Below are 57,671 nucleotides of genomic sequence, written 5' to 3' on the forward strand. Positions count from 1 at the left end.
CCTACTGCATGACCATGTCGGACATCGAGTAGAGACCGGGCTTCTGCGAGACGAGCCACCTGGCGGCCTTGACGGCGCCCGACGCGAACGCGCTCCGGGAGTGGGCCTGGTGCTTTATCTCAATGCGCTCGCCCTCACAGGCGAAAAGCACGGTGTGGTCGCCCACGATGTCCCCGCCCCTGACGGCGTGGACGCCTATTTCCTTGCCCCTGAGGGCGACGCCCTCACGACCATATACCAGCGGGGGCTTCTCCTTCAGGGCGCCGGAAATGACCTCGGCGGCCTTTAAGGCCGTGCCGCTGGGGGCGTCCTTCTTCTTGTTGTGGTGCGCCTCGATGATCTCGATATCGCAGCCCTCGAGGTCTCTCGCCGCCTCGGCCAGCAATTTTAAGAACACCTGTACGCCGACAGAAAAGTTGGGGGAGATGATGGCGGCGACGTTCCCTTTAGCAATGGCGTCGGCCATCTCCTTCTTCTGGGCCTCGTCGAAGCCAGTGGTGCCGACGACCATGCGGACGCCATTCGCGGCCGCGGCCTTCACGTTGCCGACAGCTGCCGAGGGCGCCGTAAAATCGATGAGAACGTCGGGCTTTACGGCCTTTAAGACGCTATCGATGTCTTTGGCGCTGGAGACCTTGACGGGGCCGACCTGCTTTCCTGCCGAGAGGTCGAACCCTGCCACAAGCTCCATGTCGGGCTGGGCGAGGACGATGTCAGAGACCATCGTCCCCATCCTGCCGTTTATGCCCGCTATTGCTACCCTCACCATTCGCTCACCCTTGATCGTTATTTCTTCGCCCGGGCCTTCACGGCCACCTTCTTCTTCACGGCGCCCAGCGCCTCCAGCATTGCCTGGAGCTTCTTCTGGTTCTCTGGCGCCATGGTGGTCAGGGGAGCCCTGAGCGGCCCCGCGGCCAGGCCCATCATGTTCGCAGCGGCCTTGACGGGTATAGGGTTGGTCTCGATGAACAGGCCCCGCATGATCGGCGCAAGCTTATAGTAGACGTCCAGCGCCTTCTTCTGATCGCCCTTCAGGTAGTAGGCGACCATCTGGCTGACCTCCTTAGGGAGCACGTTCGCCGCCACGGAGACGACGCCCTTGCCTCCGTAGGACATGATCGGTATGGTCAGGTTGTCGTCGCCCGAGAGCACGGTGAAGCCCTTTTTGTAGCCCCTCGTGAGCTCGATGATCTCGGCGGTCTGCGCCGGGCTGCCGCTGGCCTCTTTTATCCCGACGATGTTGTCGATCTTCGCCAGCTCGGCCACGATGGACGGCTTCATGTTGATGCCCGTCCTGGACGGCACGTTGTAGAGAATGATAGGGATATCGACATTTTCGGCGACGGTGCGGTAATGAAGTAGCTGACCGGCGTCGCCGGGCTTGTTGTAGTAGGGGGTGATGAGCATAGCGGCGGTGGCGCCCGAGTCCATCGCGTACCGGGTGAGCTCGACCGCTTCCCGGGTGTTATTAGAACCAGAACCGCCGATGACCGGCACACGGCCATTGGCTTGATCCACAGCCGTTTCTAAAAGCCGCTTTTGCTCGTCGAAGCTGAGGGTGGCCGCCTCGCCCGTGCAGCCGCACGGCACGATGCCCGAAACGCCGCCCTCGATGACGTAGTCAATGTTATTCCTGAAGCCCGCGATGTCTATCTCGCCATTTTTCTTGAAAGGAGTGATCAGGGCAGGGTAAACGCCCTTTAACTCACCCTTGAGCTTCATTATTTCCTCCTGCCCTTGGAGCTGACTTTCCTCGTAACGTAGCCGGCTACTCGGTTCCGGAGCGTTTTGCTGTCGACGCCCGTGAGCTTCTCGACCTGGGCCTTGTTCGCGTTAAAGTCCGTGGTGAACTCGTCCGGGTGCTGCCTTAGCAGCGCGTGGCCGGTGCTCTTGATATTAGTCTGCTTTATACTTCCCAACGTTCAACCTCCTTTATGGTTTATGCCCTGCATTCCATGATGAGAGCATACGTGAGTGTCAATATTGAAGTCAAATATGCGCTCATGGTATTTAACTATGTTTTTTTTGCCTGGAGTGCTCGGGCGTCGTGATTTAGCGTCTTGCCTGCATTTATAGCTTTGCACGCGTGTATGGCCACACCCGGCATCCCGATATTACACTTTTGTTTGGCATATTACGCCCTGCTATACAACTAATGAGCAGATAAATACTTTAATATAAAACCCTGAAAAGGAATAGTTATATATGGGATACGGTTCATCGAGTAGCACGGGTGCTATCACGAGCTTGCTGAGCCTTGAAAAGCCGGAGATGAGGGATAAGCCCTTGAAAGTGGCGGTCATCATACCCACGATGAACGAGCCCGCCATCAGCAAAGTGGTAGACGATGCCAGGCAGGCGCTCAGGCACTTCGACACGGAGGTCATCGTCGTGGATAAGTCCCTGGACGATACCCCGAGGAAGGCAAAAAAGGCCGGCGCAATCGTCGTCACCCAGAAGGAATCGGGCTACGGTAACGCCTACATGGTAGGCTTCAGCTCCGTGGGGCCCGATGTCGACGTCGTCGTCATGATGGACGGCGACAACACGTACGACGCGTACGAGATACCCATGCTCATCGACCCCATCGTGAACGGCCCCACGGACGTGTGCCTGGGCAACCGGTTCGCCCGGATGGAGCCGGGCGCCATGAACGCCCGCAACCGCTTCGGCAACCGGATGATCACCGGGGTCATCAACGGCCTTTATGGCCTAAAGCTGAAGGACTCCCAGACCGGGTTCCGGGCTCTACGGAAGAGCGCGCTCGACACCCTGGACCTGGACGAGGACGGCATGCCCTTCGCCAGCGAGATGATCATCGACGCCCGCAAGAAGTCCATGCGCATCGCTGAGGTGCCCATATCGTACCGCCAGCGCATCGGCGAGGCGAAGCTCAAGGCCTACAAGGACGGCTCGCTCATTTTAAGCCTCATCATCCGCATGGTGAGGGACTATAACCCGTTCGCCATTTTTCTCACCATCGGCTCGCTATTCATACTCGGGTCCCTGCTGTCGGGCGGCTACGTCGTATACGAGTGGCTCATGAACGGGGTCATTACCCACCTCGCGCTCACGATCCTGTCCGCCATGCTGTTCATGGGCGGCATCCAGGTGATATCCTTCGGGCTGCTGGCAGACATCATAACCAGCGCGCTTCGTGCGGCGAAGCGCTAGATACGCATGAAGATCGCTTTTGTCTCCGACGTGATCTATCCCTATATCAAGGGCGGTGCCGAGAAGCGCTTTTACGAGTTCGCCCTCCGCCTCTCGAAGGCGCATGAGGTGCACATCTACGGCATTAAATGGTGGGACGGCCCCCCGGTGCTCGTCAAGGACGGCATCACATACCACGGGGTCTGCAGGCCCAGGACGCTTTACTCTGCAGAGGGCCGCCGTTCCATCGTGGAGGCGCTGGCGTTCGGGCTGGCCCTCATGTGGCCCCTCCTGAAAGAAAAATTCGACATCATCGACTGCAACCAGCACCCCTACTTCTCCATCTTTACCTGTAAGCTGGCCACAATGCTCAGGGGAGGCAGATTTTACGTCACCTGGCACGAGGCCTGGGGCGACTACTGGTACGAGTACATGGGCTGGATCGGGTTTTTCGGGAAGCTCATCGAGAAGGTCACGGCGCGGCTTGCGGGGCGCATCATCGCCGTCTCCGAAGGCACGGCCGCAGGCTTAGAGCGCCTGGGCGTTAAAAAGGAGCGCATCATCATCCTGCCTAACGGCATTTCCACCGCCGCCATCGGGGGCGCCCCTACGGGAGGCGAGGGGGCCGACGTCATGTTCGCGGGGAGGCTCATCCGGGACAAGCACGTGGACGTCCTGCTCAGGGCGTGTGCCGAAGCGTCCCGAAAAATGCCGCTAAGCGTGCTCATCATCGGCGACGGGCCGGAGAAGGGGTCGCTGGAGGCGCTGGCGGCCGGGCTGCCGCTGAAAGTGAAGTTCGCGGGCGCAGTGGACGAAATGGCCCTGTACTCTTCCCTCAAGTCGTCCCGCGTGTTCGTCCTCCCCTCCACCCGGGAGGGGTTCAGCATCACCACGCTGGAGGCGCTGGCCTGCGGCGTGCCCGTAATAACCGTATCCGGCGAAAAAAACTCTGCCAGGGAGCTCGTCGTGGACGGCGTTACCGGGCGAGTGGTGGGCCTGGGGGAAAAGGAGCTGAGCGATGCAGTCCTTGACGTCCTCGGGGACGAGGCCCGGCGAAAGCGGATGGCCGCCGAGTGCGCCCCTGCAGCTCGCAAATACGACTGGGACGGGCTTAGCGAGCTGCTGCTCGAGTGCTACGCAAAACAGACAAATTAATATACTTCTTTTTGGAATTGTAGTTGCCAGAGGTGCCCAGTTGATCAGCGTCATCGTCCCCGCCTACAACGAGGAAAAGCGCATAGAGCAGACCCTCCGGGACTATAGCGAGGGCCTGAAGGCCTCGGGCAGGGACTTCGAGCTGCTCATCGTCTGCGACGGGAACGACCGGACCGCAGAGCTGGCGAAGCCCTACGGGAAGGTGCTCGAGTTCGGCCACCGCCTGGGAAAGGGCGGCGGCGTGCTGGAGGGCTTCAAGGCCGCCCGCGGCGAGGTCGTGGGCTTCACCGACGCCGATAACTCGCTCAAGGTCGACCAGTTCTTGCGCCTGCTTGATGAAATGGACCGCACCGGCGCGGGATGCGTAATCGCAGACCGCAAGTCCAAAGAGTCCATGATCATGGAGAGCCAGTATCTTTTCCGCAGGTTCGCCAGCGAGGTCTTTAACTTCATGCTGTCCCGGGCCATTTTCGGGCTTCGCATCCGCGACTCGCAGTGCGGCGGCAAGGTCTTTAAAAGGGAGTACATCGACCGGGTGGCGCCCTCCATGGCCTGCAAGGGCTTCGAGTTCGACGTGGAGCTTCTGTGGAGGCTGAAGAACGCCGGATGCGACATCAAAGAGGTCCCCGTGGTCTGGAAGGACGACAAGGCGAGCACTTTTAGCTTCAAGTACGTGCCCTCGATGTTCTTTAATTTGATGAAGGTAAGGCTCGGGCTTTATAAAAAGGCTTGAACAGGCTACAATAAGTTTAATTACGATGTAAGTCCACCGTCATACGGTTGAGGTTGAGCGGTGGGAAATTTTTGAACATTTCGTGCATAGCGAAATTGTAAAAGGCTACATGGGGAGGTATCGTTATAGTATTCGTAAATGGTGAAAAGGCCTCGAAGCTGATCGTCCAGCTAGCTCCGACGGGAATGGTTCCGACGCGCAAGGACTCACCCTATGTTCCCCTCACCCCTGAAGAGATCGCCGAAGATACTTACAGGGCCTATAAGCTGGGCGTTTCTTCGGTCCACGTCCACGCCAGGGACGAGGCCGGTAACCCGACCTATAAGAAAGAGGTTTACGGCGAGATATTCTCGGCAATACGGAGGAAGTGCCCGGATATCATCATCTGCGCGTCCACCAGCGGGAGGTCAGACCGTAGCCTGGAGCACAGGGCCGAAGTCCTGGAGCTGAGGCCGGATATGGCGTCCCTGATGATGGGCACGGTGAACTTCATAAAGAACCCAAGCCCGAACTCCCAGGAGGACATCGTCGCCCTGGCGAAGAGGATGGAAGAGCATGGCGTGAAGCCGGAGCTGGAGGCTTTTGAACCGGGTTTCGTTAACGTGGCGAAGTACCTGGCATCAAAGGGCCACCTGCGCCCGCCATTACACTTTAACCTTTTACTGGGCTCGCTGGGCAGCATGCCCGCTGAGGCCCGGGACCTCGTCTTTCTCGCCGGGTCGGTGCCGCCGGGCAGCACCTGGGCGGCTACTGGCATAGGCAGGTTCCAGCTCCAGGTGAACGTGGCGTCGATGCTCATGGGAGGCCACGTCAGGGTAGGCCTGGAGGACTCGCTTTATTATTCTTATCCTGAAAAGTCGCTGGCCACGAACGAGCAGCTCGTGGAGCGGGTAGCCCGCATCGCCCGTGAGCTGGGCAGGGAGATCGCCACTCCGGCGGAGGCCAGGGCGATCCTGGGCCTTGATCATTGATACTGGGGTGAAAACGATGGCAGAGCTAACGTGTATCCATGAACTTCTCCATGGCGGTCAGGATGGGAGGTCACACGCAATCGAGGCCCCCGGCAGGGCTCCTATTACTTACGATCAGCTGCGCATGCACATCTCCGGCATCGCCGGGGCGCTGTACGGCATGGGATACCGCCGGAACGACCGTATCGCCGTCGTGCTCCCTAACGGCCCCGACATGGCCATCGCCTTTCTCTCCGTGGCCTCGGGGTTCACCTGCGCTCCGCTCAACCCTCTCTATAGCCGGCCCGAGCTCGAGTTTTATCTTTCTAGCCTGGGGGCTAAGGCGCTAATAACGAATGGGGAGCCGTCGCCAGCCGAGGAGGCAGCCCGCGGCATGAACATACCCGTCATAAGCCTGAAGTCGCTGTACGAGGCGAAGCCCTTGGGCGCCTCTCAGGAATTTTCAGAGCCCGAAGATACCGCGCTGGTCCTGCACACGTCAGGCACGACGTCGAAGCCCAAGCGAGTGCCGCTCACGCAGGCCAACATATGCGCCTCCGCCTGTAACATCGCCGACTCGCTTCGCCTGGGCCCGGGAGACCGGTGCCTGAACGTAATGCCGCTCTTCCACATCCATGGCCTCATAGGGGCGCTCCTTTCCTCGGTCGCCGCCGGGGCTACGACAGTATGCGCGCAGGGATTCGTCGCCCCGGAGTTCATGGGGTGGCTGCGCGACCTCAAGCCCACCTGGTATACGGCCGTGCCGACCATCCACCAGAAGGTGCTGGAAATGGCAAAGAGCGACCCGGGCAAATATGACAGTTTACGATTCATACGTTCCGCGTCATCGGCGCTGCCCGTCCCCATCATGCGTAGCCTGGAGGAGCGCTTCGGCGTCCCCGTGATAGAGGCGTACGGCATGACCGAGGCGTCCCACCAGATCGCAGTCAATCCGCTGCCACCGCTCTCACGTAAGCCCGGGAGCGTGGGGCTGCCGTGGGGCACGGAGGCGGCGATACTAGACGGGGCCGGTAACATGCTTACCGCCGGCGAGGCCGGAGAAGTCGCAATTCGCGGCCCGGGCGTGACCGCCGGGTACGAGAACAACCCTGATGCTAACGCCGCAGCGTTCCACGACGGATGGCTCAGGACCGGCGATAATGGTTATATTGATGCGAACGGCTACTTGCATCTCCTGGGGCGCCTGAAGGAGATCATCAACCGCGGGGGCGAGAAGGTCTCGCCTTTCGAGGTCGAGGAAGCCCTGCTTGCTCATCCCGCCGTAAAAGAGGCGGCCGTGTTCCCCGTCCCCGGCGGCCCCCTAGGCGAAGAGGTCGGTGCAGCGGTCGTTTCTAGCGATGGCGTCACCGCCGAAGCGCTCAAGGAATTCCTGATCCCCCGCATGGCATACTTCAAGGTGCCCTCCCGCATTGTCATCGTCGAGTCCCTACCGAAAGGCCCTACGGGCAAGGTCCAGAGGATCGGCATGGCCAGAAGGCTCGGGGTGTCGGTAGAGCGCGTGGCGGATCAGGCGCCGGTGAAGACCGCCCCGATGACCCGGACCGAGGCCGAGCTGGCAAGGATATGGTCCGAAGTGCTTCGCCGGGGAGACATCGGGGCGCTCGACAACTTCCTGGAGCTTGGCGGGGACTCGCTGCTCGCGACCCAGGTAATGTCCCGCATACGCAGGTCATTCGACGTCGACGTTCCCATCGTGCGCATCATCGAGTCCGAGAACCTGTCCGGGCTGGGCCGTACGATCGACAGGCTAAAAGGTGAGCGTCCCAATGGATGAGCGCCAGCGCATCAAGCCCCGGGTAAAAGACGGGCCCATACTGGCATCGTTCGCCCAGCAGAGGATGTGGTTCCTCGAGCAGATGGACCCGGACAACGCCATTTATAATCAGCTTAACGCCCTGCTTATCCGTGGCCAGCCAGACATCGGGGTCCTGGGACGGTGCCTCGACGAGGTGATGCGCAGGCATGAGGCATTGCGGACCAACCTTATTATCGAAAATGGCCAGGTATTACAGCATATTTCCCCGCCAAAGGCTCTGGACCTGCATATAGTCGACCTTTCGGGATTATCACCTGTAGAGGCGATGGCGGAGGCGGAGCGCCTGGCGGTCGTCGAGGCGAAGAGGCCGTTTGACCTGGGTAATGAGCCGCTGATCCGGGCGCGGCTGTTTAAGCTATCCGATGGGGAACACTTACTTACGTTCGTCACCCACCACGCAATCTTCGACGGCTGGTCGGTCAATATCTTCATGAGCGAGCTCGCGGTCCTGTACGGGGCCGTCAGGGAGAGCCGCCCGCTCCCGCCGGAGCCCGCGCTCCAGTACGCCGACTATGCGGTTTGGCAGCGGGAGAGGTATGACCGCGGGGACTTTGATGAGCAGCTTCGATACTGGCAGGATAAGCTCGGCGGAGACCTGCCATTCCTTGAGCTGCCTGCCGACCGTCCTTGCCCCCCGGCGCAGAGCTTCGACGGGGCGGTCTATACATGCGATATCCCGGGTGACGTCGCCGACGCCCTAAAGGCGCTCGCGAGGAGCGAGAGGGCGACCCTGTTCATGGTGCTGCTCGCGGCCTATAACGTCCTACTTTACAGGCACACCGGCCAGAATGACATCGTCGTCGGATGCCCCATCGCTGGCCGCCACTACCTGGAAATAGAGGATAACATCGGGCTTTTTGTCAATACCCTGCCCATGCGTAACCGGCTTTCCGGGGACATGCCGTTCATCGAGCTTGCCAGGAGCGTACGCAAGACGGCATTAGAGGCTTATAGCAATCAGGACATTCCTTTCGATAAGCTGGTGGAAACGCTGCCCCTGGACAGGCAGCCTTCGCGCCCGCCCGTGTTCCAGACGCTCTTCCAGATGAGGAACTTTCCGGGCAGGGATATCATGGTCTCGGATATTTTCTTCGAGCGCCACTTCTTCAATTACTCGACGGCAAAAGTCGATCTCACCTTCGAGGTCACCGAGACGAAGGCCGGGCTGTCCTGCCGGTTAGTATATCCTGTCGCCATCTTCGATGAGCGGACCATCGCCCTGCTGGCGGACCACTGGCTGGTGCTGCTACGGAGCATCGTACAAGACCCCGGCCAGCCCATCGGCAGGCTAGCCATGCTGACCCCCGGGGAAAGGCGCTTGATCGTTCATGAATGGAACGATACAAAGGCCGATTATCCCGTGAAGGCCGTAAGCCGCATCTTCGAGGAACGTGCGAGGGCTTCCCCGGATACTGTGGCGGTCGCACACGATAATGAGCGCTTAACGTATGAGGAGCTCAACGCCCGCGCCAACAGGCTGGCCCGGCACATGGACATTAGCCCGGGGGCAACCGTAGTCATATACATGGAACGCTCGATCGAGATGGTCATCTGCGAGCTGGCCGTGCTCAAGGCGGGCGGCGTCTATGTGCCCGTGGACCCGTCAGACCCCCGGCCCAGGACGGAGCTCATGCTCAAGGACAGCCATGCCGGCCTCATACTGGTAAAAACGCCGCCCTCCGGGCTTCAATTGCCGGACGAATGCAGGATGATATGCCTTGAGGCGGAGCGCGAGGCCATCGGACTCCTTCAAGATGGGAACCTGGCGGTAAGCCCGTCCGTAAAAAGCACAGCATACATCATGTACACATCGGGCTCTACCGGGCAGCCCAAAGGCGTTCGGGTGCCCCACCGGGGCATCTGCAGGCTGGTCATCAATACGAACTACGTACATATGAGCCCCGGCGACACCGTGGCTCATATTTCGAACCCCGCATTCGACGCGTCGACGTTTGAGGTGTGGGGCGCATTATTGAACGGGGCCCGGCTGGCGATCTTCGACAGGGATACGGTGCTGACGCCGGACATGTTTGCCGCCCACATCGCTGAAGAGCACGTCGATACGCTCTTCGTGACCGCGCAGCTCTTTAACCTTTACTCCCGGGAGGCGCCGGGAGCCTTCAAGAGCGTCAGGGACCTCCTCGTAGGCGGCGATGTCGTCGAGCCCACTCCCGTGAAACGAGTCCTGGAACATGGCCGGCCCCGGCGGCTGCTCAACGCCTACGGCCCCACCGAGAACACGACCTTCAGCACCTGGTACCTTATCCGCGAGCCGGTCGAGAACAGCATACCCATCGGAAGGCCGATATCCAATACCACTGCATACGTGCTGGACGAGTATCTTGAGCCCGTGCCCGTCGGCGTGACCGGGGAAATATACCTGGGCGGCGATGGCGTATCCCAAGGCTACCACGGGCGGCCGGACCTGAACGCGTCGGCTTTTGTGCCCGACCCGTTCTGCAGCGGCTCAATGCTGTACAGGACCGGGGACCTGGGGCGTTACCTCCCCGATGGCAACATCCGATTCCTCGGGAGGCGCGACAGCCAGGTAAAGATACGCGGGTTCAGGGTAGAGGCGGGGGAGGTAAATGCCCTTCTAGGGGCACACCCTTCAGTGAAGGCCTCACTGATCGCTGTTAATGAGGTAAGGGGCGAGAGGCAGCTCGTTGCATATGTTGTGCCCTTGGATGGCCGGGGCATCGAAGAGGGCGATCTAAGGGAACACATGCGGGCGAAGCTCCCGGAATATATGATACCTGTGGCGTTCATTCCTATCGAAACAATTCCCCTTACCCCTACGGGTAAGGTGGACTACCTGGCGCTGCCAGTGCCTGGCGACCTGTCTCATGGCAATGGCGGGGAGCTGAGGGACGAGCTCGAATACGAGCTGGCGGAGATATGGGAAGATGTGCTGGGCATCGATAATGCAGGCACGGACGACAATTTCTTTGGCCTTGGCGGTCATTCACTTAAAGCCATAACCCTTTGTGCGAGGATCGGCGAGAAGCTTCACGTAAAGCTCCCTGTAAACACCATATTCCTGGCCCCGACCATCGGCCGTATGGCCCGGGCTATACGGGAATTAAAGACCTTCAACCCCCCTTTATTGATCAAGAATGGTCCCGTAAGGCCGCCGCTGTTCTGTATTATCGCCATCGGGGGCACGCTCGCCGAGTACGCGCCCATGGCAGCAGAATTTGAGAAAGGCCGGCAGGTATATGCGCTTCAGATGCCCTGGCATGACGAGGGGCTGGTCCCGGGGAGCATCGAGGAGCTTGCGAGGAGGCTGATCGAGGATGTGAAGGCCGTCCAGCCTCATGGGCCCTATAACCTTCTGGGATATTGCGCCGGAGGCGCCGTCGCCTACGAGATGGCCGCCAGGCTCAGGTCCGCCGGTGAGGAGATAGGCTTCCTGGGGCTCATCGACCTGGTACCGCCGGGTTACCACTACCGTCTCGATAGCCGGTCACTGAAAATTCTGGCCGGCAGATTCCCTATCGTCCTCTCTAATATCGCCCTCGCTCCCCCCGGCCAGCGGCTGGCCAGAATATGGGGCATACCGGCCATGGCAGGGCAATTCCTTAGTAACCTGGCGCACCGGGAGCCGGGCGACGGCTCCAGGGCTGCTCGCTCATATCCGGAGTGGCTCATGGCCATGCCAGGGCCATATCATGAAACTACGCTGGCCGCATTTGAGATATATAAAAAATATGTCTTCAGGCCATACGCGGGGGACGTCGTGTTATTTTTCTCCCGTAAAACGGCGGACAATTTTAAAGACGCCCTCTATGCTGGCCCGGCATTGGGATGGGAAAAATACGTGGACGGCGCGTTAAAGGTCCACGTAGTACCGGGCGACCACGAGACGATGACCCGGCCGCCATCGGCTAAGGAGCTGGCCCGTGCGGTCGAAGAATACCTGGCCACAGACAAAAGTCCCGGAGGAGGCGCGACTTGACGCTGGAAATGCCCGGCCCCGGGGAGGTCCATGTCCGGGTCGTGTCCCTTGAACATTCCACAGGCGAACTCCCAATGGAATGCCTCGACGAGGGCGAGATGGATACTTTCCGCCGATTCCGCAGAGAGACGGATGCCGGGCGATATTTAGCCGCCCATGAGGCGCTCAGGCATATCCTGGCATCGTATCTTGGCATCGAGCCGGACGCTATAAGGTATGTCCGGGGGCCCCATGGTAAGCCCTATCTGGAGCCGGCCATCCATGGCGGACGCTTGAGGTTTAACCTTTCCCATTCGGGAGGGATTGCGGCGATAGCTGTTACCGATGGCCTCGACGTGGGCGTCGACGTGGAACAGGTCCGCGACATGGAGTTCGAGGAGCTCGCATCCTGCGCTTTCTCGCGGGATGAGCAGGCTGCACTGGGTAATAATAACATCGATTCTGGAGTATTTTTCAGGCTATGGACCCGGAAAGAAGCTTATTTGAAGGCAACTGGCCTGGGGCTGAGCGTGCAACCGAACGAGGCTACCATAGGCGAAGGCTGGTCGATCATCGATATCGACCCGGCGCCCGGCTATGCCGGTGCGGTAGCCGTCGAGGGTCCCATAGCCCGGGTATCCGTCTTTCGGCCACCTGAATAAGCTTATTTATGATGTCATCGTTAGGTCAGGTTGTGGACGCGAGCAGGACCGACATCGTATGCTTTTCTGATATCTTCTGGGATTTCGTCTGGCAGAGGCACCAGAGCCTGCTGACGCGCTTCCCTGAAGGCTGGAACATACTCTTCGTCGAGCCCACGTCGCTAGTGGTCCTGCTCAAGGAGCCCCGCCGGCTCCTCGCCCGGAAACACGGCAACATTACCGTCATTTCTTCGCCGGCGCTGCCGTTGACCGATAAGGTCTCGATCCTGCGGCCCGTGAACGATATTTTCATATGGTGCTGGCTCAAGGCGATGTTCCTTAAACATAATATCACGCGCCCGGTGCTGCTGTACTATGCCCCGAGGTTCTCGTCGCTCATCGGGCGGCTCGGGGAAAGGCTGGCCACCTACGACTGCGCGGACGACAGGATGGCATTCTCTCGTGAACCTCACTGGATGGGGCCGTACGTGGAAAACTTGTTTAAAAAGTCGGGCATCGTGTTCGTCACCTCGGAGAGCCTCAGGAAAAAAGCTCTTGGGTACAGGAGCGATAATGTTCATCTCATTGGCAACGGCGTGGATGCCGGCCTGTTCGAAAAAGCCTGGGGTGATGTGCCCGTGCCTGACGACATCAAGTGGCTAAAAAAGCCGATCATAGGGTATTTTGGGGTCATCGACGAGTGGATGGACATCGACCTCATCGTAAGGATGGCCTCGGCATATCCTGAAGCTTCTATAGTCCTGGTCGGCCCGGCGCTCATTGGCCCGGAGGGGCTGCAAAAATTAAAGAGCCTCCCGAACGTCTATTTACCCGGCCAGAAGCCCCACGATGCGCTGCCCGGGTACCTGAAGGCGTTCGATGTCTGTATCATCCCCTTCAGGATTAACGAGCTCACGAAGAGCGTCAATCCAGTCAAGCTATACGAGTACCTTGCGGGCGGCAAGAACGTCGTAACTATTACTATGGCCGAGGTGGAGAAGTACGATGGGACCATATACATCGCACGCGACCACGATGATTTCATAAGGAAGACGGCGGATGCGCTCCGGAATAAGCCGGACGCCGACAGGATGAAAGCTGTGGTTAGCGAGAACACCTGGGATAGTAAGGCAAAGGCCATGGTCGAAATAATCCAGAGGTCGATCGATACGCATGGATGAGCGGCTGAGTATGGGAGAAGATATGCCACAGGATCAGGATAGTGAGCAGGACATCGAATACCTCAGGGACAGGGTACGCGCCCTCGAGCTGCAAATAAAAGATAAGGACCGGCAGATCGAAGACCTGAAGGAGACCGTGAGGCAGAGGGAGAGCTCGGTGGGCTGGAGGCTGAGCCAGTTTTATGGACGTTTCTTTAGTATGGGCTCACCTCTCACGAAACTGCTTAGCCGTACCTTTAACCGCGTTTCGCCTTCCGGCGAGCCGGCCCCGAAAAACGTCGAGGCCTATAGAGCAGCGCTCAATGAGATATTGAAGGAGCGCGAGGGAAAGATCAAGGGCATCATTGTATATCCGCCCACCGTGGACTGGAACATACCCCTGTTTCAGCGTCCTCAGCAACTGGCACTGGAGCTATCAAAGAGCGGGTACCTGTTCTTCTTCTCGACCGGGAAGAACCTGTACGACCGGGTCGACGGCTTCCGCAAGATCAACGATAACTGCTACGTCACGAATCAATACGATCTTGTCATAAAGGAGCTGCCGAAGTTCATCCTTCTCCTGTCCTCCACGAACCTTGGCGTCCTGCTGGAGGACGTGGCCAGAATGAAGGGCAAGGCCACGGTCGTCTACGACTACATCGACGAGATACACCGAGACATATCAAAGGAAAATGTCGACCACGCATTCAAGCGCCACGAGTACATGAAGAGGCATGCGGACGTCTTCATTGCCACTGCCGATAATCTCTATAATGAAGCTTTAAAGGACAGGCCTAAGGATACGTACCTTATTCCCAACGGCGTTGACTACGATCACTTCCACGTCCAGCGGAACCCGGCTAACGTTCCCCTGGACCTGGCCCCAATCCTGGAAAAGAAGAAGCCTGTTATCGGCTATTATGGCGCGCTGGCCAGCTGGTTCGACTACGAGCTCATCAAGAAGGCGGCTGAAACTCGTACGGACCTCGAGTTCGTGCTCATCGGATGGGACTATGACGGGAGCCTGTATAAGCAGGGGCTGGATCAGTATAGAAATATCCATTACCTGGGCATCAAGGATTATTCGATCCTGCCCCAGTATGCCGTGTGGTTCGACGTGGCGACCATACCGTTCGTCCTGAACAAGATCACCGAGTCGACATCGCCCATCAAGGTGTTCGAGTACATGGCGCTGGGAACGCCCATCGTGACCACGAACCTCCGGGAGTGCCGGAAGTATAGGTCGGTGCTGATCGGTAAGGACCAGGGGGACTTCCTGAGGCAACTTGATGAGGCCCTGCGTCTGAGGGATGACACCGGCTATAAGGCTTTGCTCGATAAGGAAGCTAAGGAGAATACGTGGGATAAGAGGGCCGCTGAGATCGTAGAGCGCATAACGGGAAAACATTAACAGGTCATTATAAATAAAGCATCGCTCAAATCCTTGCAGTTAGCGGTGGAGAGCAATGCGTTATATGTTCATCGGTCCAGACTATACCATATTCTTTGTATGATTGGTTGTATTTTTTGATATCTTTAAAGCCGGCTTTTCGGAGTTCATCCCATAACGACGACTCCGAGAACGATCTCATTTCGAGCGTGTTGCCCTTCCCTCCGTGAAATGTTAAATTCGTATAAGTCTGACTGACCCCTTCCGCAGTTATATTTTTTAAAATTTTCCCCTGTCTCATATTAATTATCTTATACTGATACAAATCCGGAAAATGCTCGACGGTACCGTGGCCTGGCGTAGAAATATACGGGACTGAAAATATCAGCACTCCGCCCCTTTTTAATAATTTTCCAGTGTTGTAGAAAGCCGTTGATACGGGAGGAACTACGTGCTCGAATACATCCGAGGAAATGATAAAGTCATATTTGCCATTCTGTATATCATCTACCGATATGATGTCCAGTTTTGGCTCTTTATGGTAAAATGTGTTCGTATATCCTAATTTTTTTGCCAGGCGCGACGTATACACGTCCCAGTCGCTCATGCCTATGCCTGTAATGTCCTTTCGGACCGGGAATTCAGAGAGCGGTATGCTCTCGCCAAATAGTTCCATGGATAATAGATGTACGATCGACCCCATTCGGACCGATGAGCCGCACTTTTTGCAGGTTGGATTTTCTCTGGTCAGGTCCGCTAACTTTGATCTGTAGGCCGCCCCGCATATGTTGCACTGGAAGGATAGCTGGGTCTCATCGTTCTCCTTGACCAGAACAGGCTGTGTCCGTTTAAATGAGGATGAATATTTATTAAAAAATCAGAGTTAAATATCTTCATCTTATTCGCCACTTTGCTAATAAACGATTAATTATTTCATAAATCTGTTGTACAAATAAATCAACAGGTTACTCAATATTCCCACTCGATATTACTCAAAGGCAGGGAGCGATTATACGATTTGCGATTTGCTATCCTGGAGAGGTCCCTTCTTCTCGCCTTGAGCGTGCCGATCAAATGGAAACCATTCCAGAAAAGCGCTTTCATGCGAACGATAAAATCATCGAAACCCTGCCCATGGATTCCATTTATCATCATTTTGTAAGTTTCTTTAGTAAATTCAACAACAAAAACAGGAAGATACGACGAATCAAAATTTTTTAAGGCGAACCTGACGCGGTTTCTCATGATATAAGAAAGCTTTGCGCCTGACCCTATAGAGCCGGAAACAACGTGCCAGGCCTTCGCATCGGGGACGTAGACGAGCCTATATCCTGCCATAATCGCCCTAGCACACCAGTCCGTCTCCTCGAAGTAAAGGAAATAGTCTTCGTCCAGCAGGCCGACTTCATCCAGGGCTTTTTTCTTTATCAGCATGGCACACCCCGGCAGATAATCGACGTCTGCAGCCGGCCTCTCGTCAAAAAAATTATATGCCAGCGCTTTACGAGGATCGACCTTGGGCCAGGTGCAAAACACCTTTTTCCTTTCCTGCTCATCCCCCCAATAAAAAATCTTACCGGCAACCGCTGCGATATCATTAGACGAATTTACGGCCTTCACTAATATTTCCAGCCAGTTCTTATCCGCGACCGCATCCTGATTAAATAGGGCTATGAGCTCGCCCTTCGCCTCTTTTATGCCCCGGTTAGTTCCGCCGGCGAAGCCGAGGTTGCTGCTGCTCTCGATAACTTTTACCATGGGATAGTTCTTCCTTATAAAATCGGGGGAACCGTCAGTAGAGGCATTATCGACGAGGATGATCTCCCGGTTAGCGTAGCTCTGGGCGAAAAGAGAATCGAGGCACTCCCTTAGGTACTTGAGGCCGTTCCAGTTGACGATGACCACCGATACGAGAGAGCCCATCGAGTAACTATCATAAATGTCATACCATATAGCTTATTTGTCTATTGATATGGCCTACACTTTTTCTGTTTGGAGCCTCGGGGGCATTGAACATAGTATATAAATAGTAAGTTGATAGATGGAATGGTATTGCCTTAGGTGGAAATATGAAAACGACTCTGGTGGTCCCCGCATATAATGAAGAAGAAGCGTTGCCAAAAACGTTTGAAGAGTACATGGAATATGTTGATGAGATCATCATCGTTAATGATGGCTCGCAGGACAATACCGATGGAATAGCGCGGGACTATGCTTCAAAGAATGACAAAATTAAGTACATAAAGCATGATACCAATCGGGGCAAACCGGAGGCGCTGAAGACGGGTGTGGAACATTCCACTGGCGATATTCTCATTTTCACCGACGCTGACTGCACTTACCCTGCACGGTATATTCCAGAGTTCGTAAAAAGGATTAATATGGGCGCGGATATGGTACTGGGCGCCAGGGTGTTTAATACAACTAACATCCCCCGGTTCAACCGAATCGGAAATATAATATTCTCTTTACTAATCACCTACTTCTGCTATACGAGGATTATGGATGCACAAACCGGGTACAGGGCAATGCGTACATCTATATTCCCGGAACTCGATGTGACGGCGAAAAATCTGGAATATGAAACGAAGATGACAATGCGAGCCGCGAAACTAGGGTACAGCGTAGTCGAAGTGCCGATCGAATATAGGAAAAGGGTGGGGAAGTCCAAGCTTAACCCATTCAGGGATGGGTTCCGCATGCTCAATTCAATACCCTCTACGATTTGGCAAGAAAGTACGTTCATACTAAAAAGCGTCATCTTGATCAATATCTTGTTATTTTGTCTGGGCTTGTTATTCGGCCTTTATTCCATATATGAAAAGCTCGCCGTAGGGGTATTGTCGCATGAGTATTACCCCCTCCTGGCTGTCGTACTCATATTGACGGCCATGCAATTGATGAGCTTTAGCCTAATCATGGAATTCATCGTGAATAAGCTCAATAAGATTGAGGATTTAGTAAAAAAGTATTGACGGGTCTAATCGAAGGCGACGAGCACGCACAGCCCTATGATAATGATGGCGGTGCCAATCATACGGCCTGCGTGGAATGGCTCTTTTAACACGAGAATCGAGAACGCATAGACGACGATGAACGTTAGCGCGATGAAGGGGTAAACGTAGGACAGGTCGGCCTTCGATAGCGCGATAATCCAGAATACGGACCCGATTGCGTATAATATCAAACCCACGATAATATAGACATTAAATAGCTGCAGCAGGTTGGAGAAGCTGATCTCACCGACGTTATTCGCCCCGACCTTAAAGAACAGCTGGCCGAAGGATGCGAACACGATGCCTATCAGGATGTCGATTATTACTTTATTCATTGCTTATGACCTATCGCGAAGTTGTTTAGACCGAACTCGAACGATCTTACCTGGACGCCAGTAAAGCCGCATTCTTCCAGGATTGTCTTTAGCTCGCTCCTGGAATAATAATGCTTATGGTCCCGTATCTCTACAGGGCTCACGATTTTCAGCCGATAGGACAAGAATTCCAGGATGGGCTTGCTCGCGGGCGATGGCGTAGTAATCAATATTTTGCCCCTATTTTTCACGATCCTGTAGCATTCGCCGAGCACGTCTTCGGGCCTATCTAGGTGCTCCAGTACCGCTATCAGGGTTACGCAATCCATCGAGCCGGTTTCAAGGGGGACTTTGCCGTCGATGAAAGAATTTTTTATGGTGATATTGCCGAACGTCTCTTCTTCAGCTTTTTTATCGAAGCCATAGCCGGCCCGGATGTCGCCCGAGACCGACCGGAGAAAAGAGCCGCTGCCGCAGCCAAGGTCGCACAGCGTCGTATCTTTATCCAGGTGCTGAAGGACCAGGCCAACGCGGAGCTTTCGAAAAAAGGGCTCTAACAGCTCTTCCGGCATACTGTATTCGCTATTACTCGGGAATACATAAAGCTATTGCCAAACCCATTTTTATGAAATTGTTTATCGTGTTTTCACAGTATGATCGGTAACCCGTTTTTATCATCATACCAGAACATATCCGGCAATCCAGTAGAATTCGAGATATGAGATCTCAAACTAGCATTGAAATAGGGAGTATTTGGCAAAGGACCATTCCAAAAAAGCTGATACTGGCCACTTGAAATATATATTGTCGTGCCATCGACGGTTTTATAACCATCAAGCTGAATCTGGGGGAAGTTAAATCCGTCCGAACCCCATCCATGTGTATTCGTTGAATAATATATAGCAATACAGCTACCGTATATTAATATAATGGCCGAGAGTACTATCACAATAATTTTCATTCTTTTTTGCACAACATTCGTTTGCAATTGCTGTCCTCTTGGCTTACTGAATAAATATATGTATACCGGTATACTGAATGTGAGAAGTACCAGCGAATAAACGAACCCGATGCCGAATCGTAAGTCTGGGGCCGAATAGAACCAGAACGCGATACCGATGATGGAAATGGCCATGGGGATAATACATGCAGTTTTATTTAGTGATATGTTCGAGAGCCTTTCCTTTTTAAAAACAATATAGTAGAAGATCAGCAAGAGCCCACTGATAAATATGATAAACGGGACTACTAATTCTGCGATCGGATAAATAAACGAGATAATGATGTTTTGGGTCAAGGAATAAATAAAATCATCCAGCTCTGTTCCGATTATGATCTGTCTTGAGAGCGGCATGTGGCTCCAGCCGAAGATATTAAAATATCTTTCAAGCCAGGGCTTGACCCATCCCCATCCTGACAGAGCAGTAAGGGCATCATTACTTGGTAATCGAGCCCATGCTGTAGTCCAGTTTATTTCGCTTGTGCATAGAAGCGGCGGTACAGCCCATTTTAATCCGGAAAAGTACACGATCCGAAATGGGAAGAATAGACAGCCTGATAATAATAGCCCTCGTATCATCCATGGTAAGGTTAATAATAGTAATATAGCCAATAAAAGAACATTGAGTATTTCCTTCATTCCATCGTTGAATATGTCAAGGATTTTACCTTTATTTTTAAATGATTCAATTGTACCCTGAAACAAGAAAACAGGCAACGAGACGATAAGCGCAATTGAGGACAGCTTAATGGTAATGGCATATGCCACGAGGAGTATGGCAAAGAACAAGTAAAAATTATCATTTTGTGTCCGCTCCAGCACATAAATGGCCAGATAAATAACAAATAATGTTATTATCATGACGGGTAAATCCGGGGATGACGACGTCAGCATCATAAGTCCCGGGTAGACCAGGGCGATCGATGAGAATATTAAGAACAGGTCACTTAAGCCAATTTCAATATTTTTGTCTTTGGCGCCCTTATGCCTTGAAATGTCGCCCGCCTTGTCCAGGCGGGCGGGAAAAATTTTTCTTTTAACGATAAGTAATATTGCGGATGCATAAAAGAACATAATCAACCCGTTCACCAGGAAAAACGGCTTATTCAGGATAATTACCCATTGGTCAATGCAGGCCGAAAGCATGAACCATGAGCAGTTATAGCCAAAACGCCCGTGCAAGTTCGCAAGCCCAAGAGGCGCCTGACTCTCGATGATCCATTTAATCGCTGGTAAATGATACATGCCCGTGTCGAACCAAGAAACCCAGGCAAACGGGATTATCATAAAGATTAGCAGGGCGAGTGTTGATATCAGGACCTTTTCAAACCAGCTTAAATACGTAAGGATCGACTTTCTGTTAAAGAAGAATAAACCTATTCCAAAAAATAATAGTACAATCGTTACGGTGAGGCTTATCGGCATAAAAAAATTAATTAAAGTGGCAAGTGTAGTAACTACTGCCATACCTGCAATCCCATAGGTCAGCAGTGAAAGGTGCTCTCCATCAGAATCGATATGAAAGGTCTTTTTAATAAAATCAACGGATACGCTACCGAAACCAACTAACGCTATGAACCAGCAGACGTACGATAGAAAAAAAATACTATAATCGATTATCACAAGCATGCTCCGGTGTGTATTATTTTTAATTAAATACCCATTGACTTTATATTTAAGCTATCTTAGGCGAAATCTTTTTTATCATTGTTTCGAACAGCAATTGTAGGTCTATCTTTTTTAGTTTAAGGAAATTCGACTCAATCAAATGCCATGATAAGAATGCACAAATAAACGTGGCTGGCACTGCCAGGATAAATAGCTCAAGCCAGCTTATACCATTAAAATAATTCATTATCAGCTGCTGGACCGGGAATGCATAGATATATAGACCATAGCTAAAGTCCCCGTATTTACCAGTATTTTTTATATACCGTGTCGGGACTTGGCTCGCCCAGATTATCATGTAGGGCAGGCAAATTAGGCTTGCCAGTTGGAAGAAATTTGTTTTGAACGACAGGCATAAGGCAACGAATAGCGTCAGCGATATCCAGCCGTTATAAACAATACTGTCTTTATATAGATAATAGATCGCGCCTATCATGAACATGATTGCGATCCCGGTGGATATTGAAGTTAAAAATCCCAGAATACTTATGGCATCGAACAAGTCGACTATGGGCTTTATCGTCGCGAGCTCGGGAATATTGTTGAAGGCAAATACTATGATTGTACACGAGGCGAGTAATAATAAGAACTCCTTTTTCCGTAGCAGTCCTAAAAGGCCCAGCGCAAGTATAAGTAGATACATCCCGAACTCTATCGGTAACGACCATAGAGACCCATTAACCGCCACCTGATACGGATTATTAGTAAAGACGCCGGGAAGGTAAAACGATATGGATAGAAGCGTCGTATTTTTTAAATATAGCCATAAATATTCTGCCTGGGCAAAGTACTCACTTAGTGATAAATTCGTGACCAGCGGCCCAAGCACTAAAATACAGATAATTGTGACAACGAAAAGACCGGGGAATATTCGCAGGGAACGATTCCATAAAAATCTTATAGCGGATGGGTGCTCCATCCAGCTTTTTGTTATCAGATACCCACTAATGATGAAAAATATCGCGACACCCAGCGCGCCACAGGTCATGTATCCTGTGATGGCGCCCAGCGGCTCAGTATGTATACCGCTTAAAGGAAATGAGTGGGAAAATATGACCAGGAGGGCGGCAAAGACACGCAGAAAGTCAAAATTATTTGATTTATGTGTATCATTTTCTACTGTCATTCGCAACTAACCGTCCTATCATTCAAGCTGACCTATCGGTAAATTATACTTTTCTTTAACGATTTTATAGTACTTATCCAGCTTTACCTGCCTTTTTTCAATATCATTCTCGACAGCCGGGACCCTATACAGTGATGTAATCTTCGGGATTTTAAAAAAATCGGTATGCTGGGAGTACCGTATCCACAGGTCCCAATCCTCGAGGGCATCCAGGCTTTCATCGAAACCTCCATAAAGCTCATATAACTCCCGGTCGAAAAGCACGTTCTGGATGGGCATGTAGTTATGGATTGAGAGTATGTTCCTGTCGAAATTCTGGTCATAGGTGAGCCTGTAATCAAATTCCCGGTACTTGAATGGATCTTCTGATATGATCTCTGTTGGTACTTCGAAGCTCAAGTCGTACATTAGCCGATGCTCGCCGTCGTCCTTCAGCATGAAACAGACTGCCGTCTCGATGGACGTGGGGTATAGCAGATCGTCGTCATCTAAAAAACGTAAATATTCACCTGTACATTTGTTGAGCCCGAAGTTACCGGCGCGGCAGCGCCCATGGTTCTCGCCGAGCGCGAAATATTTAATATCCATTCTACTGAATTCTTGGTCTAACATTTCCTTGACCGTGGCCGGTCCATCCTCTACGACGATAGTTTCAATATTACCATATGTCTGATTCCTTATCGACGTCAACGCCTCACGGAGGAATCCTTTTCTACCAATCGTACGAACTATTATCGATACTTTAGGCAACAAGCTCGGGTCTTCCATATCAATGTCAGATTTTACGAACGCCCCTTCACGGCGGAACTCGAAATCGTAATCCATGAACCATGGCTTAAATGATTTAAGAGCTTTCCTGTTTTTTATTCTGAATGCTAGGGCTTTTGGAATCAGTAAACTATGTTTCACAAATTGTTCAATTAATTTAGAGCGCTCATATGGAAGCTTATTTGGAACATTATTTAGTAGACGGAAATATTCCTTATAATACCACTTGATATCTTCCCGGTTACCATACTTGTACCTTAGATAAAATTGGTATAAAACAGAATTATAATATTGGGCGCTTTTAACAACATTCGCTTCGGAGTACGTATCATGCTGGACCCGTGCAAAAGGCAGGTACATAAGCTTATAACCATTCATTCTTAAGCGCCAGGATAGATCCACATCCTCCATGTAGAGGAAAATGTTTTCATCAAAACCGCCCACATTCTCAAACGCATCTTTATGAATTAAACAACAGGCGCCTGAACTCCAGGACGTCTCAAGGGTGACCGGCGAATAGTGTTTGGGGTGCTCATAAGGCATCTGCCGGCACTCCCAGAGACGATAGCCATCCGATATAGTAGCGGAAGCTGCCGATATTAGCTCGGTTAATGTATCTTTATACAGTTTGCAATCCGGATTGAATAATAATACGTAATCAGCGTTTGGAGAGGCGTTAAGTACGCCAATGTTGACGCCCTTCCCGAATCCATTATTTTTATTCGTTTCAACGAGCTTGATTTTTATTTTATCATTATACTTTTCCATATATTCATTAACGGTTACCGCCGTCTTATCCCTCGAGTTATTATCCACGACGATGATTTCAGTCGATGCCGGGGGATAATTCTGTCCGATAATGCTATCAATGGCATTCCCGATAAATCGCTCAGAATTATACGTGACTATAATGATAGATATTAGCGGATAATTTTTTATCTGTCTAATACGCTTATATGGCGGAACTGAGTTTTCCACTATTCTGGGGAATTTAGGTTTCGCAGCGATCATTGCCTTATTCTTCTTATGATGGCTATACTTTTTTGATAATCCACCAAGTCCCCCATTTACTAATTTTCTAGCGCTAATAAGAATCCTGTCGTATGCTTTTCTGCGCCTCGTATCGTGAGGTAAAAATCTTTCTACGAACCCATTATGATATGCCATGACCAGCCGCCAGATGGAACTTTGTCTCATATCGGATAGTTCGCGCTTGAGTGTTGAATTTTGATCATCCAACCTCTCGATGTCTCTTAACAATTCTTGATTCTCAGCGCTTACTTTTAAAATCTCTTCTTTTAATAGTTCGACTCGCTTTTCTAAAGTACCTTCTATAGCTGAATTAAATATAGGCGCTAGCTGTATTATCGGTGTCTGTTCATTACCCGTATTATTTTTAATATCACCAGGGATAGCTGTAAAAACATATTGGTAAACATCCGAGTCCGGTATGGACTTTATGAAGTTGAACAAATCATCAGGAACCTTATCCTTATCGACTTTTAGCTCTGTGTTTCCAACCGGCACCCGTACTTTATTTACATTGATTACCATGTAACCGTGATCGTTAAACATATCGAGGATATTTTTCCATCCAAAAAATCGGAGATGGGTTACATCATGTAAGCCCATCGGTGTATATCGGAAATCACCAAATAATAGATTCAATATGATATCGCCATGGCAACCATTTGGAAGGGATACGACCAAATACCCGTCCGATTTTAGATATTTTTTTACTTTTATGAGGATTTGTTCGGGCGATTTTAAATGTTCTAATACATCCCCGAATACTATCACATCAAAATAGGAATCTTTTAGATAAGCATCAAGATCGATTATCTCGATGTCCCCGAAAACCATAGTTTCGCAATATTGTTGTGCAATACTTCCTGCCTCACGGTCAATATCGATGCCAGTAACACGATTGCCGTTTTCTCTGAAAATTTTACTTAAATAGCCTGTAGAGTTGCCCACCTCGAGAACTGCCTTATTTCTACCCACCAGATCTATGATTAAGCCGTGGCTAGTATTTTTATTTTCAGGGTCAATGGTATTAGGCTCATATCGTATTGCACGTAAAATATCAGGCACTTACGCTGCCTCCTGTAAGGTCTCCAGGCCTTAAATTTGATTTGCCATTTGCTGATATTTCTGAATTACTTTATTCGTCTCTCCCATTGCCACTATCATACCACTATTGAGCAATAAAGATTTTTGACATAGGCTATTGACCGAAGGCAAGGAATGGGAAACGAACACAATGGTTTTACCGCTTTTTCTTATATCTTCTATCTTCTCCATACACTTCTTCTGGAAGTGCTCGTCCCCTACTGCTAAAACCTCGTCGAGTAATAGAATATCTGGATCGGTCTGTATAGCGATTGAAAAGGCAAGCCTCACGTACATTCCCGATGAAAAATTCCTCAATTTCATATTTTCAAACCGCTTGAGCTCGGCGAAATCGAGAATATCCTCATACTTCCTATCGACCTCTTTTTTCGTGAGCCCCATGATAGCGCCATACAGGTAAATGTTCTCTTTGGCAGTGAGCTCGTACTGGAACCCGACGCCCAGCTCCAGGAACGGCGCGATTCGCCCATTGACCTTTACCGAGCCGCTGTCCGGGTACAGCACTCCTGCCAGCATCTTAAGCAGCGTACTCTTCCCGCTCCCATTCGGCCCGATAACTCCGAACGTCTCCCCACGCTTAATGTTGAAGCTAACGTCCTTCAGGGCCCAGAACTCTTCGTAGCTCTTATTCCCGCTGAACATCCCGATAATGTTCTCATACACCGTTCGCTTCTTTTCCATGGGGATACGGTAGCACTTCGAGACATTATTCACCACGATGGCGCTCTCCTCGTCCAGCTTTGACTTTTCCTTAAGCAGTAAAGGCATGGCTCATACCTCCTCGGCGAAGCGCCGCTGGAGCCTCTTGAAGACTGCGTTCCCGAAGACGACTAACACAACGCCGAAGACGAGGACGATTGCGAAGCTCCATAGGTCGGGGACCGTTCCTTCGAGGAATATGTCCCGGTACATCTCGATGAGTAAAGTAACCGGGTTCAGCATATAGAGAGTCTTGATCTGCTCGGGCAGCTTCGAAAGCTGCGATAGAGGATACATGATAGGGCAGGCAAAGAAACCGACCTGCATGAGCACGTCCCAGATATTATTCAGGTCCCTGAAGTAGACGAAGAGCGAGGAAAGGATGAGCGCCATTCCATAGACGATGAGGAAGAACATTGCCAGCAGTACAGGGAAAAGCAGGATTGCCGGTGAGAGCCCGATGCCAAAAATAAATAACAGGGGCACGAGCACGCAAAACTCGAGCACCGAGCTGATCAGGCTCGACAGGGTAGAGCTCAGGGGCAGTATCTCCCTGGGTATGTATATCTTCGTGACCAGGCTGGGCTTGCCTACCACCGAGGCCAGTGCAGCACTCGTACCGATGGAGAAGAACCTCCAGACCAGGAGGCCCGTCAGGATGTAAAGGACGAAGCTACCACCGCTCCCGAAAAAGTTGCTGAACACAAAGTAGAGCACGAGCATCATCAATAGGGGATTCAGCAGCGACCACGCGAAACCTAACATGGAATTTGCGTACTTCACCTTGAGGTCGCTCACGACGAGGTTCTTGATAAGCTCTCGATAATCATATAAAGACATAATGATCGGAAGTCTAACTTAACCCCCCTTCGGCCTTAACATAAGCCTCAGGAGGCTTTTTTATATCAGCCCAGGTCCTTATAAACTTGTTGATGTCGTTCTTCTTCGCTTTCCGCCTCTTCCTCAGCATCTTCGGCGCTCCGGTCAGGGCATCCCACTTCGCCCTCAGGATGGTCTTCCCATGGCCTTTCAGCACATAATAGGGGATCACGCCCATGCTACGACCTGCGATGAACGGCAGCGACGTCACAAGCAGCCCCGGCGGGAAGTCCTTGAGCGCATACCAGACGATATTGCGGTTCCCGTAATACACCGTGTAGTCAGACACATAGCCCGCCGTTCCGCCGTGCACATGGCGCACGATGGCATTCGGCACGTACCGGCACTTCCAGCCTGCCAGCCTTCCCCTAAAAGCGAGGTCCGTGTCCTCCATGTAAGAGAAAAAGTCCTCGTCGAACAGCCCGATCTCATCAAGCATGCTCTTCCTGTACAGCGCCGCCCCGGCGCAGGGGCCGAAGACCTCGACCACAGCCTCATACTGGCCCTCGTCCTTCTCGAACATGCCCCGGTCCCAGCATGCGCCGCTCCTGGAAATGCAGATCCCGGTCGAGTCGATGATAGTCGGGTCGTCCATCCGGAGCATCTTGGAGGCGCACATCCCGACTCTCTCGTTGGAAATCATTTCCCCGGCCAGCGCTTCCAGCCATCCTGGCGCTGCCATAGTATCGTTATTTAGCGTGGCGATGAGCTCTCCCCTGGCCGCCCTGATGCCCACGTTATTAGCGGGTGCGAAGCCGAGGTTCTTCACGTTATCGATTATCTGAACGGTATGATAGTTTGACCTTACAAAATCTACTGAGCCGTCACCCGAGCCATTATCAACAAGGATGACCTCGACATTACGGTAAGTCTGGTCCAGCAGGGCATCCAGGCACCGCTTCAAGTACTGCTTACCGTTGTAGTTAACCACAATGACTGAGGCCAGGGGCATTCGGCCGGAGCTCATGGTATCATCGCCTCCATCCTCGCGAGAAACACGCTGATGTCGAACTTACGGGCCTGCTCTGCACAGGCTTCCCTGAACTTCGACGGGTCCCGGGAGACATCTTTCACAGCCTTAACAATAGAGCTGCTGTCGGCGTCTATAAGCATGCCGGTAACGCCATCGACAACACTCTCCAGGTATCCGCCCTCTCTAACGGCGACAACGGGCTTACCGCTGGCCATCGCCTCGACCGCGTTCATTCCGAAGTCCTCGTCCAAGGGCGTCGCTATCAGGCCTCTGCACCGGCCATAAAGGTCAATCAGCTCCTCCTCTGGAAGGTCGCTGAGGATACGAACGTTGTGAGGAAGCGAAGCCCTGAGCTTTTCCGCGTAAGCGGCAGAGTGGTCTCCGGTGCCGCTGTTGCCCACGATCACCAGCCTCTCGCCGGGCATTTGTTCAAATGCCCTGACCTGCAGTTCAATGCGCTTTTCCGGATAGAGCCGGTTGACGGACAGCCAGAACCCCTCATCGCCCTTATAGGCGAACCGTCCCGTGTCCACCGGCGGATATATCACATCTGCGTCCCGTCCATAATATTTCTTCACTCGACCGGCCGCGTTCCGGCTGTTACAGACAATATGCTGAATCCTGGCAACGGACCGGCGGTCAGACCTGCTATGTAGCGCTATCCAGGCGGAGGCTGCAGCCCTTTGGGCCGGCCCTAGGGATGAGAGAAAGTTCTCGCGCTGGTCGTAGAAGACGCGGACTGGCGTATGGCAATAAAACAGGTTGGGCTTATGGAGCCGTGACGCGTGGTGTGCCCAGTTCCCGCTGAATATGAAAAAATCGTACTTGCCCCTGAAGTCGCACGTGGCGAACTTGTAGGTGGCCTGGATCTGTTTGAGGGGCTTGATCTTTACGAGGGGGCCGAGGCTGATGACTCGCACGTCGTCGAAGCCCATCCGGGATATCAGCTCGGGGTTCGCCTCCGTGGTGATGACGTCGGCGCCCAGGTGGCGGGCCAGCGTGAGGATGAGCTTCTCGCCGCCGCCGATGAAGCTGAAGTAATCGTGAAAGATCGCGACTCTCATCCGGTGAACCGACGCTACCGTCCGGCTTATACTTTTCGTAGCGCCGCCGTATGCTCAGAGCGCCTTCAGCGCGGGCTTCGCGTACCGGTAAAAGTCGTCGAGCTTCTTCGCGATGGCCTCGCTCTTATGGGCCCCGGCGAAGCCCTTGATCTTCTCCTTTTTCTTGGCCGAGTACTCGGCAGCCTGCATCAATATCTTATAGGAGATCCCGCGGGCTCTGCGCAGGGACCAGCTCTCCGCCTTCTTCATGCCGTAGACCTCGAAGATATAGGCCAGGTAGAGGTACGCGTGGTAGTCGATGCTGCTCGTGTCCGCCATGACCGTGGTAAAAAACCAGTAGAGCGCGCCATCGACGTCGCCATTCTGCAGGCAGAACTCGCCGAGCCGCCTGCACAGCACGCTCTTGATGCGGCAATTTTTAATGCCCTCGAGAAGGATCTTCTTCGCCTCGTCGAAGTTGCCCTTATCGAAGTGGTACGTGGCCGCCCAGTAGTAGGGCAGATAGAAGTCGGGCGCCCTCTTTATCTCGCTGTCGAACGTGAAGATCTGGCCCTTATCGACGTTTTCCGGGCTCTGGTATTCCATGATGGCCTTGTTCAGGGCAGGGCTCTCGCCGATCGTCCTGGGGTCCTCCACGTCCTTAATGCTTTGATCGAAAAGGCCCGCGATGTCCGCCGGGCCGGATTCTTTCCGCTTTCCCATTAACATGTCTAGTACGCCCACTCCCTTCCCCCAGATAGAATCTGCGCGGGAGTATTTATTACTTTTTAATGTTATCCTTTGAGCGCGTACAGCCTGCCGCCACAGGTCTTCGCGTAGATGGTGCCGTTATCGACGTAGACCTGTGCCCAGCCGCTGCCGTCGCCAGACTTGTAGGTGAACTTCAGGCTGCCGCCTTCGCCGACGACGTACAGTACCGGGCCGCTTTCCGTGTCGGCGCCGACGCACACGATGTCCTGGCCCGCGTAGATGGCTCCGGGCGATGTGGTGTTGAACGTGCGCTCCCACTTCAGGGAGCCGTCGATGCTAAGCGCGTATAGCGTCGCCGAGGCATCGCCGTCGCCGATGACGTATACCGTGCCGTTGCGCACGGCGGGCATGTGGCTCAGGTTGGCGTTATACGCGTTGACCGGGTTGAACTTGCCCGCCAGGCTGCCCCGGTCGTTGACCACGTGCACCGTGCCGAACTCGTAGAACATGTACAGCCGGTCATACTCGTCCTGCAGAAGGGTATACTCCCCCAGGTAGGGCATCGTATGGTCCCACGACACGTTGCCGCTGCCGCTCAGGCGGGCCAGTATCCCCCCGGGCTCGTCGTATACGGTAACGCCGCCCGAGCTCGCGGGCAGGAGCTTCGTGCCCGCCGTAAACTTCGGGTACTGGATGGACCACCGGAGGCTCCCGTCGGGCGAGACGCACTCCAGGTACACGTCCGTTACGGACTCGGCCGGGCGCCTGAAAAAGTAAATGTACCCCCTGCCGTCCACGACGGGCGCGGAGATCACGTCCGTGATGTTCCACATCTCGCTGCCCGACCTGTCGAGCGCGGACAACAGGCTCCATGAACGGACAAAGATCGTGCCGTCGGGGCCCACGACGGGCGGGTAGTTCATGCTCTGCGCCGTGAGCGTTGATATGTTGCCGTCCTTGCCGACGGCGCTCAGGCCAGAGGCGGACGAATAGACGAGCAGACGCCCGCCACCGTATGTCGAAAGCCCGGCGCCCTGGTACGGGACGGACCAGAGGGCCGTGCCCGAGGCGTCCACAAGGGAGATGTTCGAGCTGCTTATAACGTAAAGGCCGTCATCCGACGGGTATATCTTCTGGACCTCCTCCATCTGCCAGTTCAGCGCAGCGCCGCCGGACTTATAGGCCGTCAGGGCGAGGGCCGATATAAAAATAAGCACCGCGACCGCGATGATCGCCTTGACGAGCGTGTTGCCTTGCATTTTTACGTCCCCCGCCTTATAAATGTAATTACGGTAACGAACTGCGTTACTAATGAGTTGACGCCCTGGCCTTAGATAAACCTTATGTTATCAACCGTCAACTTCAGCGGAACACCGGGCGCTGGCTCAGCAGCTTTGGAAGCGGGAGCGGCCTGTAGGGCCGGCCGGCGCACTTCTTCTTCACCTCGAGGGCCAGCTCGTCCCTGGTCATGGAGACGCGCTTGCCGCTCTGGCGGATGCTCACCGAGAAGAGGCCCGACTCGACCTCCTTGTCGCCCACCACTGCCACGTAGGGCACCCACTCCATGCTCGCGCGGGCGATCTTCTTCGACAACGTATCGTCGCTGTCGTCCACGTCTACGCGGACGCCGTCGATGTCCAGATATTTACAGTAGTTGAGCTGCTTCTCGGACACCGGTATGATGCGCACCTGGGTGGGCGAGAGCCAGGCGGGCAGCGTGGGCGTCTCATGCTTCAGCGCCTCCTCGAGGATGGAGTAGTACCACCGCTCGATGCTGCCGATGCTCGAATGGCAAATAATACAGCCTTTTTTCTTTCCGTCGCTGTCCGTGTAGTCTATGCCGTATACGGCCGCGTCCTTGACGTCCAGCTGCACGGTCGACAGCTGGATGCAGCTCCGGGTGGAGTCGACGCCCTGGAACTCGTTCTTGACGGCCCAGTAGTGCTTCATGTCGCTGAGCACCTCCACGAAGGCCGGCGTGTTGGAGTACTTCACCAGGTCGGCGATCCTGGACTTGTTCTGCAGGTAAAAGGAATCGACGATGCGGAACACGACCGCGTACTCCACGCCGGAGGCGTCGCACAGGTCGGCGTAATTGCGATAAAGTTCCTGGTACTCGTTCCATCCCTCGTCGATGTCCCGGCAGAAACAGTGGATATCCGGCATGTGGAACGCCCTTAGCCTCTTGAGGCCGGACAGCTCTCCGTCCCGCTCGTATCGGAAGCTCTTGCTGAACTCGTACATGCGGAGTGGCAGGTTACGATAGCTGATGGTGGCGTCCTTCATGATCTTGAAGAGGCCGAAGTCGCCCGCGAACCGGAGGATGAAGTCCTTCTCGGGGTGGTCGGGCGCCTTCACCGTGTAGTGCCTCTCGTGGAACGTGCCCGCCTGTTCTTTTATCTGGGGGTCGTCCCAGTCGAACAGCAGCGGCGAGTCCACCTGGATGGCCTTGAACCGGTTGATAGCGATATCGTAGGCCCAGTCTCTCAATAATTCAAAGATCAAATAACCCTTCGGATAAAATCTAAAATTGCCCGAGTCCGACGAGGGCTCGTATCCGACGAGCTCGTGGCCCTGCATGATCTTAATGGAGGGCGGCTCCTTCATCGGGGGCATCTTCAGCTCTTCCGAGACCACGTAGGATTCGAGGGGCTTGCAGCCGATGTCCTTCAGGACGTTAAGCACGTCCTCAGGCTTAGTCAGGTCCAGGGGTATCTCCGCGCCGTCGGGCGTGACGATAAAATGTCTGCTGCTGATGCTCTTTACGACGTCCTCCCTGTTCTTTGCCTTACTCATCAAGCATGAAGCCTCCGCTCATGATATTAAGTAACGGGATATCTTATAAAGATTTATCCGGCGGGCAGTCGCCGGCTGCAAGCCGCTTCATCGAAATATATTTCTAAGCGGCAGGAGTACCTCCGTTTCATGAGCCAGACCCTCCAGTTCGAGATCGACCCTCTTCGCATTTCGGGAGACTTCGTGGGCAGCGTGCTCGTTGCCGTCGACGTCATGGCGTACTCGAGGGAGGACTACCCCAGGCCCGACGCGCCCGTATGCCTCATCGCGGCGGCCCACACGGGCGGCCTGAGCTCGATCAGCAAGGCCTACACGAAGCTGTTCATCGCGGGCGCCCCGACGCTGCCGGAGGAGAAGCTCATCATAAGGGACTTTGCGGCCTACCTGGACATGTTCGACGGGGGGACGCTGGCCGCCCACTACGGGGCATTAGATTCGCCGGATGAGGGCTTCGACGTGCCCTACCTCCTGGCCAGGGCGAAGAGCCAGCACCCGGAGGTCTACGTATCCCTCAGGCGGCCGCTGAATAAATTAAAACGCCACGACACCTGCGCCTACGTCAAGGAGAACATGAACCTGCCCTCCGCGGAGCTCGACTACGTGGAGAGCTATTACGGGCTGGCCCGGAAGCCGGACGCCATCATCCCGGATGTTAAGGCAGCGATGGATAGCTACTGGAGGTCGGGGGACGCCTCAGCGCTCAAGAGCGGCCTCGCGAACGCCTATAATTGTTTGCGGATCGCGCAGTCGCAGATCAAAAAAACAATTTGCTGCACGGACATTCCGCTATAACGGCGGAAAAAATGCCCGAAACCACAAAAGATTTAAAAGACACTAGTGTTAAAAGTGAAATATATGACGAAGACAGATTCTCCAGCCGAACCTTTCGCGGAGCCCATGGCCCAGAGCCGGGACCTGGAAAAGGAGAAGCAATCCATTCAGGAAGAGCTTGACCTGCTAAAGCTCCAGTACGAGGAGCTGAAATCGAGGCTCTTCGAATCCACTATCATGAATAGTAATAATCTAAAGGAGATCCAGCGGCTTCAGCAGGAGGTCGCCCACCTCAGGAGGACTCCTTTATTCATCGCCACCGTCATCGAGATCGTCGATGGCGGAATGGTCTTACTCAGACAGCATGGCAATAACCAGGAAGTGCTCACCAAGCCTTCGGACGAGATCATGGGGAAGCTGACGCTGGGCACCCGCGTGGCCGTCAACAATTCATTAGCCGTCGTTAAGATCCTGGAGAAGCCGGCCGATGTCCGTGCGCGCGTCATGGAGGTCATCGAGGCCCCCGGCGTGAGCTACGAGGACATCGGAGGCCTGGAAGACCAGATCCGTGAGGTCGTCGAGACCGTCGAGCTGCCGCTCACCGAGCCCGAGCTGTTCGCCAGCGTGGGCATAGAGGCGCCCCGGGGCGTTCTGCTGTACGGCCCGCCGGGAACCGGTAAGACCTTACTGGCTAAGGCAGTGGCACATGCCTCGAAATCCACGTTCATCCGCATGTCGGGCTCAGAGCTGGTCCACAAGTTCATCGGCGAGGGAGCCCAGCTCGTGAGGGACCTATTCCAGATGGCCCGGGACAAGGCGCCGAGCATCATCTTCATCGATGAGCTGGACGCGGTCGGAGGCCGCAGGACGCACGACGGCACCACCGGCAGCGCCGAGGTCAACAGGACAATGATGCAATTGCTCTCCGAGATGGACGGCTTCACCGACAGGGGCAACGTCCGGATCATGGCGGCCACGAACCGCATCGACATGCTGGACCCCGCCATCCTGAGGCCCGGCCGGTTCGACCGGATAATCGAGATCCCCCTGCCCGACGATAAGGGCCGCGAGTCGATCTTCAAGATCCACACCCGGAAGATGACCATGGACGCCGACGTCGACGTGCCAAAAATCTTAAAAGAGATGACGGACGTCAGCGGCGCCGACATCAAGTCGATCGTGACCGAGGCCGGCATGTTCGCCATCCGCAGGCGGAGCAAGTCGGTCAGCGGCGACGACTTCGACAAGGCGATCAAGAAGGTCATCCACAAGGAAGAAGTGGCCGTTGCGCCGCCCAACACGGTGTACGCTTAAAATTAGAACGGGGCTGCAAAGCCCCCATATCCTTTTTCATTCTAAGTTAATCCAGTATTTGCACGAACCCTTCGTTCCCATTCACCCGGATCCGGGCTCCGTCCTTGATGAGGCTCGTAGCATTCTCCGCTCCCACGACCGCGGGTATGCCGTATTCCCGGGCGATGACCGAGCCGTGCGTCATCATGCCCCCGACCTCCGTGACGAGGCCTTTCGCCGAATTAAAAAGCGGCGTCCACCCCGGGTCCGTATACGGCGCGACCAGGATCTCTCCCGGGCTGAGTTTCGCATCCTCCGGCTTCAGGACGATCCGGGCTATGCCCTCCACGACACCTGCGGAAGCGGGCGTGCCTATGATGGCACCCTCGGGCTCTCCTGTAGCCTGGCGCTTGCCCGTAATGGCCTCCCCTTCGCTCGTCATGACCCGGGGCGGCGTCAGCTTTTGGAATTGCTCTCGTTGCTTTTCCCGCAATGCGACGATCTCCCCTACGTTACCCGAAAAATGGCCCTCTTCCAGCGCTAATAGCTCGTCCAGCGACAGGTAGAACACGTCCTTCTCTCGCGCCAGGATGCCCGCTTCGACCAAGCTCCTTGCCTCGCCCAAAATGCCCTGCCTGAACACGTAAAATTGCTGCATGATCAAGTATTTGGGATATTCACGCATGCCCATCAGGTTCCTGTACACGTGGATGAGCCGGGACATCGCTTTCGCCTTGAAAAAGCCTAGCCTGGCCTTCCCCATGTCCGAAAGAATCTCAGCTGCGGCCAGGTTGGCATCCTCCTCTCCGCGCTCGAACCTCTCGCGGTGCTCCCCGGGACCGACGCTTCTGATGTGGCTCAGGATCGGGGGAACAAGCAGCGCGGGAGAATCCTTCCACCGGGGATTCGTAATGTCGATCTCCCCTGGGCTCCGCACGCCATACTGATCCATGAAACGGTCCAGAGCTCGTTTGAACTCGGCCCCGCCGTCGACTTCGAGCAGGCCGGCGTAGAACGTCTCATCTTTGGCCCTACGCAGGTAATCGACGACCTCAGGATACTTCCTGGCCACATCGGCGAGGTCGCCGACCGCCAGGCCGCTATCGGTGGTGACGTTGCCGGGCAGCGACCTGTTCAGCCGGCTGAACATGTGAGCGCCCTGCTTTTCACCATACTGGCTTTTTAACATGCCATGAATGATCCTGGATGACGGGATGGCGGCGATCAGGTAGGGGAACACCATCGGGAATAGAGTTGGCAGTAGCTTCTCCAGACCATCCTGTATCAGCCTGATCCGCACGGGCCCCGATACGCTCGAGATTTCCCTTTCCCGGGCAATCCATAATTGCCCCGTAGAGGCGACAAGGTAATCCCTTCCCCTGGCCGGGTCCGCGAAGAGCACGATGAGGATCGCTTTGCCGATGCCCGGCAAAACGGCGAGGGCCGCTTTTATCAGGGTGCCGATCTTAATGCGTTTAGCGCGCCGGAAGTCGCTGCGGCCGAACACTTCTCTCAGCGAGGCCGCCATCCTCTCATCGAACATGACGGCCAGTATCCGCGGCGCCAAATGCTGAGCGGGCCTGAGCACAAGCAGTGGCGTCGGGTCGATGAACAGCCGCCCGCCGGCCTCGACGACGATATCGCTCTCGGGGGAAGGCTTAGCGAACTTCAGGAACGACTTCAGGACGGAAATGCCCAGGGGACGTATCGGGTCCATCATCATCTGCACGTGCCCGAACGAGATGAGCACGTGCAGGCCATCGCCCGCAATGCGGGGGACGGGGAACAGGGTAGTGATGGGCCGGCTCTGGAGAACGTAGAGCTTCCCGTCGGCCAGGCACCATTCGATGTCCTGCTCCGTGCCGTAATGGGCCTCGATCCCCTCGCCGAGCCTGGCAAGTTCGACGATCTTTTCATCCGACAGCGCCTGCGCTTCTTGCCTTTCGGGCGGAATGTCTTTCTTGACCGTCCCTCCTTCGGGGAGGGGTGAGATCGCGACGGCCTTTTTCGCTATCCGCTTTTCCACGATGACGCCCGAGCGTACCTTGTAATGGTCGGCGGTGACTACCCCGGACACGAGCGCCTCACCCAGGCCGAAGCTTGCGTCGATGGAGGCCGTCCTGCGGCGGCCGGTGATGGGGTCCGCCGTGAACAGGATGCCCGACACTTCCGGAAAGACCATCTCCTGGACGACGACAGAAATATAGACCCGGCCGTGGCCGAACCCGCTCCTCGCCCGGTACGAGATGGCGCGGTCCGTGAACAGGGAAGCCCAACAGTCCCGGATCGCATGAAGCATCCGCTCCCCGTCCCGGACGTTCAAGTATGTCTCCTGCTGCCCCGCGAACGACGCCGTCGGCAAGTCCTCCGCCGTGGCGCTGGAGCGTACTGCGTATGCTTTATCCTCGCCCGTCAGCTTCCACGCCTCCAGGATGCTTTCCCGGATATCGTCGGGCATTTGATGCGACCTCAGACATTTCCTGACGCTCTCCCCGAGCTCGTGGATCCGCCCGAGATCATCATGCCGTATGCCCTCGAGCAGATCGATCAGCTCATCCATCTCTTCGCAGGAGCGTATGAATTTCCGGTATGCAGCCGTCGTAATACAAAATCCTCCGGGGACCGGATAGCCCGCTTTCGTCATCTCGCCCAGGCTAGACCCTTTTCCACCGACCTCCGGTAAGGATGCCTTATCGATCTCGCTAAAGTACAGCACGTATCTTTCCATTCGAATCGCCCTGTCGCGGACGGCTTCTGCTATCTTCGACAATATGTGGTCCAGGCATAAAAAAGCTGGCGGCTCATGGGAGCCGCCGCTCACTGGAGCCGCTTATTCAGGCTCAGCGCCGACAGGGCCACCATCACCACGGCGAACGCGAGCAGGACCACGATATCGATCAACACGTCCCCGAGCCCCAGGCCCCTCACCATGATGTTCTGCAGCGCATCGTTGGCGTAGGTCAGCGGCATGAGGTACGAGAAGACCTGCAGATAGTTCGGAAGCGTCGATATGGGCCAGAACATGCCATCCAGGAAGATCTGGGGCAGGATAAGCAGCGGTATGAACTGGACCGCCTGGAGCTCGTTCTTCGCGAACGACGAGCAGAATATGCCCAGGTTCACGCTCACCAGCGTGACCAGCAATTGCAGCGCAACGACGTCGTAAATGTTCCCGACGATCTTCACGTTGAGCACGAAGACGGCGAATGCCAGGATAATCATGGATTGAATTATGGCGAAAACGCTGAATCCCAGCATGTAGCCCAGGATGATCTCCGAACGCGTTATGGGCGAAACCAATAACCGCTCGAAGGTGCCGAACGACCTCTCCCGCAGGAACGTAACGCCCGTAAAGATGAAGATGAACGCGAAGGCAATGACGCCCAGCAAGTAAGGCGCGAACAGGTCGAGCATGGCGAAGCCGTCGCCGTAGATGACCGATGAGTCGACGTTCACGGTGAAGTCGTTCTTCTTAACATTCGACAGGGCTGCCACGGTGGCGTTCTGCAGCTTCGAGCTCAGGAGCGACAGCCCCTGCTGGTACGCCGAGATGTTCCTGGGGTCGGGCGCCATGGCCATGACACTCAGGTTCACCGCGTGCTCCTCGTATATGTCCCGGGTGAAGTCCGGCCCTATCACGAGAGCGGCGTTGAGCTTTTTATCCTTGATGGACTGGTTCACGTCGGGCCCTTCAAGGCTGACGACGGTCAGGTTACCCTGTTCCAGCAGCTCGTATATGAGCGTGTCAGAGAGTATGATGCCGTCCAGGCCCTCGTCCTGGTTAAGCACGCCGATGCGGAGCGATGTGTTCGTGAGGTTACCGGCGGGCATAGCCGGCAGGCTCAGGTTCATGCTGAACCCCGCGCCCCCCTGCATGGCGGACGTGAGCGCCGCTATGGTCGCGTTATGGGCCTTCATGTTGACGGAGGCCGACTTGCCCTGGTCGGTGCCCTCCGTGACGATGGAGGCGTAAACGGTCTGGTCCACCAGCACGTCCTCCGTGAACCCGGGGCCGAAGATGATGGCGCCGTCGATCTTTTTGTCCTTGAGCGACTGGTTAACGTCCGCACGGCTCAGCTCGACGACGGTGATGTTGCCCTGTTCCCTGAGCTTGTCGACCACGTCGTGCGAGAGCATCACACTACCCAGGCCCAGATCCTCGTTCACCACGCCGATGGTCACGACTTGCGTGGTACTCGCCGTATAGAAGTAGCCCAGCAGGGCCATGACGATGGAGGGAACAATGATTATGAGACCGAAAGTACGCTTATCACGAAGGCACTGGGTGATGATGCGCCTTGCCAGCGAAAGTATTCGCAGCGGGCTCACTGGCCTCCCTCCGAAAACTTCATGAACGCGGCCTCCAGGTTATCGCAGCTCGTGTACTCTTTTAATTCGGCAGGCGAGCCCTCGATGAGCTTCCTGCCATCACGAATAAATGCAAGCCGGTTACAGTGCTCGGCCTCGTCCATGACGTGTGTGGATACGATGAGAGTGACGCCTTCATTGTTCAAGTAGTGGAAGTACTTCCAGAGTTCGCACCTCAACTGCGGATCCACGCCCACGGTGGGCTCGTCGAGGAAGAGCAGCTTCGGCCGATGGACGAGCACGCAGGCCATGGAGGCCCGCTTTCGCATGCCCCCCGATATAGTGCTCACGATGCTGTTCTGGCGGTCCGACAGGCGCGTGATATCCAGGATATCGTCGATGCACTTCTCCCGCTCGTGGCCCTGCTGCCCATAGAGCGAGGCGAAGAACCTGACGTTCTCCCGTATCGTGAGGTCGCTGTAGAGCGCGTCCATCTGGGTCATGTAGCCGATGGAGAGGTTATTCCGCCGGTCGGGCTGTCTCCGGCCCATGACGCTGGCGCTCCCTCCCGTGGGCTTCAGCAGCCCGCAGAGAATCCGTATCAGCGTGGTCTTCCCGGCGCCATTGGGGCCGAGCAGGCCGTAGTTCTCGCCGTAAGGGATCTTCAGGTCGACATTGTCGAGCGCCGTGATCTTGCCGAAACGCATGGACAGGGCCGAGCAATCGATGATGTATTCTTCCGTTCTCTTTTCCATGGCCGCTTCTTGTCTCAACATTTTTCTGCCTCAGGGCTGGTAGTTTTACCAGTTACTACTAATAGGCTAAACTATAAATACTAATAGGCTAAACTATAAATAAGTTGTGTGGAGTAGTAATATTTAGAACTACCATGAACTCCATCTCAAACGGCCTGGTCGAGTCGCTGAAGATGCTGGGCCTCACCGAGTACGAGGCGAAGGTCTATTCGGCGCTCGTGATGTTCGACCGCGCCGAGGTCAAGCAGGTGTACGAATATTTAGACGCTCCCAAGCCGAGCGTCTACCAGAGCTTACGGTCATTGACCGATAAGGGCCTCGTGCAGGTAGTTAATTCCAAGCCGGCCATCTACCGGGCCACGCCTCCGAAAATAGCGATAAAGCACATGATGGAGGCCCACAGGAAAGCCGAGGACATGGCACTGCAGGAACTGGAGGAGATCGAGAAAAGCAGGGTGGAGAGCGACTATCCCGACGTGCTCTGGACTCTGTACGGCGAGGAGAACATTGAGCATAAGATGGAAGAGATGCTGGGTAAGGCGAAGCACTCCCTTGTGATGATACTTCCGCGGGACCACGTCCATTATCTCGACATGCTCCGTGGAAAGGACATTTCTGCTGAGCTCATCGTCTTCGGGAGCGACGTAAAGGCCGCGGTGGAGTCTTATGGGCTAAAAAATGCGAAGGTCCACGATGCATTCAGTATAGACCTGTCCGATCTGCATATGCTGTTAAAATATTTCGAGGCATTCCCGCTGCCGCCCGACAGGATCGATAAGTTCCTGCTAGTGGCCGCCGATAACCAGGAGTTCATGTACATCCCTCCGATACCCGGCCCCATCCCGTCGGGCATGACGTCACGCAACCAGTTCGTCCTGGCGCTGATGAACACGGTGTTCCACATACTCTGGGACCGCACCTCGTGAATCATAGAAGTGCGAAGCTACGGAGTGGCCTCATCCGGCCACGTCATAGGTTGATTCTTTTTCGGGCAAAGGGCAAATTATATAATGCAACGTGCCTAACACCAATTCCATCAGAAGGTAAACCATGATCGACTGGAAGAAGTGGAGGCACGTGACCAAGCTGGACCCGGACAAGCCCATTACGCCGAAGGCGGTGGCGGAGATAGTGGACTCCGGGACGGACGCCATCATGGTCTCCGGCACGCAGAACATCACGAAGGAGAACGTCGCCCGCCTCGTGGACATGCTCGCCCAGTATAATATACCCAAGGTGCTCGAGCCCGCCGGCACGCCCGGCATGAGGAGCGACCTGGACTTCGCGTTCATACCGTCCGTCTTCAACACGAAAAACCCCAAGTGGCTCGTGGGCGCGCACAAGGACTTCGTGCGCGACTTTCAGATCGATTACTGGGATAAGATCATACCCGAGGCGTACATCGTCCTCAACCCCTTCTCCGCGGTCGCCCTCGTTACCCGGGCGCAGACGGGCCTGGGCCCTAAGGACGCGGCCGCGTATGCCGAGGTCGCCGACCGGTTCTTCAACTTCCCCATCGTGTACGTCGAGTACAGCGGCGTCTTTGGTAATCCGGAATTGGTTAAGGCAGTTAAAGAAAAGTTGCACAACTCGGTCCTCTACTATGGCGGGGGCATCGACTGCCGCGAAAAAGCCGAGCAGATGGCGAAGTACGCGAACACCATCGTGGTGGGCAACGCAGTCTACAAGAAGGGCGGCGTCGAGATGCTCAAAGAGACCATAGTCAAATAGCGCTTTTTGGCCTGCGGATAACCATAAGCTTTATATTTCTGCACACTGCTTATGAAGATGCACTAGCCGGGATAGGGTAGTTGGCAATCCTATGGGACTGTGGATCCTTTGAGCCGGGTTCGAATCCCGGTCCCGGCCCTAACTTTTAACAAAGGTTTTTGCACGGCAGCGAAAGGTAACAGATGACACTCGAAGAAGAAATACGGGCCATCCAGGAAGAGATGGACAAGACCCAGAAAAATAAGGCCACCGAGCACCACATGGGCAGGCTTAAGGCTAAGATGGCCCGCCTCAAGGATGAGCTCATTAAAAAGGCCATCGCGTCCAGAGGTGGCGGCGCGGAAGGCTATAGCGTCAAGAAGAGTGGGGACGCTACCGTCACTTTAGTCGGATTCCCATCGGTGGGAAAGTCCACGCTCATTAACAAATTAACGGATGCACACTCTGAAGTCGGATCATATGATTTTACAACGTTAGATGTCATCCCGGGTATCATGGAGTACAAGCAGGCCAGGATACAGGTGCTCGACCTGCCCGGCCTGGTCAAAGGCGCTTCATCCGGCCGCGGCAGAGGCCGGGAGGTCATCTCGGTCATCCGGGGCTGTGATCTGATCGTATTGATCATCGACGTGTTCAATTACCAGCACATGAAAGTTCTGGAAGATGAGCTCTACGACGCCGGCATCCGCATCAACCAGCGGCCGCCTGATGTGACCATCACGAAGCTCGTAAAGGGCGGCATAACCATCACGTCCACCGTCGAGCTGAGCATCGACCATGAGACCATCAAGACAGTTCTGGGCGAGTACAGGATGCATAATGCGCTCGTGAACATCCGTGAGGACATCACCGCGGACCAGCTCATCGACGTCGTCCGGGGCAATCGAGTCTATATACCGTGCATCACCGTCGTCAACAAGATAGACCTCGTGGATAAAGAGCATATGAAATCGTTCCCGAAGGATGCCCTGAAAATCTCGGCCGACATGGAGTCCGGCCTGGACGCGCTGCGCGACGAGATCTACGACAGCCTCGGTTTCATCAATATATACCTGAAGCCGCAGGGCGAGCCCGCGGACATGGACGAGCCCCTCATCATGAGAGCGGGGTGCACAGTGGGCGACGTATGCGACCGGCTCCACAAGGACTTCCGGCGGAAGTTCCGGTACGCCCGGGTCTGGGGCGACTCGGCCAAGCACGCCGGGCAGCGCGTGGGGGTCGACCACGGTCTCGAGGACGGGGACGTGCTGACGGTCATCATACAAAAATAGGCTAGGTTATACGCCGGAAGGCTGATAGCCGGGATTTTTCTTATAAATTCCGAAATCGACAAGAAATACAAATTTAATACATTTTTGTGTAAATTTTTTCTTAAACGACAACTTATTATAGGGTAAAGGAGATTAATTATTAATTATTCATAGCTTGGTCGGCAAGGGTATAGGCATGCGGTTTAATAAGGACAATTATGCACAAATGAGCATTGACTTTCTTATAGGGATCACTATATTCATATTAGCATTCTTGTTCGTGATGATGTCCATACCACAAATGTTTACGCCGTTCCAGTCCAACTCAGATGAGCTAACCATGATTGCAGACAGGGTAGCTTCGACGCTAGTCGAGAACACGCTGGCTTATAGAGTAGTTGAGACTGATACAATATTAACAAGTATCATAGACATTGATAAATTCGATAATACTTATAAAACGGACCCTCCTACTTTACTTTATAGCGAAGTAGGGCTTGATAATCAAAAGTATTGTATAGAGATTGATATTGAGCAATTAAAAGTTGATAATACAATTCATGTTACTGATTCAATAATTGATACAACACATCCTTTAGGTAATCAGAATGTTGGTCAAAGCCGTCGATTTGTTATAATTCGCAGCCCTGATGAAAATAATGGATGGACAGACACGAAGGCTGTAATTGTGGTGAGAATATGGCAATGGGCGTACTAGGTGACAATGGTCAGATTTCTACAGTAGAAGCTATAACAGCAGCTATAATCATGATTTCTGTAATTGTTCTTGTAGTACAGGCAACTTCTGTAACTCCTCTCACGTCATCTTTCACTAACCAGCATATCAAGTTAGAATTACAAAATATAGGCATGGATGTACTTACTACTCTTGATGAAACGCCTTCGGTGAACGATGGGAACCATGACACCCAGTCAATGTTGAAAAAAAGTGTAACGGATTGGATTAATAATTATTATTGTGATTGGTTTACATGGGCTAATAATGCTGATAAATATAAAAGTCAGACCAATCCATTGAATCCTAGTCTTAATATTCCACTAGGAGACCAATTAAGCTACCTGTTGGCATACTATGGTATAGCTTACAATGTTGAAATTCGATATTCTGATATTAATAACAATGTTAAGATTACAAAGATGATTTGGAATGGGAACCCATCTGATAACTCAGTAACGGTTTCCCGTTTTGTGGTATTACACGATGAAGATATCTTGTATAGAGATCTGATACCAAATTTTGGCCTAACTACAGATTTTTACAATATCGTCGAAGTGAAAGTCACATTATGGGTGATGTAAAATGCGTGAGGACTCAGGACAGATGATGCTTATCAACGCTTTCATGCTAGTGATAGTAATAGTTACGATCACTCTCATGTTGAATAATATCATTTATTCGAGTAACATGGCTTATGCAGGATTTATGGACCAATCACGCTATGACGATATTTCCCTCAAAGAGGCAACAGCAAAAGAAGCATCTCATGCATATTCTATATACATTACTCATCCTTCTAACTATGATTATGATAAACATATTGATGATTATGAGAGAGCTCTCAATAATTTGATGAGTTTAAAGGGGAGGTATGTTGAAATAACTTCGACAGAATACCCTACTCCGAGCCAAACTCTCGGCATTTCTGTTGAAACCATGACTACTATGACTACTTATGGTAACGATGCAAAGCTCTCATACGTTCTCTATACAGGAGATGATGGTAAAACACCTCCAACTCCGACTCCTATTGCATATGGTGATGTCGCTAAAGTGGAACTATATCAATCTAAGGTAAGTATGGTAAGTAGCCCAGATGCAAACGTTCTCAAAGATTATGTCATATTACGTGCCGTAGTAAAAGATGCTAGTGGTAACTTAATTCCAAATAAAGCTGTACAATTCCAATTAGATGATAGGGAAGATGATAAAGGTCAGACGATACCGGCAGATTATGCATTTTTGAATCTAGATCTTAGTACACCTCCGCCGCCACCTCCGACTGATTCGAGTGGCCAAGTTAGAATAGCATATGTTGATAAGAAAATAGATGCAGGAACTGCGTATATATCTGCGACCTGTGATGGAATAAAATCTTCCACTGTTCAGATAGCTGTATCACCCCCGCTCTGTGATAGCCATAATATCGATTTCTATGATCCAATCATAATCCCGGTTGATAATAACCCAAATAAGAATAAAGGGAGATATTTTGTTATATTGCCTGTAAAGTTCGTCGGCTTCTTAAACGGCAAAGTAATGACAGATATAGATGCTGGAGTCTCAGATAACATTATTATAAAGACATCGCCAGTGTTCTACACGAATTATAAATCGTCATATAACGATGTGATAGTAACCGAAATTCAATTGGATGATGAAAATGATCTTAGTACATATTGGCTGGAATTAACTTTTGAAGTCCAAGCAACTTGTACACAGTGCACTCCAAATCGGCCATACGATAAAATATGGACTGTGACTATAACCAGAGAGAAGCAATTGATGCCGCCACCAACACCTACCAATCCGCCATAATATAGAGGTCCCATATGTCAAGAATCATTTCAAAGAATAATGAAGGAGTAAACATTATTCTAGAATATCTTTTGATGATGGTGATTACCATCATCATGTTCTCAACCATGGTCCTCTTGCTGAATGATATCCAGAACCGTACAGATCGTATTGTCCTTAACGAAGAGTTCGAAATAATATCCAATGATATAGCTAATCGGCTCTCAACTTTCTCAAGCGAACTTTATCTCAATCAGCATATGGACGATGATGAGAAAGCCATCATAGACGATCAGAATGCCGGTCGTCCTGACCAAGAAATATATTTTGACTTACCGGAACTAGTAAAGGGCAAACAGTATAATGTAAAAATTGAACATATAAGCGGTAATATTTACACTGTCACAGTAGCTTCTACGTCAAACTCTGATATAGTATCTAAAACGACTTTTTCAAATAAGGCCCAAGATGACCTAATAAGCATAAATGAAATTGAATTCAATAGCCAACCTGGTAAATATATGATATCATACGATAAGGATAATAAACTCATCACTATGGTAGGGATTGGATGAGAGAGATCATATACTCAGATGAGGCTGTATCCGAGTCTCTTGGATTTGTGTTGATTGCGTGCATAATTACGTTCGCAATATCACTCGTAATAATGCTAGGATACCCTGTATATGTGAATAGTATTAACGAAGCTCATATGCAAAATATGGAAGAGGGCTTCTACCTGTTATCGACAAATGGTAATATGGTCGCTATGTACCAATCGCCTGCACAGTCGAGCGAGTTGAAGCTAGATAACGGTGCACTATACACGCGTATTGATGGTGAAATTAGCGTAATCTGCAAAGATTCTGCAAATAATGTTATCAACCCTTTTGACACCCCCTATCCATTGACATCGCTTGAATATCAACTGGGTAATATGAGAATAGCTTATGATTTAGGTGGTGTATTTAAAAAGGATGGTAGCTCATCGATAGTATTGAAAGAGCCCCCAATATACTATAAAACAGCCTTAGTGGTGCCCGTAATTACAATACAGAATTCTATAGGGTCAATTAGTGGTAAAGGCCTTACAAGGATCACTCTTAACTCGCCTTACAGCTCAAAAATATCTAGTACTGTTAGCTATCAAAATGCAAAAATATACACACATGTAAAATCAGTGCAAATTAATATTAAGTGCGATTACAACGATGCATTACAGCGTTATTTTAAGGATTCCCAAGGGTCGCTTCAGTTTGATAGCGCAATTATTGATTCGAATGGCGTACTTATAGCTACGAAAACATACCCTACAGATATAACCGTATATATAACACCCAGCTATGTCAACGTTAAAGTGAATTGAAGATACTCTATGACGGATAATGTCATCGGAAGCGGTAATATGAGAATATTTGACAGTGAAGAAGCAGTATCGGAAGTATTCGGGTACATCATAATCCTCGGAATATTAATAGCAGCGCTAGGCGTAATATTAATTTATGAATCGCCTTCGATACAGGACACAAAGGACAGTGGCCAGATGAGCCAGAATGAGCAGGCATTTACCGTACTTGATTCTCGGCTGAGTAAGGCCCGGTTTAGCACGTCGATATTCCAGGAAGTCCCGTTCAAGGTGACAGATGGCACAGTAAAAGTGGATGACACTAGTAGCAAGATTACCGTGACTGATATTGAAGAAGATTTATCAGGTAATATTATCTCTACAACTCAACTCTACAGCGAGAACCTAGGCACATTGAAATCCATAGGTAAAGATGTCGAGATTGGCTACGAGGATGGTGGTGTATGGGAGCTATATCCAAATGGAGGTGGCTCTATCATGATATCCCCCCCAGATTTTAATTATAATGGTATTACGCTTACGCTTCCAGTTACTCTCATAAGATCTGATAACACTCTGAATGGTTATAGCAGTGCAGGGTATAGTAATAGCATTGCTGTGATTGATGCAGAATCCACCGGCATATCGACGATTAAATACCCTAATGCTGACAAAGGCTGGGCAAATCCTATAGCGACAGGCCATTATATAGAGGTCAAGATTACTTCTGATTATGCTAACGCATGGAAATCTTATTTTAACGAACGTGTAGAGGGTGCTGAAGCTACTATAGATCCTGGTAATCCGAGGACTGTGATAATTAGGCTTTCTAGTGGATGGCCTCTGCAAACCGGTTTGTATAGCGATGGGTTTACTACGTCATATATGGAGACGACAGATACAAATATACCACTAGATGAGTTCATGTTCGATTTATTTACTGTCAATCCAGGTAACGACTTCTGGCTTACCTATGGCGTAAAACCGCAGGGCGTTACGACACCTGATCCACAGCTATTAATTTATATGTGTCGACATCTTGGAAACCAAAACAAGGATTTAGCTGATATCCGAATACAATACCAAAAGGGTTCCCAGATTGAAATATTCGAGGGTACAGTACCATTTCATAGGAAAGTCGATAATGAAATTTATATCGATATGTTAAGTCATGATGAAACATTGACATATCGGGCTGATTCTTCCCCGAAAGCTATTACTTGGGGCTCGGACCCGAGTAATCCTGACCCAGGTATAGCAGCTGGTCTTGATAATGGTGCGGAAGTATCTATAGGAGACACGAGGACTTTATATGATGTATCACAGCATTATATGTGGCTTATGGCATATGAAGATCAGAACAACGGCAATTTGTATAATGGCCCACAATATGTCGTATATAGTACTCACGACTATTCCCCTGGTAACCCGCACCCAAATAAGAAGGATTTAGAGGATTCTAAATTTACACTGAAATATAAGTCAAAGCAAGATATAAAATATCTTTATATTACTGAAGGTACGCTAAAAATATCGTTAGGTGGAAAATCAGCATAAAATCCTCTAATGGCCCCTTGTCGTATGGGGCCTTATCTTTTTTAACATTACTTAAAATAGCGATTAGTCTTTCAAAACTAATTTATACCAATCGCTCCTACATTACTTACCGAAAATTCCGTCAACAAGTGATCATCATGAAGCTCAACCCAACGCAGGTGAAAGAAAAGTACGGCCCGATGTTCTCGCAGCGCTTCCTGACCATGGTGGACAGCTCGAGGAACGTCGCCGAGATCATCGAGACGTGCGCCGTGAAGGGCACCATCGAGTGGGACGCCGTGAACCGTTGCAGGGCCGGCGGTGCCATCCAGTGGTGTGAGGTCGAGGGCACGACCATGGTCATGAGGGCCCGGCTGGGCGAAAGCCCGATCAAGTTCGGCCCCACGGATGTAGAGTACGGCGGCCAGGGCCTCGAAGCCGTCCTAGTGGATGGCGATAAAGTTATCACCAAATGGGCCGGCTGCGGCGGTGCCGGGCTGGGCGTTGCCGCGTGCCTCACGCAGGCGCCTGGTGTGCTTCACGCCATCTATCCTACAGAGGAGGACATGAAGGTCGGCGGCGCCAGGGCGAACCGCGTGGAGCTCGTCACTCCGCTCTACGAGAAGGTCACCATCGGCATCGACGATACGGATAACAAGGAGGGCGGCGCCACCTGGGTGCTGGCGCTCAAGGCCAGCAAGATGGCCGCGGCCATCGATGGCGTGCAGTCCCTGAACTTACGCCTCATACAGCTTTTCCCTAAGTCCCCCCACAAGACCACCAACTGCGTCTCTTCGGCCATCACATTCGCCGCGAGGCCGGACGCCGTCGACAGTCTCATCAAGAGCGTGGTCGCCACCGTGAAGAGGGAGACCCGCTCGAGTAAGACGGGCATCGCCGTGTACCGCGGCATCGGCATTTCCCCGGCGCTCAACGCCTTCGGCTGGGAGGTCAAGAAGCACCTCGTCACCGTTGAGACGGTCGAGGAGAACGCGAAGGGCACGGGCATCGAGTTCATCGACCTCTTCCCGAATCGCGAGGGCCGCATCGGCGCTCTCGCCGCCGTGGCGCTGTCCGAGGAGAGGACGGACGCTGCCGCGCTGTATAACGACTGCGCTTTGCCCCTCATCCGGAGATGAGGCCTCATCAAGAAGTGAGCGCGATGCTCTGGGAGACCATCACGGCCCGGGCCGTGGTCAACTACGCGAACATCGCCGTTGGCGTCGGCCCTCAATATGCGGATAAGACCGTCGATGCTGCCGAGAAGGCGGCTGAAAGAGGGTTCGCTAAAGTCACGCTCGTAAGCTCACGACCATTAAAAACGGCGCTGGACGTAGTGGTCTCTGATAAGCCCGATGAGGCGCTCATACAACTTTTAAAGGACGGCAAAGTGGATGGCCTTGTCCGTGGCTCTCTGGGCGCAAACTCCACGCTGCGGTCGCTCAGGCGCATCATGGGCCTGCAGAAGATCCTTCGTGTCTCACTGCTCAAGGCTCCCTCCGGGCGATTCTTCTTTTTCGCTCCCGTCGGCGTGGACGAGGGCTGGACCGTCGCCGATAAGGCGGAGCTCGGGGAGGCCGGTGCCACTCTAATAAAGAAGTTCGGCATCGAGCCCCGCGTGGGCGTGCTGTCTGGCGGCAGGATGGAGGACCGGGGCCGCTCTCCCCTCGTGGATAAGACCATGGACGACGCCGAGGCTGTGGCCGCGGCCCTGAGGGCGAAGGGCATCGACGCTAAGCATGCCTCCATACTCTTCGAGGATGCCATCAATGAGTACGAGTACATCCTGGCGCCTGACGGCGTCTGCGGCAACCTCATGTTCCGCGCGCTATGCCTGGTCGGCTGCGGCGAGGGCTATGGGGCCCCCCTGGTGGGCACAGACATCGTTTACGTGGACACTTCCAGGGCCGGGAGCGGCTACGAGCACGCTATTTGCCTGGCGGGCGCCATGGCATCGAAAAAGTAATCCGCATTTATATCAATTTTTATATTAGTTGACACTATCCGTTCGCTCAATATGTTCTTTTACTTATGCCGTATTGCCTGTGGAGCTGGATCCCTTCGGTTGGTATCACGAAACCACGAAAGACTTTTTATATCCCACGTAAAGCCCGAAATCACCAAGTTCATGCCGGGCGTTTAAAACACGAAACAACCTCCCTAAGGGCTCCAAAACACTAAAGGATAGAAACACAAGAATGGCATGAACTCCAATGGTTATGCTTTTTCTCGTGTTTCAATCCTTTCGAGAGGTTCGTATTTTAGAGAGGTTGTTTCGTGTTTTAAACCCCAAAGCATCTACCTTTGTGCATTTCGAGCCTTACGTGGGATATAAAATAAATTCGTGTTTTCGTGATACCGACCGGAGGCGCCCGCTCCACAAGAACACTGGTATAACTAAAAGAGCACTACACCTGTTAGGAGGCAGTACTTGAGTCGTATTAAATAGAAGCGGTAAAAGAGTAAGACTATTACCACGATAATTTATCGCCAATTATTAGCTGCGCCTTTTCGATCGTACCCGCAGGAAGCTCAATAGCATAACGAAAGCGGCTTTTTGGAAATGCGGTGCCTATCCACGGCCTCAGGTTCAACTTCATATCCACGATCTGCTTATCGGGATCCAAAAATACAACATCGATCGGAAAAAAGACAAAAAGCATGTGAATGCCGTCGTACGTCTCACGGCCCATGTCGAACACCAGGGCACCGCTAAAGCTCCTGCGGAACATGAGGCCCACGGCCCGACTCAGGAACGAATCCGCAAGCTCCACGTCCGCAGAAACGACCCGGCCGTCACCGGTAATAAGGCTCATCAAGGAGCCTATGATGAAAAACTATATATGAATATTGGAACTAGGTACTCAAGTCGTGGGCTAAATGGACCTTATTGTATTCTTGCTGAGCTTTGCCATCATACTCATAGCGTGCGAGTTCTTCACCAACGGCGTCGAATGGACCGGCAGGCGGTTCAACCTGTCGGAGGGCGCGGTCGGCAGCGTGCTCGCCGCCGTGGGAACGGCCCTTCCCGAAACGCTGGTGCCGCTGATCGCCATCCTGATGATCGGGGGCGATGCCGGCCACGAGATCGGAGTGGGCGCCATACTCGGAGCCCCGTTCATGCTGGCCACGCTGGCGCTGTTCATCTGCGGGCTGTCGGTGCTCATCTTCGCGAAGCGGCGGAATACGCGCACGCTGCATATTAACGGCAAGCTCATACGCCGCGACCTCAAGTTCTTCCTGCTCGCCTATGCCCTGGCGGCGGTCGCCGCGTTCACTCCGCCGGAGTTCGGCATATTCAAGACCATACTGGGCTTCACGCTCATACCCCTTTACATCGTTTACACGATCTACACGCTCAAGACCGGCGAGGCGGCCACCGGGGGCGATGACATGAAAGCCCTCTATCTCGACAGCGTGATCAAGCGGTGCATTCCGGGAAAAGCGGATAAGGACTGCCCGGCCCCGCGGGAGCCCTCTACGGCGCTCATCATCGTCCAGGTGCTCGCCGCGCTGGGCGCGATCATCCTGGGCGCCAACCTCTTCGTCAACCAGATCAACGCCATCGCCATGTTCATCGGCATCAATCCCCTGATCCTGTCGCTCGTGATCAGCCCGATCGCAACGGAGCTTCCGGAAAAGTTCAACAGCATGCTGTGGATCCGTGAGCGCAAGGACACCTACGCCATCGGGAACATCACCGGCGCGATGGTCTTCCAGAGCTGCATTCCCGTTACGATAGGCATCTTCCTGACGAGCTGGCACCTGAACATCGCGAACCCTGTGGAGCTCCTTGAGGCTATGACTATAGGCATCGCACTCCTATCCGGCATCATATTGTACATCGAGTCCAGCCACAAGGAGCTGAAGATGTCCGGCCTGATGATCGGCGGGCTGCTCTACGTGCTGTTCTTCGTCGCCGTGCTGCTGAGCATTTAAAAAAATTTCTTTGCTGTGTTCCTAGTGGGGCGAAATTAGTTTGGTCGGTATCTCGAACCTCTCCAAAGGAATTAAACCACGAATTTTTCTTTTAGATTTTACTCACTAAACCCCTAAGCCTCGAACTCACCGTCAACGCACGAACTCCCTAATACTCGGGGCATTGCACGAACGCCCGAAGCCTCAAACCCAAAAAGAATGCTCGAAAGCTCGAACGCACGTTCGAAACGCTAAACGACATAGCACTAACCCTCCAAGGCTCGGCTAAACCGCCAACGACACTAAAACCCCTAACTACGGGGAACGACCGGGCTCTTAGAGTGTTCGTGCTCCACCGTTTAGCGTTTCGAACGTGATTTAGAGACTTAGAGCCTTCTTTTCGGGTTAGCGCGTTAGAGGCTTAGAGCACTGCCCTGAGTATTCGAGAGTTCGGGCATTGACGGTGAGCTAGAGCATTCGAGGTTTAGTGAGAAAAATCTAAAAGAAAAATTCGTGGTTTAATTCCTTTGGTGATGTTCGTGATACCGACCGAACAAATCAGCGCCGACAGGAAACACAGACCGGGCAACCAAGGTGAAATATTTTAAGGCCCTATGACGGCTGTGATGTCCGTTATCGGGGGCATATTGCGCTTATGCTCGTTGTCCCGGACCCGCTCCATGATGCGGGTGAAGGTGGCCTCGTCGACGCCCGTCTCTTTTTGGATTTCGCCGTAGGAGAGCCCCAGGTCGTAGACGCCATACAATATTTTATCCAGCGCCTCGTATGAGATGCCCATCTCCCCTTCGTCCGTCTGGCCCTTCCATAGCCCGGCCGACGGGGGCTTTTTAATGATGGCTTCGGGCACTCCGACGTGCTTCGCCATCTGGCGCACCCTGGTCTTATAGAGGCCTGCGATGGGGAGCAGGTCGACGCCGCCGTCCCCGTACTTCGTGAAGTAGCCCATGAGAAGCTCGGTCTTGTTGCCCGTGCCCAGCACGATACGGCCGTCCAGGTTCGAGGCGAAGTAGTTCATGATCATGCGCACCCGGGGCTTCACGTTCGCGTATGCCAGCCGGCATTCTTTCGGGCCAAGGTTAGGCCGGGCCGAGTACACGGCCTCCACGATCCCGCCGATCTCGATGAGCTCGTAGTCCATGCCGAGGCTCTTCGCCAGGTCTCTGGCGTCCTCCATGTCCCCGGGATCGCTGGTCGCCCTGTCAGGCAGCAGCAGTCCAAAAACGTCCACTACCCTGGACGCCAGCACCGCTACCAGGGCCGAGTCGATGCCGCCGCTCAGCGCCAGGATGGCGCCGTTCATCTTGCTCGTCTCGACGGCCCTGACGATGGACTCCTCGATCGCGTTCTCGCACTTCACCAGCTCGTCCTTTGAGAGTAAAAGGCCCTTCATCACCCCATATTATGCTCTGCGGGGCTTAAAAGATTGTTATTAACATTTTTAATAAAAGCAGCCTTTATGTTCTTGGTGTAATATATGGCCCGCCCTTACCCCGAGTTGCTGGCAGTCCTGGGCGCCGTGCTTTTCGGGGCCAGCGCGCCACTTTCCAAGGTGCTTCTTGGCGAGGTCGATCCCGTCCTTCTGGCCGGCCTGCTTTACCTGGGATGCGGCATGGGCCTTCTGGTCTTTAAATTTTTACTTCATGTTTCGGGTGCTCCCGGAGGATTGCCTCTGGGCCGTAATGATGTGCCCTGGCTGGCCGGGGCGGTGCTGGCCGGCGGAGTGGCGGCACCGATCGCGCTGATGATCGGGCTGCAAAATGCTCCCGCCGCGACGGCATCGCTCCTGCTGAACTTCGAGTGCGTGGCCACGACGGTGCTTGCTGCCTTTCTCTTCCAGGAGTATATCGGGAGGCGCATCTGGCTTGCTGTCGGCCTCATCACCGCAGCCAGCGCCGTGCTCTCCTTCGGCAACGGGCAGTTCGGGCTATCGTTCGGAGTGCTTGCCATTATCCTGGCCTGTGTGCTCTGGGGCCTGGACAATAACCTGACGAGGAACATCTCCTCGAAGGACGCCCTTTCCATCGGCATCGTGAAGGGCCTCGTCGCGGGCACTTTCTCTCTCTTGCTGGCTCTCGTTCTGGGGGCCCGCCTTCCGGCGTTACCTGTAGCATTGGCCGCGATGCTCCTGGGAAGCCTGAGCTACGGCCTTAGCATTGCCTTATTTATCCTGGCCATGCGGCACATCGGGGCCGCCCGCACGAGCGCCTGGATGGGCACCGCCCCGTTCGCCGGCGTCATCATATCGTTCATCATATTCCGATCTGTGCCGGGCGTCACGTTCCTCATCGCGCTGCCCCTCATGGTATTTGGCGCTTTATTGTTATTCGGCGAGGAGCACGCCCACACGCACATCCACGTCCACGGGACCATCACTCACGAGCACGTACATGCCCATGATGGCCATGAGCATGGCCACGAGCACAGTAGATGAGCAGCGTAATTGTAAATTATTTCTATTTTTATATCGTAGCATAACTGTTCGATTTTAAGTCACTAAGCCTACGAAGGCACTATTCTCACCACAATGGCACGGAGTTCACGAAGGCTCACAAAGACTTTTTTAGATGGAGGGACAGAGGTCACAAAGACCGGTTCATTGGCGATAGGGCACAAAGGATACAATGGCACAATGAATGAACAAGAGAACTTTTTGCCATCGTGCCATTGTCCCCTTTGTGCCTCTTGACCCAAAAAGCATGCTCTGTGACCTTAGTGGCTCACATTTAAAAAGGTCTTTGTGAAACTCGGTGCGCTCCGTGCCATTGTGGTGAGAATAGTGCCTTCGTAGGCTTAGTGCCTCAAAATGAGCTAAATATTAGAAAATGCCCCAATTAAAAGAGTAACAAATTAGATTTTGAGTTTGCCCGCAAGGATATCCTTGTTAGCCTTCTCAAGGTCCTTATGCGTGCCCACGTCGCTCCAGTAGATGCCCGTGGAATCGTACCCGCAGAGCTTACCCAGCGCAGCGATCTTCGGGAACACGTCCGTCTCGATGGAGCCCACGTCGGGCATAAAGTCAACGACATCGGGCTCAAGCACGTAGAGCCCGGCGTTCATCTTAAAGGGCAGGACGGGCTTCTCCCGGAACTGCTTGATCTTATTCCCGTCGAGGTCGATGATGCCGTAGGGCGATGTCATGTTGATCATGTTGATAGTGCCCCAGCACTCCATGCCCACGTGGAATGAGACGATGCCGGAGATGTTCGTATTGGACACGATGTCGCCGTTCATGACGATGAACGTCCCGTCGATCTTATCCTTAGCGGCCTTTATCGGGCCCGCAGTGCCGAGCCGGTTATTCGGGTCCTCGTAGGAGTACTCGATGTGCATGTTGATCTTGCGGCCGTCGCCGAAGTACTTCTCGACCTGGTCACCGCACCAGCCCACGAGCAGGACGGCCTCGTCGATGCCGTGTTTGCTCAGTAATTCCAGCTGGTGCTCCAGGATGGGCTTGCCGCCCACCTTCACCATGGGCTTTGGCAAATTATCGGTAAGGGGCTTAAGCCGCTCTCCGCGGCCGCCGCACAGTATGAACGCCTTCATGTTATCTCACGTTATAGTAGTCCTTGATGCGGACCGTGTCCTCGAGGAACGGGGTGGAAACCTCGTGCAGTACCGTGTTCTCGGTGGCAACGATCGTGTGGGGCACGTTCGGCTCGATGCGGACCGTGTCGTTCTTCCCGAAGTGCTCCTTGTGGTCCTCGAACTCGATGTAGCCCACGCCCTCGATGATGTACATGGTCTCGTCCTTCCGGGGGTGCTTATGGAACGAGGTCTGGTACCCGGCCCTGATGTACAGCTCCTTCGTAAGATATTTGTCCGTGCTTATCAGCACTTTCTCGTATCCCCAGGGCTTGTCGGTCTTGTTCCTGTACTCCTTCCTGACCTCTTCCAGCTCTCTGACCGTGTCCACGGTCGCCCAGAACACGCCGTCCTCCCGGTAATACCCGAGGCTGCTCGCCTCGGCCAGCCGCGGGAAAAGGGCGTGCTCGAGGGTCTTGCCCTCGAAGCCTGAGACCGGGACGTCGTGGTTAATGCAGTAGATGCCGCCGTTGATGTAGTACTCCAGCACCGGCTTCTCCTTGAACGACCGCACCTTGTCGTCGCCTAGATCTACAATACCGTAGGGGCTGCGCATGCGGGTCACGAACATGGTGACGGGGTAGGGGTTATTCTTGTGCTTGAGCATCATCTTCTTAAGGTTGGCGTCGGTGACAACGTCGCCGTTCCTCACGACGACGTCCTCGCCTTTTGCGAGTTGCATGCCGGCCTTGAGCGCGTTCAGCGTTCCCAGCGGCTTATCCTCTACATGATAGGAAATTTTGACGCCCTTGAACTTATCGCCGTACCGGGACTCGATCATATCGCTCTTGTAGCCCGTGAGGAGTATGGCCTCATCGATGCCGGCCGACGCAAAATCGAATAGCTGCTTATCCAGTATAGTGACGTCGTCCTTGATCTCGACGAGCGGCGCAGGAGTATTGTCCGTGTAAGGCTTTAGCTTCTTGCCGGAGCCGCCGCAGAGTATCATGCCGATCATGAAAACCACCCGATGAATAACCCGTGATACATTGAACTCTCTCCTATCTAGCTCGCTCCCCTTATTTAAAAACTTTTTTGGCCTTCCAGACCGTATCGGCCCGTTTCCCCGGATATCTTTATTGTAGTTCATCATATTACCCTTTTTCATGACCGTTCACTTTGTCCCGTGGGACACGTCCCATAACCTGCTGAGCCGCGCGGAGAAGCTTTACGAGGCCGCGGGCACGCTCGACTGCGTGGCCGAGGGCGACCTGGTCGCCGTCAAGCTCCACGTGGGCGAGCTCGGCAATCCCTATTATGTTCAGCCCTTTTTCGTCCACCAGCTCGTGCAGAAGATCAGGGAAGCGGGCGGGAAGCCGTTCCTTACCGACTCGAACACGTACTACCTGGCGCAGCGCAACAACGCGGTGGACCACTACGAGACGTCCCTGGCCAACGGCTTCGGCTTCTGCCAGTTCATCGCGGCGGACGGCCTGAGGAGCGAGAGCGGGCGGCTCGTGAGCACGAAGGGAATATTAAAGGGCATAGAGGTGTCCGGGGCCATCGCGGAGGCGGATGCCATGATCGTCGTGTCCCACGACAAGGGCCACGCGCTGACCGGGTTCGGGGGCGCCGTCAAGAACATGGGCATGGGCTGCACCACCCGGGCCGGAAAGCTCCGGCAGCACCGCACGGTGGGCCTGAAGATCGACGAGTCCAAATGCTCAGGCTGCGGGCTCTGCAGGAAGGTGTGCGAGATGGGCCTGCCCGAGATCGTGGACAAGAAGGCGAAGAACGTCTCCAGAGAGTGCATGCGCTGTCCCGTGTGCATGGAGGCCTGCCCGAAGGGCGCCATCAAGCTTCTCAAGAAGGAGAACCTGGGCAGGGCGCTGGCCTCGGCGGCCTACGGCGTGCTCTCCACGTTCGGGAAAAATAAGACCTCCTTCGTGAGCTTCGCCGATAACATCACCCAGTACTGCGACTGTGTGCCCGCTCCGGGCCACGTGGTGATGAACGACATCGGCATCTTCGCCTCGAGCTCGCCAGTGTCCGTCGACGCCGCCTTTCTCCAGAAGGCGGATCACAAGTATTTCAACGAGGCCTACGACGTGGACTGCTGGACCCAGGTCAAGGAGCTCAAAGAGCTCGGTATCCAGGGAGAGCTGAAGCCGAAGATAAAAGAGGCCTAGGCGCTACCGGGCGGCAACGTCCGGCTTCGCCCGGTTCTCATCGCTCAGCACTTCCTCCCAGAGCAGGTCGTAGTCCTGAGGCCTGTTCAGGAACTCGAGCTTCGAGATGTCCCTGACGAGGCCGTACATCTCTTTTCCTTTGCCCATCCCCACCTTCGTGATGTTCGTGGGCTTCAGGAACCGGATATCGGGTATGTGGTCGCACCGCCCGTTCCGGATGATGCGCCCGTCCGCGAGCTCGAAGTACGCTCCGCCGCCGCACTTCTTATAGGGCTCGTAGAGGGACGAGAAATCCCGTGAGACCCAGTTAGACATCTTGAGCTCTTTGTTGGATGGGTTGATCGTGACGTGCCCGTATCCTGGCGGGATGATCACATGGTCGCCCTCGCCGGCCTCGACCATGACCACGTCCTCGATGCGTCCGCCCTCGCACT

General features: G+C 53.4%; 51 protein-coding genes and 1 tRNA gene (1 of these 52 only partly in view). 27 read left to right on the plus strand and 25 right to left on the minus strand.

What is annotated here, in order from left to right:
- Nucleotide 1: 1 nt before the first annotated feature.
- Genes dapB through MCP_RS01175 form a run of 3 tightly spaced genes read right to left on the minus strand, consistent with a single transcriptional unit; the run spans nucleotide 2 to nucleotide 1,919 of the window.
- Nucleotides 2-769, minus strand: coding sequence for a 4-hydroxy-tetrahydrodipicolinate reductase (gene dapB / locus MCP_RS01165; protein WP_012898977.1), 768 nt, complete (start codon nucleotides 767-769; stop codon nucleotides 2-4).
- A 17-nt stretch (nucleotides 770-786) separates the two neighbouring features.
- Nucleotides 787-1,722 carry a 4-hydroxy-tetrahydrodipicolinate synthase gene (dapA, locus tag MCP_RS01170; protein WP_012898978.1) on the minus strand — a complete coding sequence of 312 codons (936 nt, stop codon included), beginning with the start codon at nucleotides 1,720-1,722 and terminating at the stop codon, nucleotides 787-789.
- Nucleotides 1,722-1,919 (minus strand): 30S ribosomal protein S17e, encoded by a 198-nt coding sequence (locus tag MCP_RS01175; RefSeq protein ID WP_012898979.1) that lies wholly within the window; start codon nucleotides 1,917-1,919, stop codon nucleotides 1,722-1,724. Before MCP_RS01175 ends, dapA begins: the two co-directional genes overlap by 1 nt.
- Nucleotides 1,920-2,205: 286 nt before the next feature.
- On the opposite strand from MCP_RS01175, the gene MCP_RS01180 reads away from it, so the two are divergent.
- The 9 genes from MCP_RS01180 (at nucleotide 2,206) to MCP_RS01220 (ending at nucleotide 14,977) form a co-directional block, all read left to right on the plus strand.
- On the plus strand, nucleotides 2,206-3,174 hold the full coding sequence (locus tag MCP_RS01180; RefSeq protein WP_128566950.1) for a glycosyltransferase: 969 nt from the start codon (nucleotides 2,206-2,208) through the stop codon (nucleotides 3,172-3,174).
- Between the two features lie 6 nt (nucleotides 3,175-3,180).
- A complete protein-coding gene (locus MCP_RS01185; protein WP_012898981.1) occupies nucleotides 3,181-4,308 on the plus strand; it encodes a glycosyltransferase family 4 protein in 1,128 nt (375 codons plus the stop codon).
- Nucleotides 4,309-4,348: 40 nt separating this feature from the next.
- A complete protein-coding gene (locus tag MCP_RS01190; RefSeq protein ID WP_012898982.1) occupies nucleotides 4,349-5,041 on the plus strand; it encodes a glycosyltransferase in 693 nt (230 codons plus the stop codon).
- 185 nt (nucleotides 5,042-5,226) lie between these two features.
- The gene (locus tag MCP_RS01195) at nucleotides 5,227-6,012 is read left to right on the plus strand and encodes a 3-keto-5-aminohexanoate cleavage protein (protein WP_012898983.1); all 786 of its coding nucleotides are present in this window, start codon (nucleotides 5,227-5,229) and stop codon (nucleotides 6,010-6,012) included.
- Nucleotides 6,013-6,028: 16 nt separating this feature from the next.
- Nucleotides 6,029-7,786: an AMP-binding protein gene (locus MCP_RS01200; protein ID WP_012898984.1), complete on the plus strand. Its 1,758-nt coding sequence runs from the start codon at nucleotides 6,029-6,031 to the stop codon at nucleotides 7,784-7,786.
- A complete protein-coding gene (locus MCP_RS01205) occupies nucleotides 7,779-11,786 on the plus strand; it encodes a non-ribosomal peptide synthetase (protein ID WP_012898985.1) in 4,008 nt (1,335 codons plus the stop codon). The genes MCP_RS01200 and MCP_RS01205 overlap by 8 nt, the downstream gene beginning before the upstream one ends.
- The gene (locus MCP_RS01210; protein WP_012898986.1) at nucleotides 11,783-12,427 is read left to right on the plus strand and encodes a 4'-phosphopantetheinyl transferase family protein; all 645 of its coding nucleotides are present in this window, start codon (nucleotides 11,783-11,785) and stop codon (nucleotides 12,425-12,427) included. The genes MCP_RS01205 and MCP_RS01210 overlap by 4 nt, the downstream gene beginning before the upstream one ends.
- A 32-nt stretch (nucleotides 12,428-12,459) precedes the next feature.
- Nucleotides 12,460-13,587 (plus strand): glycosyltransferase, encoded by a 1,128-nt coding sequence (locus MCP_RS01215; RefSeq protein WP_012898987.1) that lies wholly within the window; start codon nucleotides 12,460-12,462, stop codon nucleotides 13,585-13,587.
- A gap of 22 nt (nucleotides 13,588-13,609) precedes the next feature.
- Complete coding sequence (locus MCP_RS01220) at nucleotides 13,610-14,977, plus strand: glycosyltransferase (RefSeq protein WP_158301423.1); 1,368 nt, start codon at nucleotides 13,610-13,612, stop codon at nucleotides 14,975-14,977.
- Between the two features lie 25 nt (nucleotides 14,978-15,002).
- Here MCP_RS01220 and MCP_RS01225 read toward each other — a convergent pair whose 3' ends face one another.
- Complete coding sequence (locus tag MCP_RS01225; protein WP_158301424.1) at nucleotides 15,003-15,632, minus strand: methyltransferase domain-containing protein; 630 nt, start codon at nucleotides 15,630-15,632, stop codon at nucleotides 15,003-15,005.
- A 293-nt stretch (nucleotides 15,633-15,925) separates the two neighbouring features.
- Entirely contained in the window at nucleotides 15,926-16,879 is a 954-nt protein-coding gene (locus tag MCP_RS01230; protein WP_012898990.1) for a glycosyltransferase family 2 protein, read from the minus strand.
- 146 nt (nucleotides 16,880-17,025) lie between these two features.
- Between MCP_RS01230 and MCP_RS01235 the strand changes: the two genes are divergently transcribed.
- Entirely contained in the window at nucleotides 17,026-17,931 is a 906-nt protein-coding gene (locus MCP_RS01235) for a glycosyltransferase family 2 protein (RefSeq protein ID WP_012898991.1), read from the plus strand.
- Between the two features lie 5 nt (nucleotides 17,932-17,936).
- On the opposite strand, the gene MCP_RS01240 is transcribed toward MCP_RS01235, so the two are convergent.
- From MCP_RS01240 to MCP_RS01295, 12 genes are all read right to left on the minus strand, one after another.
- Complete coding sequence (locus tag MCP_RS01240; protein ID WP_012898992.1) at nucleotides 17,937-18,287, minus strand: EamA family transporter; 351 nt, start codon at nucleotides 18,285-18,287, stop codon at nucleotides 17,937-17,939.
- Nucleotides 18,284-18,838, minus strand: coding sequence for a class I SAM-dependent methyltransferase (locus MCP_RS01245; protein WP_012898993.1), 555 nt, complete (start codon nucleotides 18,836-18,838; stop codon nucleotides 18,284-18,286). Before MCP_RS01245 ends, MCP_RS01240 begins: the two co-directional genes overlap by 4 nt.
- Nucleotides 18,839-18,912: 74 nt before the next feature.
- Nucleotides 18,913-20,895: an LIC_10190 family membrane protein gene (locus MCP_RS01250; RefSeq protein ID WP_128566954.1), complete on the minus strand. Its 1,983-nt coding sequence runs from the start codon at nucleotides 20,893-20,895 to the stop codon at nucleotides 18,913-18,915.
- Nucleotides 20,896-20,941: 46 nt separating this feature from the next.
- Nucleotides 20,942-22,060, minus strand: a complete 1,119-nt coding sequence (locus tag MCP_RS01255) for an acyltransferase family protein (RefSeq protein ID WP_012898995.1) — start codon at nucleotides 22,058-22,060, stop codon at nucleotides 20,942-20,944.
- Nucleotides 22,061-22,078: 18 nt separating this feature from the next.
- Nucleotides 22,079-24,922: a glycosyltransferase gene (locus MCP_RS01260; RefSeq protein WP_012898996.1), complete on the minus strand. Its 2,844-nt coding sequence runs from the start codon at nucleotides 24,920-24,922 to the stop codon at nucleotides 22,079-22,081.
- A 30-nt stretch (nucleotides 24,923-24,952) separates the two neighbouring features.
- Nucleotides 24,953-25,729, minus strand: coding sequence for an ABC transporter ATP-binding protein (locus tag MCP_RS01265; RefSeq protein ID WP_012898997.1), 777 nt, complete (start codon nucleotides 25,727-25,729; stop codon nucleotides 24,953-24,955).
- A gap of 3 nt (nucleotides 25,730-25,732) precedes the next feature.
- Entirely contained in the window at nucleotides 25,733-26,500 is a 768-nt protein-coding gene (locus tag MCP_RS01270) for an ABC transporter permease (protein ID WP_012898998.1), read from the minus strand.
- Between the two features lie 13 nt (nucleotides 26,501-26,513).
- Nucleotides 26,514-27,506 carry a glycosyltransferase family 2 protein gene (locus MCP_RS01275; protein ID WP_197525924.1) on the minus strand — a complete coding sequence of 331 codons (993 nt, stop codon included), beginning with the start codon at nucleotides 27,504-27,506 and terminating at the stop codon, nucleotides 26,514-26,516.
- Nucleotides 27,503-28,576, minus strand: a complete 1,074-nt coding sequence (locus tag MCP_RS01280) for a glycosyltransferase (protein ID WP_012899000.1) — start codon at nucleotides 28,574-28,576, stop codon at nucleotides 27,503-27,505. The genes MCP_RS01275 and MCP_RS01280 overlap by 4 nt, the downstream gene beginning before the upstream one ends.
- A 54-nt stretch (nucleotides 28,577-28,630) precedes the next feature.
- A complete protein-coding gene (locus MCP_RS01285) occupies nucleotides 28,631-29,299 on the minus strand; it encodes a hypothetical protein (RefSeq protein ID WP_012899001.1) in 669 nt (222 codons plus the stop codon).
- Nucleotides 29,300-29,349: 50 nt separating this feature from the next.
- A complete protein-coding gene (locus MCP_RS01290; RefSeq protein ID WP_012899002.1) occupies nucleotides 29,350-30,525 on the minus strand; it encodes a PQQ-binding-like beta-propeller repeat protein in 1,176 nt (391 codons plus the stop codon).
- Between the two features lie 103 nt (nucleotides 30,526-30,628).
- The gene (locus MCP_RS01295) at nucleotides 30,629-32,062 is read right to left on the minus strand and encodes an aminoacyl--tRNA ligase-related protein (protein WP_012899003.1); all 1,434 of its coding nucleotides are present in this window, start codon (nucleotides 32,060-32,062) and stop codon (nucleotides 30,629-30,631) included.
- Nucleotides 32,063-32,191: 129 nt separating this feature from the next.
- Here MCP_RS01295 and MCP_RS01300 point away from each other — a divergent pair, with 129 nt between their 5' ends.
- Together MCP_RS01300 and MCP_RS01305 are read left to right on the plus strand one after the other, a co-directional pair.
- Nucleotides 32,192-32,854 carry a hypothetical protein gene (locus MCP_RS01300; protein ID WP_012899004.1) on the plus strand — a complete coding sequence of 221 codons (663 nt, stop codon included), beginning with the start codon at nucleotides 32,192-32,194 and terminating at the stop codon, nucleotides 32,852-32,854.
- 63 nt (nucleotides 32,855-32,917) lie between these two features.
- Complete coding sequence (locus MCP_RS01305; protein ID WP_128566956.1) at nucleotides 32,918-34,147, plus strand: proteasome-activating nucleotidase; 1,230 nt, start codon at nucleotides 32,918-32,920, stop codon at nucleotides 34,145-34,147.
- A 46-nt stretch (nucleotides 34,148-34,193) separates the two neighbouring features.
- On the opposite strand, the gene MCP_RS01310 is transcribed toward MCP_RS01305, so the two are convergent.
- From MCP_RS01310 to MCP_RS01320, 3 genes are all read right to left on the minus strand, one after another.
- On the minus strand, nucleotides 34,194-36,854 hold the full coding sequence (locus tag MCP_RS01310) for a phosphoenolpyruvate synthase (RefSeq protein ID WP_012899006.1): 2,661 nt from the start codon (nucleotides 36,852-36,854) through the stop codon (nucleotides 34,194-34,196).
- An 89-nt stretch (nucleotides 36,855-36,943) separates the two neighbouring features.
- Complete coding sequence (locus tag MCP_RS01315; RefSeq protein WP_012899007.1) at nucleotides 36,944-38,455, minus strand: ABC transporter permease; 1,512 nt, start codon at nucleotides 38,453-38,455, stop codon at nucleotides 36,944-36,946.
- A complete protein-coding gene (locus MCP_RS01320; RefSeq protein ID WP_128859882.1) occupies nucleotides 38,452-39,210 on the minus strand; it encodes an ABC transporter ATP-binding protein in 759 nt (252 codons plus the stop codon). Before MCP_RS01320 ends, MCP_RS01315 begins: the two co-directional genes overlap by 4 nt.
- A 113-nt stretch (nucleotides 39,211-39,323) precedes the next feature.
- Between MCP_RS01320 and MCP_RS01325 the strand changes: the two genes are divergently transcribed.
- The 12 genes from MCP_RS01325 to mtxX all read left to right on the plus strand — a co-directional run bounded on the left by MCP_RS01325 (nucleotide 39,324) and on the right by mtxX (nucleotide 49,553).
- Nucleotides 39,324-40,115, plus strand: coding sequence for a TrmB family transcriptional regulator (locus tag MCP_RS01325; RefSeq protein WP_012899009.1), 792 nt, complete (start codon nucleotides 39,324-39,326; stop codon nucleotides 40,113-40,115).
- Between the two features lie 124 nt (nucleotides 40,116-40,239).
- Nucleotides 40,240-40,920 carry a phosphoglycerol geranylgeranyltransferase gene (locus tag MCP_RS01330; RefSeq protein ID WP_012899010.1) on the plus strand — a complete coding sequence of 227 codons (681 nt, stop codon included), beginning with the start codon at nucleotides 40,240-40,242 and terminating at the stop codon, nucleotides 40,918-40,920.
- Between the two features lie 65 nt (nucleotides 40,921-40,985).
- Nucleotides 40,986-41,058: transfer RNA gene (locus MCP_RS01335), tRNA-His, on the plus strand.
- A gap of 44 nt (nucleotides 41,059-41,102) precedes the next feature.
- The gene (locus MCP_RS01340; RefSeq protein WP_012899011.1) at nucleotides 41,103-42,191 is read left to right on the plus strand and encodes an OBG GTPase family GTP-binding protein; all 1,089 of its coding nucleotides are present in this window, start codon (nucleotides 41,103-41,105) and stop codon (nucleotides 42,189-42,191) included.
- A 319-nt stretch (nucleotides 42,192-42,510) separates the two neighbouring features.
- A complete protein-coding gene (locus MCP_RS01345; protein ID WP_128859883.1) occupies nucleotides 42,511-42,888 on the plus strand; it encodes a hypothetical protein in 378 nt (125 codons plus the stop codon).
- On the plus strand, nucleotides 42,870-43,490 hold the full coding sequence (locus MCP_RS01350; RefSeq protein WP_231845129.1) for a DUF7288 family protein: 621 nt from the start codon (nucleotides 42,870-42,872) through the stop codon (nucleotides 43,488-43,490). The genes MCP_RS01345 and MCP_RS01350 overlap by 19 nt, the downstream gene beginning before the upstream one ends.
- Before the next feature lies 1 nt (nucleotide 43,491).
- Entirely contained in the window at nucleotides 43,492-44,727 is a 1,236-nt protein-coding gene (locus tag MCP_RS01355) for an Ig-like domain-containing protein (protein ID WP_012899014.1), read from the plus strand.
- 14 nt (nucleotides 44,728-44,741) lie between these two features.
- Complete coding sequence (locus MCP_RS01360; protein WP_012899015.1) at nucleotides 44,742-45,281, plus strand: hypothetical protein; 540 nt, start codon at nucleotides 44,742-44,744, stop codon at nucleotides 45,279-45,281.
- Complete coding sequence (locus MCP_RS01365; protein WP_012899016.1) at nucleotides 45,278-46,072, plus strand: DUF7289 family protein; 795 nt, start codon at nucleotides 45,278-45,280, stop codon at nucleotides 46,070-46,072. Before MCP_RS01360 ends, MCP_RS01365 begins: the two co-directional genes overlap by 4 nt.
- Nucleotides 46,073-46,081: 9 nt before the next feature.
- Complete coding sequence (locus tag MCP_RS01370) at nucleotides 46,082-47,608, plus strand: DUF7289 family protein (protein ID WP_012899017.1); 1,527 nt, start codon at nucleotides 46,082-46,084, stop codon at nucleotides 47,606-47,608.
- A gap of 137 nt (nucleotides 47,609-47,745) precedes the next feature.
- Complete coding sequence (locus MCP_RS01375; RefSeq protein WP_128859884.1) at nucleotides 47,746-48,726, plus strand: tRNA(Ile2) 2-agmatinylcytidine synthetase; 981 nt, start codon at nucleotides 47,746-47,748, stop codon at nucleotides 48,724-48,726.
- A 23-nt stretch (nucleotides 48,727-48,749) separates the two neighbouring features.
- The gene (mtxX, locus tag MCP_RS01380) at nucleotides 48,750-49,553 is read left to right on the plus strand and encodes a methanogenesis marker protein Mmp4/MtxX (RefSeq protein WP_128860114.1); all 804 of its coding nucleotides are present in this window, start codon (nucleotides 48,750-48,752) and stop codon (nucleotides 49,551-49,553) included.
- A 505-nt stretch (nucleotides 49,554-50,058) separates the two neighbouring features.
- On the opposite strand, the gene MCP_RS01385 is transcribed toward mtxX, so the two are convergent.
- On the minus strand, nucleotides 50,059-50,403 hold the full coding sequence (locus MCP_RS01385; RefSeq protein WP_012899020.1) for a DUF192 domain-containing protein: 345 nt from the start codon (nucleotides 50,401-50,403) through the stop codon (nucleotides 50,059-50,061).
- 64 nt (nucleotides 50,404-50,467) lie between these two features.
- On the opposite strand from MCP_RS01385, the gene MCP_RS01390 reads away from it, so the two are divergent.
- Complete coding sequence (locus MCP_RS01390; protein ID WP_012899021.1) at nucleotides 50,468-51,526, plus strand: sodium:calcium antiporter; 1,059 nt, start codon at nucleotides 50,468-50,470, stop codon at nucleotides 51,524-51,526.
- A 583-nt stretch (nucleotides 51,527-52,109) separates the two neighbouring features.
- On the opposite strand, the gene MCP_RS01395 is transcribed toward MCP_RS01390, so the two are convergent.
- On the minus strand, nucleotides 52,110-52,916 hold the full coding sequence (locus tag MCP_RS01395; RefSeq protein ID WP_012899022.1) for an NAD+ synthase: 807 nt from the start codon (nucleotides 52,914-52,916) through the stop codon (nucleotides 52,110-52,112).
- Nucleotides 52,917-53,000: 84 nt separating this feature from the next.
- Between MCP_RS01395 and MCP_RS01400 the strand changes: the two genes are divergently transcribed.
- Nucleotides 53,001-53,957, plus strand: coding sequence for a DMT family transporter (locus tag MCP_RS01400; protein WP_012899023.1), 957 nt, complete (start codon nucleotides 53,001-53,003; stop codon nucleotides 53,955-53,957).
- Between the two features lie 416 nt (nucleotides 53,958-54,373).
- Here MCP_RS01400 and MCP_RS01405 read toward each other — a convergent pair whose 3' ends face one another.
- Both MCP_RS01405 and MCP_RS01410 read right to left on the minus strand, forming a co-directional pair.
- Nucleotides 54,374-55,069, minus strand: a complete 696-nt coding sequence (locus MCP_RS01405; RefSeq protein ID WP_012899024.1) for a nucleotidyltransferase family protein — start codon at nucleotides 55,067-55,069, stop codon at nucleotides 54,374-54,376.
- A 1-nt stretch (nucleotide 55,070) separates the two neighbouring features.
- A complete protein-coding gene (locus MCP_RS01410) occupies nucleotides 55,071-56,066 on the minus strand; it encodes a sugar phosphate nucleotidyltransferase (protein ID WP_012899025.1) in 996 nt (331 codons plus the stop codon).
- 148 nt (nucleotides 56,067-56,214) lie between these two features.
- Here MCP_RS01410 and MCP_RS01415 point away from each other — a divergent pair, with 148 nt between their 5' ends.
- Nucleotides 56,215-57,237, plus strand: a complete 1,023-nt coding sequence (locus MCP_RS01415) for a DUF362 domain-containing protein (RefSeq protein WP_012899026.1) — start codon at nucleotides 56,215-56,217, stop codon at nucleotides 57,235-57,237.
- A 3-nt stretch (nucleotides 57,238-57,240) separates the two neighbouring features.
- Here MCP_RS01415 and MCP_RS01420 read toward each other — a convergent pair whose 3' ends face one another.
- Nucleotides 57,241-57,671: the 3' portion of a glucose-6-phosphate isomerase family protein gene (locus tag MCP_RS01420; protein ID WP_012899027.1), read on the minus strand. Its footprint extends 337 nt past the window's final position; 431 of the gene's 768 nt are visible here — the last part of the coding sequence; its start codon lies beyond the right edge, outside the window; the stop codon is at nucleotides 57,241-57,243.

It is taken from the genome of Methanocella paludicola SANAE (assembly GCF_000011005.1).
Classification (GTDB): Archaea; Halobacteriota; Methanocellia; order Methanocellales; family Methanocellaceae; genus Methanocella; species Methanocella paludicola.

What these genes read in the sequence shown, in the direction of transcription:
- MCP_RS01310 (WP_012899006.1), bottom strand. Translation starts at nt 36,854, where the DNA reads ATGGAAAGATACGTGCTGTACTTTAGCGAGATCGATAAGGCATCCTTA.
- MCP_RS01300 (WP_012899004.1), top strand. Translation starts at nt 32,192, where the DNA reads ATGAGCCAGACCCTCCAGTTCGAGATCGACCCTCTTCGCATTTCGGGA.
- MCP_RS01390 (WP_012899021.1), top strand. Translation starts at nt 50,468, where the DNA reads ATGGACCTTATTGTATTCTTGCTGAGCTTTGCCATCATACTCATAGCG.
- MCP_RS01400 (WP_012899023.1), top strand. Translation starts at nt 53,001, where the DNA reads ATGGCCCGCCCTTACCCCGAGTTGCTGGCAGTCCTGGGCGCCGTGCTT.
- MCP_RS01410 (WP_012899025.1), bottom strand. Translation starts at nt 56,066, where the DNA reads ATGATCGGCATGATACTCTGCGGCGGCTCCGGCAAGAAGCTAAAGCCT.
- MCP_RS01200 (WP_012898984.1), top strand. Translation starts at nt 6,029, where the DNA reads ATGGCAGAGCTAACGTGTATCCATGAACTTCTCCATGGCGGTCAGGAT.
- MCP_RS01370 (WP_012899017.1), top strand. Translation starts at nt 46,082, where the DNA reads ATGACGGATAATGTCATCGGAAGCGGTAATATGAGAATATTTGACAGT.
- MCP_RS01375 (WP_128859884.1), top strand. Translation starts at nt 47,746, where the DNA reads ATGAAGCTCAACCCAACGCAGGTGAAAGAAAAGTACGGCCCGATGTTC.
- MCP_RS01270 (WP_012898998.1), bottom strand. Translation starts at nt 26,500, where the DNA reads ATGTCTTTATATGATTATCGAGAGCTTATCAAGAACCTCGTCGTGAGC.
- MCP_RS01415 (WP_012899026.1), top strand. Translation starts at nt 56,215, where the DNA reads ATGACCGTTCACTTTGTCCCGTGGGACACGTCCCATAACCTGCTGAGC.
- MCP_RS01235 (WP_012898991.1), top strand. Translation starts at nt 17,026, where the DNA reads ATGAAAACGACTCTGGTGGTCCCCGCATATAATGAAGAAGAAGCGTTG.
- MCP_RS01365 (WP_012899016.1), top strand. Translation starts at nt 45,278, where the DNA reads ATGAGAGAGATCATATACTCAGATGAGGCTGTATCCGAGTCTCTTGGA.
- MCP_RS01230 (WP_012898990.1), bottom strand. Translation starts at nt 16,879, where the DNA reads ATGGGCTCTCTCGTATCGGTGGTCATCGTCAACTGGAACGGCCTCAAG.
- MCP_RS01345 (WP_128859883.1), top strand. Translation starts at nt 42,511, where the DNA reads ATGATTGCAGACAGGGTAGCTTCGACGCTAGTCGAGAACACGCTGGCT.
- MCP_RS01195 (WP_012898983.1), top strand. Translation starts at nt 5,227, where the DNA reads ATGGTTCCGACGCGCAAGGACTCACCCTATGTTCCCCTCACCCCTGAA.
- MCP_RS01250 (WP_128566954.1), bottom strand. Translation starts at nt 20,895, where the DNA reads ATGCTTGTGATAATCGATTATAGTATTTTTTTTCTATCGTACGTCTGC.
- MCP_RS01205 (WP_012898985.1), top strand. Translation starts at nt 7,779, where the DNA reads ATGGATGAGCGCCAGCGCATCAAGCCCCGGGTAAAAGACGGGCCCATA.
- MCP_RS01325 (WP_012899009.1), top strand. Translation starts at nt 39,324, where the DNA reads ATGAACTCCATCTCAAACGGCCTGGTCGAGTCGCTGAAGATGCTGGGC.
- MCP_RS01385 (WP_012899020.1), bottom strand. Translation starts at nt 50,403, where the DNA reads ATGAGCCTTATTACCGGTGACGGCCGGGTCGTTTCTGCGGACGTGGAG.
- MCP_RS01245 (WP_012898993.1), bottom strand. Translation starts at nt 18,838, where the DNA reads ATGCCGGAAGAGCTGTTAGAGCCCTTTTTTCGAAAGCTCCGCGTTGGC.
- MCP_RS01180 (WP_128566950.1), top strand. Translation starts at nt 2,206, where the DNA reads ATGGGATACGGTTCATCGAGTAGCACGGGTGCTATCACGAGCTTGCTG.
- MCP_RS01265 (WP_012898997.1), bottom strand. Translation starts at nt 25,729, where the DNA reads ATGCCTTTACTGCTTAAGGAAAAGTCAAAGCTGGACGAGGAGAGCGCC.
- MCP_RS01290 (WP_012899002.1), bottom strand. Translation starts at nt 30,525, where the DNA reads ATGCAAGGCAACACGCTCGTCAAGGCGATCATCGCGGTCGCGGTGCTT.
- MCP_RS01275 (WP_197525924.1), bottom strand. Translation starts at nt 27,506, where the DNA reads ATGAGCTCCGGCCGAATGCCCCTGGCCTCAGTCATTGTGGTTAACTAC.
- dapA (WP_012898978.1), bottom strand. Translation starts at nt 1,722, where the DNA reads ATGAAGCTCAAGGGTGAGTTAAAGGGCGTTTACCCTGCCCTGATCACT.
- MCP_RS01255 (WP_012898995.1), bottom strand. Translation starts at nt 22,060, where the DNA reads ATGACAGTAGAAAATGATACACATAAATCAAATAATTTTGACTTTCTG.
- MCP_RS01185 (WP_012898981.1), top strand. Translation starts at nt 3,181, where the DNA reads ATGAAGATCGCTTTTGTCTCCGACGTGATCTATCCCTATATCAAGGGC.
- MCP_RS01295 (WP_012899003.1), bottom strand. Translation starts at nt 32,062, where the DNA reads ATGAGTAAGGCAAAGAACAGGGAGGACGTCGTAAAGAGCATCAGCAGC.
- MCP_RS01340 (WP_012899011.1), top strand. Translation starts at nt 41,103, where the DNA reads ATGACACTCGAAGAAGAAATACGGGCCATCCAGGAAGAGATGGACAAG.
- MCP_RS01225 (WP_158301424.1), bottom strand. Translation starts at nt 15,632, where the DNA reads ATGGAACTATTTGGCGAGAGCATACCGCTCTCTGAATTCCCGGTCCGA.
- MCP_RS01320 (WP_128859882.1), bottom strand. Translation starts at nt 39,210, where the DNA reads ATGTTGAGACAAGAAGCGGCCATGGAAAAGAGAACGGAAGAATACATC.
- MCP_RS01305 (WP_128566956.1), top strand. Translation starts at nt 32,918, where the DNA reads ATGACGAAGACAGATTCTCCAGCCGAACCTTTCGCGGAGCCCATGGCC.
- MCP_RS01395 (WP_012899022.1), bottom strand. Translation starts at nt 52,916, where the DNA reads ATGAAGGGCCTTTTACTCTCAAAGGACGAGCTGGTGAAGTGCGAGAAC.
- MCP_RS01330 (WP_012899010.1), top strand. Translation starts at nt 40,240, where the DNA reads ATGATCGACTGGAAGAAGTGGAGGCACGTGACCAAGCTGGACCCGGAC.
- MCP_RS01240 (WP_012898992.1), bottom strand. Translation starts at nt 18,287, where the DNA reads ATGAATAAAGTAATAATCGACATCCTGATAGGCATCGTGTTCGCATCC.
- MCP_RS01360 (WP_012899015.1), top strand. Translation starts at nt 44,742, where the DNA reads ATGTCAAGAATCATTTCAAAGAATAATGAAGGAGTAAACATTATTCTA.
- MCP_RS01405 (WP_012899024.1), bottom strand. Translation starts at nt 55,069, where the DNA reads ATGAAGGCGTTCATACTGTGCGGCGGCCGCGGAGAGCGGCTTAAGCCC.
- dapB (WP_012898977.1), bottom strand. Translation starts at nt 769, where the DNA reads ATGGTGAGGGTAGCAATAGCGGGCATAAACGGCAGGATGGGGACGATG.
- MCP_RS01350 (WP_231845129.1), top strand. Translation starts at nt 42,870, where the DNA reads ATGGCAATGGGCGTACTAGGTGACAATGGTCAGATTTCTACAGTAGAA.
- mtxX (WP_128860114.1), top strand. Translation starts at nt 48,750, where the DNA reads ATGCTCTGGGAGACCATCACGGCCCGGGCCGTGGTCAACTACGCGAAC.
- MCP_RS01280 (WP_012899000.1), bottom strand. Translation starts at nt 28,576, where the DNA reads ATGAGAGTCGCGATCTTTCACGATTACTTCAGCTTCATCGGCGGCGGC.
- MCP_RS01220 (WP_158301423.1), top strand. Translation starts at nt 13,610, where the DNA reads ATGCCACAGGATCAGGATAGTGAGCAGGACATCGAATACCTCAGGGAC.
- MCP_RS01355 (WP_012899014.1), top strand. Translation starts at nt 43,492, where the DNA reads ATGCGTGAGGACTCAGGACAGATGATGCTTATCAACGCTTTCATGCTA.